Raw genomic sequence first — 44,462 nt, 5'->3', positions numbered from 1 at the left:
TTCTAACTGCGCTATTTGGGCTTCTAAAGCATTTCTTTGACGAAAAAGATCCGCTTCTTTTTGATTATTTAGTTTTTGATTGGCTGCTGACTGCTCTAACTCATATTTTATTTTTTGTAGGCGGGCAATTTCTGGGTCTTTAGAATAGTTAATCATACCGAGTGAATAAGCGTCTTCACTGATACTTAGCGAGCTACTTAACAAAGGTGTTTTAGGAAGTTGAAGTTTTTCGCCACCTAAAGCAACACTAAAGTTCTCAGCTTTAAAATTAACGTCGGTGAGCCTTGCAATGTAATCCAATGGGCCATTTTTAACTTCGATACCTTTAAGCACAAGGTTGTCGTTGGCAAAGTTGAAAGTTACTTTCACCTTGGCTTTGGCTAAGTTTTTATCAAAATCTTCTGCTTGGTTAATAGGTACATCAATAGCTACCAACTCATTAAAACCGCCTTTACTGGCTTTGACTTGGGCAAAAAAACGCTCAGTTTCAGAATCGTATTTAGGGTTGCTAGCAAGGTAAGGCGTACCATAAACTTTTATATAAGCCCTGTGCATGGCTTCACTGGTTATTTCATCTAACTTTTTATAACGCTTAGCTACTTCATTATTATAATTGTCGGTTAGGCGTTTAACTTCTTGGTTATAAGCGGTTACTTCTTTGGCGTATTGTTTAGGTAAAGAATCTAAGAGTTTTTCTCTTTTCTTTTTTTCATTAGCAACACGCTTATCAAAATCGGCTATTTTTTCATATTTGCCTTTAACCAACTCTTGCGCCTTGGGTATTTCAGGTTCATTGGGTTCTTGCGGAAAAACAGGCTTAGCAACGTCTAGTTCCTGTTGAACTAGGTAGCTAGTTAGCACCTGAAATCTTTCTTGGTGGCTTAAAATATTTTTATATTCATCATCTTTAGCAGTGTCTTGTTCATTTTGAGTATTAACTTGATTGCTGGCACACCCACCAATAAGTAATAGTGCGACTGTAATTAAAAGCATTTTGTTTAACATTTTAAATCCATTTTGCAATTAGTAATAACTTACCTACAAACAGAAGGTTGGGCTTTACATAAAAATTCAAGGTTATTCTTTGCGTCTGCATGGCCTTGATCAGCACTAAGCTTATAAAGCCGTGCCGCCTCTTGGTTATTCTGCTTTACACCTTGGCCATATCGGTACATCCAGCCTAAATTAAATTGTGCAGTTGCATCGCCTTGATCAGCACTAAGCTTATAAAGCCGTGCTGCTTCTTGATAATCTTGCTTTACACCTTCCCCATATCGGTACATCCAGCCTAAACTAACTTGTGCACTTGCATAGCCTTGATCAGCACTAAGCTTATAAAGCCGTGCCGCTTCTTGGTAGTTTTGCTTTACACCTTGGCCATGGTAATACATCAAGCCTAAATTAACTTGTGCCCTTGCATAGCCTTGATCCGCACTAAGCTTAAAAAGCCGTGTGGCCTCATAGTAATCTTGCTTTACACCTTGGCCATATCGGTACAGCACACCTAAGTTAACTTGTGCACTTGCATAGCCTTGATCAGCACTAAGCTTATAAAGCCGTGCCGCTTTTTCGTAATTACCTGATTTAGCAGCTTCAAACCCTGTATTATAGTTTTCTACGGTAAGGTTTTTATTGTTTTTTAATTCTTTTAAATATTGTTGATATGATTTTTCTAGTGCAATAATCAAGTTATTGCTTACTTTGCCATCTTGAATTTTTAAGTTATCACGCTGATAGCTTTTTATTGCATGAGCTGTAGGAGGGCCATAATTTCCGTCTAAATCATTCAAGTAATAACCTAGCTTGTTTAGTAGTTGCTGTGTTTTAAGAGTATTAGCTTTTAGGTAACTATCAAGAACAGACTGGTACTCACTATCGCTTATTTTTTTTACTTTTTTTGTTGAATCAGTATCCCAAACCATCTCTGCTGCATTGAGCGACAGAGAAATTAAAAATAAGATTAGAATCCTTAAGTACATACGCTGGCGTCCCTTAATTTTTTAGCTTAGAGCATTTTTTATCTGATTTACGGCAAGCATTATGACTATAACCTAAACTTTTTTCCAACAGTGGTTATTAGAGGGCTTGCAGCGGTCGTCAACCCTCTTGAGAAGCGTGGCTATACTTTTTTAATGCTTTTTAAGTGAACATCTACCAGCTAGACTAAGAGGATACAGAAAAATAACCTAGCTAAGCTAGCAGGTTTAAAAAAGAGTTGAATTTTTAATCGCTAAGGAGAGCAGTATGCAAAATAAAGCTAGGCAATGTTTACAGCAAATGACCAACAACCCATTAGCCAGTTTTCATGATGGGCAATATGAATCAATTAATAAGCTAGTCACCAATAGCAGCAAAATGCTGGTTGTACAGAAAACTGGTTGGGGTAAAAGTGCGGTGTACTTTATTTCAACTATATTGCTACGAGAGCAAGGCAAAGGCCCTACCATTATTATTTCGCCCTTGATAGCACTGATGCGTAACCAGGTTATTAGCGCTGCTAAGCTTGGGTTAAATGTCATCACTATTAACTCATCATTAGACAAAACCGAGCGCCAGTACAACGAACAGCAAATTATTCAGCAAAAAGCCGATGCCATTATTATTTCACCCGAGCAGTTGGGCAATGATTGGTTTGTGCAAAACGTTTTAAGCAAAGTTCTATCCAATATTGGTTTATTTGTTGTTGATGAAGCGCACTGTATATCTGATTGGGGGCATGATTTTCGACCTGATTATCAGCGCATTGTTGGCATCATCCAAGCCATGCCAAAAAACCTGCCAGTATTAGCGACCACAGCAACTGCCAATGATCGAGTAATAAACGACATTCAGGTACAAATTGGTAGTGAAATGAAAACCTTGCGTGGGGCGTTAATGCGTGAATCACTGCGCCTACAAACCCTTCCACAAATGCCTCTGGCTGGTTAATACCCTACCCAAGTTACCCCACACGGGCATTGTGTATACCAAAACAACCCGTGATTGTGAACTGGTTGCCGACTGGCTTAAGCAACACGGCATTGACGCCAAAGCCTACCACGGCCAAGCTGATAACAATGAACGCCAAGCTTTGGAAGATGACTTAATTCACAACCGCCTTAAAGTGCTGGTTGCCACTTCTGCACTGGGTATGGGGTTTGACAAGCCCGACATAGGTTTTGTTATTCATTATCAAGCACCGGGCAACATTATTGAGTATTACCAGCAAGTAGGGCGAGCTGGGCGTGGCATTGATAATGCTTATGGTATTTTAATGATGGGTTATGAAGATGAAGTCATCCAAAACCATTTTATTCAAGCCGCTTTTCCTAGTGCAGAACAAGTGACTGAGCTTTTAAATGCGCTAGAAGATGCTGAAAACGGCTTAAAAAAAGCTGAAATGGAGCAACACACTAACCTTTCTTCATCGAATATAGACAAGGTGCTTAAATTTTTAAGCGTTGCTGATCCAGCACCCATTTATAAAGACAAGGCAACCTATTATCGCACCAGTACGGACTACACCCTGCCCCATGAGCGCATTGCACGCTTATCAAGCATTAAAAAAGATGAATGGTTGCAGCTATTAAGTTATCACCGCAGCACCGCTTGTTTAATGAAGTTTTTAGCCAACGCCTTGGATGATAGCTTTGCTGAAGATTGCGGTCAGTGCGCTAATTGCCTACCAAGTGAAAGTTTAAGCACGGCCGTAGCAGAGCATTTATCTGAAGCAGCTAAAGAATTTGCTAAACACCGCTACCTACCCATTCAGCCCAGAAAACGCTTTGGTGCATCAAAAGACATGACTTTAACCGCTTTTGCAACCTACCGTTTTCCTTACCAAGACACCAACCTTATTTCGGAACCCGGTCTGACCTTATCGCGCTGGCGTGATGGTACTTGGGGGAGCTTGGTTGCTGAGGGTAAAAAAGCCAATGCTTTTAGTGATGAACTAATCGCACCTATGGTTGCCATGATTCGCACACTACCCTTTACACAACAACCTAGGTGGTTAACCTATATTCCTTCTTTGCGGCGTGCAAACTCAGGGGCTGTTTACCCTGTCACCCTTACCAGTACCAGCGTACAAGGTTAAAATTAATGCATTACACAGAAACAGCCCAAGCCATTTTATTGCTTACCTGCTACTTCAATAAAAGTGAAGTAAAAGACGTGAGGCCTCTAACGCCTTTGCAATATTCACGTTTAGCGGTTTGGCTGCACCAGAATAACTACTCGCCAGCTAGCCTACTTAAAGGTGCTGAAAAGGTTTTAGCACACTGGCAAGACCCTAAACCTGGCGCTAAGAAAAACGAAATAACCACCGAGCGGTTAAAAAAATTACTAGCACGGGGTGGCAGCATGGCTTTTGCCTTAGAGCAGTGGACTAAGCAAGGCGTTAATCTAATTACTCGTGCCTGCGCTAACTACCCACAAAAAATTCGTGAAAAACTGGGTGATAATCGCCCGCCGGTGTTTTTCACTATCGGTAATTTAGCACTACTGAATCAGCCTGCTATTGGCTTTGTTGGCTCCCGTGAGATTACCCAAGACGATGAAAGCTTTACTCAAAACAAAGCTAAACTCGCGGTTTCACAAGGGTTTGTGGTGGTATCAGGTGGCGCTAAGGGCATTGACCAAACAGCCATGTTAACGGCTTTAGACGAAGGGGGTTCAAGCATAGGCGTGCTAGCAGACAGTTTATTACGCACATCAACCAGCAAAGCTTACCGTGAAGGATTGCGTGACAACAGACTATTGTTACTTAGCGCCTTTTACCCAGAAGCAGGCTTTAGTGTTGGTAATGCTATGGCAAGAAATAAATCCATTTATGCCTTGTCTGAAACAGTTCTTGTCGTTAAATCAGGTATTAAAGGCGGCACTTGGGAAGGCGCTAATGAAAACCTTAAACACCAGTGGTGCCCTTTGTGGGTGCGTAATAACGAGCAGTTAGGCAACCAAGAATTAATAAAACTTGGCGGCCAGCCTATGACCGAAGACTTTGCTTGTTTTAAAACAGCGCCGCCAGTTTTTACACAACCTGAGTCAGCCATAAATGATTTATTTGCTATACCAAATTCAACGGTTAATACACCTGAAAAAACCGTGACGCACATTAACCCCATTGAAATTTTTAACCAGCAAACGAAAGGCGCTTATATTGAAACCCAAGCAGAAGTTGACGCTTACTTAAAAGCCCTGAAAGAAGAATTACAAGCCGCTTTAGAGCAACAACAGCGTATAACTATGGGCTAAATTCAGTGGGTGGTTTAAGGATACCTATCCTAACTTAATGAGTTGCACTTGTTGGTTTAGCCTTAAAATTCAATTAAAAGGAAATAGCAGCGGTACTAATAATACTGTGGTTATTAATATCAACACTGTAAAAGGTACGCCAATACGTAAAAAATCACTAAAACGGTATTGCCCTGGCCCTAAAACTAGGGTGTTCACAGGCGATGATACGGGTGTCATAAAAGCCGCAGAGGCAGCAATGGCAACGGTCATGGCAAAAGCTGCTGGCGCAACACCAAAGGCATCGGCTGCTGCTATGGCAATGGGCGCAAAAAGTACCGCGGTTGCTGTATTAGAAATAAACAAACCCGTGGTTGCTGTCGCTATAAATAAGACGACCAAAATCACTCTAGGTGCAGAATTTCCAAACACATTCATCATGCCTTGTACGGCTAAGTCTATCCCGCCAGTTTTTTGTAAAGCAGCTGCAAAAGGAATCATGCCCACAATTAAAATTAGACTGGGCCAATGAATGGATTTATAGGCGCTGTCCATATCAATGCAGCGAAAAGCACCCATCAAAACACAGCCAATAATCGCCGCCAATACATTGGGTACTAGGCCGCTAATCATTAAGCCGACCATTACGGCTAGGCTAAACAAAGCGTAAGGCGCTTTATCTAAAGCTGGCGCACTGTTGTCTTTTTCAGCGGGTAAGTTTAAAACAATAAAGTCACGGCTATAAGTTTGCAAACGCTGAATGTTTTGCCAGCTACCCACCACTAACAAGGTATCACCCGCTTTTAATTCTTCATCAATCAGCAGGCCTTCTAAGGCGCTTTGTTGTCGTCTTAAACCAATGACGTTTAATTGACGGCGGGTACGAAAACCCAGTTCTTGAATGGTTTTACCTAACAAGCGTGAATCGGGCGGTAGCAACACTTCGGCTAAACCAAGACTGCGTGAATGTTCTGCAAAACAACTTTGCCTTAATATCAAGGGTTCAACACCCAGTTCAGCATAAGCACTGCTTAGGTCACAGTCTGGGTCAACCAAGCTCACCAATAACCAATCGCCTGCGCGTAAATCGGTGCTACCCGTTGCGCCTAATAACAAACGCCTAAAGTGCCTTTGCCGTTCAACTGCAATCACGTTAATACCATATTGACGACGCAATTTTAATTCGTTTAGCGTTTGTCCAACTAGGCTTGAATTAAGGTTAACTTTTAAACGTAATTGGCGGCCGTCCAAATTGTATTCACGCACTAAATCGGCAAGGGTGTGGCGGGGTTCACCGGCAGCAGCTTGGCTTTTTTCATTCACCAGCCACCGGCGAGCGATTAGCATATAGCCCATTCCCAAAACCAACACCACTAAACCGATTGGCGTGAAAGATAAAAAGCTAAAACCTTCATAACCATGCCGCACCAACTCACTGTGAATCACCATATTAGGTGGCGTTGCAACCAAGGTCAGCATACCGCTAATCAATCCAGCAAAACTGAGCGGCATCATTAACTTACTAGGGTGAATGTTGTTACGCGCACAAATACTCAGCACCACAGGAATAAAAATAGCTACAACACCGGTAGAACTCATAATTGAACCTAATCCAGCGACTGCCAGCATTAAATACACAATTAATTTGGCTTCACTGTTTCCTGAATGGTGAAGGAGTTTTTCACCAATTTGATACGCCACGCCGGTACGCACCAGCCCTTCACCCACAATAAAAAGGGCAGCAATCACCACCACGCTAGGGTCACTAAACCCAGTTAAGGCTTCGTGTACTGTTAACACGCCACTTAAAGGCAGTGCTAGCAAAACTAAAATAGCCACAACATCCATGCGGGGGCGGTTACGCACAAATAAAACAATGGCTAAAAATAATAGGCTTAAAACAAAAAATAAAGGTAAGTTCATGGTAGGGTCTAAAGGTAAACGAATGATAGGGTTAGAAATTTAAGCAAGTGTACTGTTTTTTTAACTGAGTTAAGTAAAGTAAAGTAACTTAAAGTAAGAACCTAGAAATCTTAACGCACATTTAAAATTTAATTAAGTAGGTATCTATGAATCGTCGTAAAAAAGCTAATCAAATATTAAAATCGCGTGCAAAAAAAGCCAATGCTAAATTAGTTTCATCCAACAAACCCAAATACATTAGTAAGGCTAAGCAAGTTGATTTGGCTATAGAAGAGGTAGGTGCATAGGTTAACGAGCTTGATGCGTAAATCAGATATTGTTGGGCAGAAGGTGCTTTTAGAGTCGGACGAGTCAGTCAAAAAAGACTGCTGATCAAGCTATGTACCCAAGCTAGCCACAATTTAAAATTGTGGCTAGCTTTCTTAGTTTTATTACTTATTCATGCTAGCTTATAAAGTGATATACACCCCAGTTGGTTTACCCTGTGCATTCAGCCCTAAAATTTGTAAGCTACCTTTCTTTTCAGGCCCCATTCCTGGTGAATTATAAGGCATACCTGGTAAGGAAAGCCCCTTAATATCAGGCTGCTCTTTAAGCATTTTTTCAATTGCTGCAACAGGCACGTGCCCCTCAACAACATAACCTTGAATTTCTATTGTGTGGCAACTAGCTGCTTTTAGTGTACCAAGCCGTTGTTTGACAAGTGTCATATTGGCATGGTTTTTAGAGATAACATTAAAGCCATTTTTCTCTAAATAATGGGCATATTCCACACAGCAACCACAATTAGGATCTTTGTGAAGGGTGGCATTGATGGGTGCTGCAATAAGTTGGCTACTAAAAATACTGAGTAGGCCAAGGTAGATAAAGCTAATAATATTTCTTTGCATTTGATTACTCCTGAATTATTAAAAAATAAACAATTAACACCCAGTTATTTTGGGTGGTGGTGTTTTAGGAGTAATTTCTATAGAGCTAAAGAAATAGCCTAGTAAGTTAATAGGGGTTGAGATTTGTTCAAATATTGCTAACTGAGGGGTGTCACACATAACATTGCTGCAACAATGCGCTACGCTGCTTATGCAATCAATTAAATGGCAAGGCTTGGTATTGGCATTAGGATTATGGTAACTATAACTGTCGGCGCTTTTGCAATTAAATACTGGTGTAGAAACCTGCTGTAGCGTGCTAAAAAACACGAGTAACAGCAGTAAAACAACTCGCCCTAATCGCTTACTAATAACCACTAGCGGCAAACCTCTTAGTTCGGTTAAATAGCTTGCTACTTAAACACATTTTTAGCTTAGTGACCAGTAGGTTTTAGAAGGCTTAGCAAGTTGAGTTAAAAGGGAAATACTATGCAGCGGTTGCCAATATTCTTGGCAAGACTTACTCAGAAATGAAAGCACTAGCTAATAACCTAGGTATTTAAACGCATTGATGGCAAGTCATTGGTTATAGACTCAGCAGCTTCCTTGCCAGAAAACATTCGGCTGGACTTCGAAGTTATGCAGCCAAAATGGTTTATTGGGGTTGAATAGTCGATGTTCTTTGAGTGTTTGAGAGAGTATTCTTTATGGCATTATGGTGCTTTTCCACCAAGTGTAAGGTGAATTTAGGAGGTGCTATGAAAGTTGATAGAATGAAAATAGATGAGCTTAATGCTTATTGTGTTTCTTTAGGAATTAATATTAAAAAGAAGAAAAAAGCAGAGCTAATTCAGGCGGTTTATGAGTATGAACGCGCTCTCATTAATAAGGCAATTTCAGAAGGGTGCTGCTTGAGCTTATTAAAAAATAAAATTGGTAAACTCGCTGATGAATATGCTGACAACCTAAAAAATAAAACAGTGGCTCGTAAGGAAGAAATGAAGGCTGATGATAACTCGCATTATCTGATTTATCGAGTTTTATGAATCTCTCATGAGGAAGGTATTCTTATTGATGAGTATCAAAATATTGGTCGCTTTCTGTATAACTATGCAGGTTCATTTTTAGAGGAAGCAGCCACAATGTGTATGTTTTTTTCAAACAGTGAAGGTGGTAAAGTTCTAGTAAAAAATACTATTGGAGATAAGCCTAAAAATTTTGAGATTGATTTTCTTAATGGTACAGATGCTGTAGAGATAAAATGGCGCGATGCTACAACGGATGGTGATCACATTACGAAAGAGCATACTCGTGTACAAGCTATCAAGTCTCACGGTTACAAGCCTATTCGAGTTATGTTTTATTACCCACTACGAGAGCAAGCTATTAAAATTCAAGAAACACTAAAAACCATTTATGCTGGTGTAGGTGGTGATTATTACGCTGGTGATGAAGCTTGGGATTACTTGGAAAAATTAAGCGGATATAATCTTAAAGCAATCTTAAAGCAATCTTAACTGAAATTGCTGAAAATAGAGATAAAGAGCTAACTAATGCTTAATAATATTTTATACGGTGATTGTTTAGATAAAATGAAGTTAATTGAGAGTAATTCAATTGATTTGATTTATTTGGACCCACCATTTTTTACTGAAAAAGTGCATACTTTAAAAAATCGTGAGCGCACTAAAAAATTTAGCTTTTGTGACAATTGGGGAAGTAATCAAAGTTATGCTGAGTTTATTAAAGCTCGAATAGAAGTAATGCACTCTTTATTAAAAGATAGCGGCTCTATTTTTGTTCATTGCGACAAAAATGGAGAGCATATTATTCGTGCAATATTAGATCACGTTTTTGGTGAAAATAATTTTCAGTCAGAAATTATATGGTCTTATAAAAGGTGGTCCAATTCAAAAAAAGGACTTCTTCCAAACCATCAAAATATATATTTTTACTCAAAGAGTAAGGATTTTAAATTTAACACTATTTATAAACCTTACTCTGAAACAACAAATATAGATCAAATTCTTCAGCGTAGAGCTAGGGATAAAAACAATAAAACCATATATGAAAGGGACTGCTCTGGAGAAGTGAAAAATGGAGATAAAAAAAAAGGAGTCCCATTAAGTGATGTTTGGGATATTCCTTACTTAAATCCAAAGGCAAAAGAAAGGGTAGGTTATCCAACTCAAAAACCTCTCTTACTTTTAGAGCAGATAATAGAACTTGTAACTTCAGAAGAAGACATTGTTCTTGATCCTTTTTGTGGTAGCGGAACTACATGTGTTGCTGCAACGCTTCTTAATAGAAACTACATTGGAATTGATGAATCCCTAGATGCTGTTGAGCTTAGTAAAGAACGCTTAGCCAATCCTATTAAAACAGAATCTAACCTTCTTAAGAAAGGGCGTGAATCATACTTAAATGCTGATGTTGATGCTCTTAGCTACCTACAAGATATAAACTTTAATCCAGTGCAAAGAAATAAGGGGATAGATGCGATATTAGTTGAGCAGTTTGAAGGGTCTCCGATACTAGTTAGAGTACAGAAGAAAGGAGAATCCTTGGAGCAGGCAGCGTCTTTCTTGAGTAAAGCAATGAAGACAAGAAAATCTAAAAAATCATTTTTAATAAAAACATCAAATAATGAAAATTTATTTGATGCTGTAATTAATTTTGATGGTATGGAGGTTGTTCTATCACCTGCCTTGCTTATAGCCGAACAAATCAACAAGAGCTAACAAGGCACTGCTGCTAGGCAATTTTTCTAGTTCAAAAGAGCGTCCACTTATAAACGTACCCCCAAGCGTTAAAACTTTAACCTTGGGGTTTTCTATCTATAAACCACTTCTACAAAAAAACCTACCCAGCCATCATGGCTATGCCTACTTTAGAGCGGTTGGGGCGGTTGATGGTTTGGCTAATCCAGTCGCCGGTGGCAGCTAGTTTTTCTAGGTCGATGCCGCTTTTTATACCTAGGCCATTTAATAGGTAAATCACGTCTTCACTGGCGACATTACCGGCTGCGCCTTTGGCGTAGGGGCAGCCACCTAAGCCAGCTACCGAGCTATCAATGACTGCTATGCCTTCTTCTAATACAGCATAAAGGTTGGCTAGGGCTTGGCCGTAGGTGTCGTGAAAGTGGGCGGCTAGCTTATTCATGGGAATGTGCTGGTTAACTGCTTCTAACATACGCTTGGCTTTAAGCGGTGTGCCTACACCTACGGTATCGCCAAGAGAAATTTCGTAGCAGCCCATATCAAACAAGATTTTACTCACTTCAGCGACTTTGCTAGGTGCTATGTCGCCTTCGTAAGGGCAGCCCATCACGGTTGAAACATAACCACGCACTGGAATGTTGGATTTTTTCGCCAGTTCTATAACGGGTGCAAAGCGTTCCAGTGATTCAGCAATGCTGCAGTTAATGTTTTTTTGGGTGAAACTTTCTGATGCGGCACCAAATACCGCTACTTCTTGAACACCGCACTCTAAAGCACTTTCTAAGCCTTTTAAGTTGGGCGTTAGTGCTGCATAGGTAATGCCTTTTCGACGTTGAATGCCGGTCATCACTTCACGCGCATCGCCCATTTGTGGCACCCATTTAGGTGATACAAAACTGGCGGCTTCTATGTAGCTAAGGCCGGCATCACTTAGCCGGTCGATTAGTTCTAGCTTAATAGCGGTGCTAACGGGATTGGCTTCGTTTTGAAGACCATCTCTAGCACCGACTTCGACTAATCTTACAAACTCTGGAAAAGCCATAATTTAAGCCTCTGCTGCTTCGTCTGCTTCAAATTTAAGCAGCTCTGCCCCTTGCGACACTAAATCACCGGCGGCAAAGAAGAATTCTGCCACTTTACCATCGGCTGGTGCGCTTAGGGTGTGTTCCATTTTCATGGCTTCAATAACAATCAGCGAATCACCTTTTTTAACTTCTGCACCGGCTTCAACCAGTAGCGTTACTACAGAACCGTTCATGGGTGCTGTTAGGCTGGCGGTGGCTTCTTCAAACTCGTGGCTGTCTAAATCAGGACGCAACCACTGGCAAGTGAAGTGTTCTTCGTTAGTAAATAGCGTTAGGGCATTATTTAAGTCAGCAACGTGAATGGTGCGGTGATGACCATTGACCACGGCGTTAAGGCAATCATCGGTTAGACAGCCTTCAACCAGCAACTTGTGTTCACCTACAAAAACTGTCCAGAAATTTTTGGCGCTGTTGCTTTTGGCGATAACACGAATGTCAACTGGCTCTTCTTGTCCTTCAACTGCAAAGCGTAGGTTTAAGCTAGGGTCGGTGTTCATTCGCCAGCCACCAAAACCGTGCCAAGGTGAATAAGGATCAATCGAATGCTTGGCTTCTGCTTGGCGTTCTTGGTCTAGCTTTAGTAGTGCATAAAGCGCGGTTAAAGCTAATAGATTGGGATTGTAGCTGCCGCCTTTTTTGGTGAAGAGTAGGTCTTCGTTGCGTTCAATAAAACCTGTGTCGACATCAAAGCGTTGGAAGGGTGCTGATTCTGCTAAACGTTTTAAAAAACGGGTATTGGTTTTTACGCCAGCAATGCGGTATTCACTTAACGCTTGTGCCATGCGGCTTAATGCAGCTTCGCGGTTAATGTCCCAAACAATTAGCTTGGCAATCATTGGGTCGTAATAAATGCTAACCTCATCGCCTTCTAACACACCCGTATCGACACGCACATGACGGGTTTCTGCTGGGGTGCGCACATAGCTAAGTGTGCCCGTTGCTGGTAAAAAGTCTTGGTCTGGGTCTTCAGCATAAATACGGGCTTCAAACGCATGGCCATGAATTTGTAAATCTTTTTGTTGCTTAGGTAATGGTAAACCAGCGGCTATTTTTAACTGCCAAGCCACCAAGTCTTCACCCGTAATCATTTCGGTGATGGGGTGCTCAACCTGCAAACGAGTGTTCATTTCCATAAAGAAGAAGCTGCCATCAGCATCTAATAGAAATTCGACCGTTCCAGCGTTTACATAGCCAATGGCTTGCGCGGCTTTAAGGGCGGCATCACCCATTTTGGCACGCAGTTCTTCGCTCATGCCCGGTGCTGGCGCTTCTTCAATCACTTTTTGGTGGCGACGCTGTACTGAACAGTCGCGTTCAAACAGATAAACACCGTTGCCTTGTGAATCACAGAAGACTTGAAATTCAACGTGGCGCGGTTTAACGAGGTATTTTTCAACCAGCATGGTGTCATCGCCAAAACCATTCATGGCTTCACGCTTGGCTGCGGCTAGGGCTTCGTCAAAGTCGCTGGCTTTTTCAACTATACGCATTCCCTTACCACCACCACCTGCAGTGGCTTTTAGTAGCACTGGGTAGCCAATTTTTTCGGCTTCAGCTTTAATAAGCTCAGGCGATTGATCTTTGCCGTGGTAGCCGGGTACTAGCGGCACACCGGCTTTTTCCATAATGATTTTGGCTGCAGATTTAGAACCCATCGCTTCAATGGCTTTAATGGGGGGGCCAATAAAGACAATGCCAGCGGCATCGCAAGCTTCTACAAATTGGCTGTTTTCAGATAAAAAACCATAACCAGGATGAATGGCTTCAGCGCCTGTTTGTTTAGCTGCTGCAATTACTTTATCTAGCATTAGGTAGCTGTCACGCGCTGGTGCTGCGCCTAAGTAAACGGCTTCATCGGCCATTTTTACGTGTAAAGAATCACGGTCGGCATCGGAGTAAACAGCAACACAGCGAATGCCCATCTGGTGGGCGGTACGTATTACGCGGCAAGCAATTTCGCCACGGTTGGCAATTAGGATCTTACGGAACATGGTGCGTTCCTCTTTAAGTCAAAAGGGTTAATTACTGCCATTTGGGCGAGCGCTTGGCAAAAAATGCACTCAGTCCTTCTTGGCCTTCGGCTGATACACGGATTTTGGCGATTAAATCGGTAGTGTAGTCTTGTGTTGTTAAGTCGGCTGGGCGGTCGGCAACAAAGTGAACTAGCGCTTTGGTGTGGGCGACGGCTTGCGGGCTATTGGCGAGCAAAACTTTTACCAGTTGTTCTATTTCAGCATCGAGCGCTTCTTCGGCAACCACTTCATCAACCAAGCCTAGTTGTTGGGCTTTTTCTACGTTTATCACTTCGGCGGTTAAGGCGTAGCGGCGCATGGCTCGCACACCTAAAGCTCTAACCACATAAGGGCTAATAACGGCGGGCGATAAGCCAATTTTTACTTCAGATAAGCAAAAACGGGCTTTGGGTGTGGCGACAACCAAATCGCAACAAGCGGCTAAGCCAACAGCACCACCATAGGCAGCCCCTTGCACACGGCAAATAGTGGGGCAGGGCAGGGTGTCGAGTTCGTGCATTAGTCTGGCGAGTTCTTGGGCATCTTTTTTATTTTCAGCTTGGCTGTATTCTGCCATGCGTTTCATCCAACCTAGGTCGGCACCGGCAGAAAAGCTTTTGCCTTCTGATCCAAAAACTAACACTCGGGCTTTTGCTTCTCGCACTATTGCTAGCTGATTAAGAATTTCTGCTATTAGGTGGTCATCAAAAGCGTTATGGATAGCTGGGCGATTAAGTGTTAAATAAGCCACGCCACGCTGGTCAATAGTTAGTAGAACGGGTTGATTAGTGGTGGTCATTTCATTTTCCTTTAGCTGCGCTTACATACGGAACACGCCAAAACGTGTTGGTTTATTAGCGGCATTTAATGAAGCTGAAATGGCTAAACCTAGAGTGTCACGGGTTTGAATGGGGTCAAGAATACCGTCATCCCATAAACGTGCGCTGGCAAAGTAGGGGTGGCCTTGGTGCTCGTACATTTCACGGGTGGGCTTTTTGAAAGCTTCTTCTTCTGCTTCAGACCATTCAGTGCCGTTACGCTCGTGCTGCTCACGTTTAACTTGCGCTAGTACGTTGGCAGCTTGTTCGCCACCCATCACCGAAATACGGGCATTCGGCCACATCCACATAAAGTTAGGATCATAAGCACGACCACACATACCGTAGTTACCCGCACCAAAACTACCACCAATTAAAATGGTGAATTTGGGTACTTGAGCACAGGCAACCGCGGTGACCATTTTGGCACCGTGTTTAGCGATACCTTCATGTTCGTAACGTGAACCCACCATAAAGCCGGTGATGTTTTGTAGGAACACAAGAGGAATGCCACGCTGAGCGCAAAGCTCGATAAAGTGAGCGCCTTTTTGAGCGGACTCTGAAAAAAGTACGCCATTATTGGCCAGAATACCGACTGGGTAGCCGTGAATACGTGCAAAGCCAGTGACTAGCGTTTCACCGTACCAACGTTTGAATTCATCAAACTCTGAACCATCAACCACACGGGCAATGACTTCACGTACATCGTAAGGTTTGCGAAGATCTGTGCCGACTATGCCGTAGATTTCTTCTGGGTCGTAAAGCGGTGGGCGTGAAGGTTGAATGTCGAGTTCACCCAGTTTTTTCCAATTCAAGCGGCTAACGGCACGGCGTACTAATTGTAGGGCGTGTTCATCGCTTAGGGCGTAGTGATCGACCACACCAGAAATTCGTGCGTGAACATCAGCTCCACCTAGGTCTTCAGCCGTTACAACTTCACCTGTGGCAGCTTTTACCAGTGGTGGGCCGGCTAGAAAAATAGTGCCTTGTTCTTTAACGATAATGGATTCATCCGCCATGGCCGGCACATAAGCACCACCGGCAGTACAAGAGCCCATAACCGAAGCAATTTGTGGAATGCCTTCGCTAGACATAGTCGCTTGGTTGTAGAAAATACGCCCGAAGTGATCTCGGTCGGGGAAAACTTCATCTTGGTTGGGTAGGTTAGCACCGCCGGAATCGACTAGGTAAATACAGGGTAGGCGGTTTTTGCGAGCAATTTCTTGTGCTCTTAGGTGCTTTTTAACGGTTAGCGGATAATAAGTACCGCCTTTGGTGGTGGCATCGTTGGCTACAATAATGCACTCCACACCAGAAACACGGCCAATGCCGGTTATTATACCGGCGCTGGGTACAAAATCATCGTACACATCAAGGGCGGCAAGTTGTGAAAACTCTAAAAAAGGTGCGCCTTGGTCAAGTAGGCGTTCAATGCGTTCACGCGGTAAAAGTTTGCCACGGCTTAGGTGACGTTCTTGTGCTTTAGCGCCACCACCTTGTTTTACTTCGCCTAATTTTTTGTGCAAATCGGCAATTACTTCACGCATAGCGGCTTCGTTTTCAGCAAACTGCGGCGCTCGGGTATTTACCTGCGTTTTAATCACAGTCATTTCAGTGATCCTTTTATTGTAATAGTGCAGCTGGGTGGCTTCGATTAGAGTGTAGCTGCTGTTTGGTGGCGAGTAGGTCGACCCTTTAGGGCGACAAAGACAAAGCTTGTCAGCCTAAAGACTGACCTACAAAACCACCTATCTGTGTAATCCGTGGCTAAAAGCAGTTCGTTTGAGGCTAGCGAGACTCGTTAAAAATCTCACGCCCAATCAACATGCGACGTACTTCACTGGTACCTGCGCCAATTTCGTAGAGTTTGGCATCTCGCAGTAAACGACCCGTAGCATATTCATTGGTGTAACCATTACCGCCAAGCAGTTGAATAGAATCCAAGGCAACCTGAGTCGCTTTTTCAGCACAATAAAGAATAACGCCAGCAGCATCTTTGCGGCTGACTTCGCCACGGTCACAACCTGCCGCAACAGCATATAAATAAGCGCGGCAAGCCGTCATGGTGGTGTACATATCGGCAATTTTGCCTTGCACTAACTGGAATTCACCAATGGACTGATCAAACTGCTTACGTTCGTGAATATAAGGAACCACGATATCCATAGCCGCCTGCATGATGCCGATAGGACCAGCAGCTAAAACAGTACGTTCAAAATCTAGGCCGCTCATGAGTACACGAACACCTTTACCCACTTCACCGAGTACGTTTTCTGCAGGCACTTCGCAATCTTGGAAAACTAATTCACAAGTGTTAGAGCCACGCATACCCAGTTTGTCTAATTTTTGGTGACGTGAAAAACCGGGCGAATCGCCTTCAACGATAAACGCGGTAATGCCTTTAGAACCAGCAGAGGTGTCGGTTTTAGCGTAGATAACAAAGGTGTGAGCATCCGGACCATTGGTGATCCACATTTTGTTACCGTTTAGAATGTACTTGTCACCTTTCTTGTCGGCACGTAGTTTCATGCTGACTACGTCTGAACCGGCATTTGGCTCAGACATAGCCAAAGCACCAATATGTTCGCCAGAGCAAAGTTTAGGTAGGTATTTTTCTTTTTGCGCTTGCGTGCCGTTAATTTTAATTTGGTTAACACAAAGGTTTGAATGTGCGCCGTAAGACAAGCCAACCGAAGCTGATGCACGAGAAATTTCTTCAACTGCGATAGAATGTGCTAAATAACCCATGCCAGAACCACCGAACTCTTCAGGAACGGTGATGCCTAGTAAGCCCATATCACCGAATTTTTTCCAAAGATCCATAGGGAATTCATTGTTTTTGTCAATTTCAGCCGCGCGTGGTGCAATTTCCGCAGCAGCGAAAGCATTAATAGATTCGCGCAGCATATTTAAGTCATCGTCCAAACCGAAGTTCATATCTTTAAAAATGGATTGCATGGTGTGTCCCTCTGCTGGTTTTGGTATAAATAAATTGCTTTGTTTTTAGTTAATTAACTTTAGGGTAAGTTGACGTTAACGTAAAGTTAAATTTTCTGAATGAATCGTCATTTACTCATAAAAACCAGAAAACCCTAGCCTGAGTGTTGTTATTTTGTTGTTCTAGTCATAATCTATCCAACTCAAGCAATATTGCCATTGATGCTATTTTTAAATCATGAGAGATACTTTGACCTTTGAAATCCTAAGCCGCCAGCAGGCTATATTAGAAGCTTCCAATGAATTGATCGCCACTATTTCGTTAGATCAGCGTCTAATGTATTTAAATTTGGCGGGTCGCCGAATGTTAGGTATTCCTGTTGCGCTTAATTTAGATTTAGAAAGAATCTATGTGCGTAATCTGCATTCCCTTGACGTTTACCAAACCATTAATGAAGGCATTATTCCGCAATTGATTACGGATAAAAAAACTTGGGAAGGTGAATTAACGTTTTGTGATTTAAAAGGTGAAGAATTTCCTAGTTATTTAACTATTATTCCACACCTGAATATTGCGGGTGAAATCTTGTGGATTACAGCCATTGCCAGAGATTTGCGCCGTAGGAAGATTTTTGAGTCGCAGCAACGCTTAGCGGTACGCGTTTTTGAATCAACCATTGAAGGGATCATGGTGACTGATGGTAGAGCCAAGATTCAGCAGGTTAATGCTGCATTTACTGAAATAACTGGCTACCAGCCCGAAGAAGTTTTAGGTAGAACACCTAGCTTGTTGCGCTCTAATCACCACGATAAAGCTTTTTATGATGCCATGTGGGAAAGTATTGCAGAATTTGATCGTTGGCAGGGTGAAGTTTGGAATCGCCGTAAAGACGGCAGTGTGTATTTACAATGGCTTTCTATTAATTGTGTGCGTAATGAGCGCGGTGTAATAGAAAACTATATCTCCATTATTCATGATTTAAGCGAGTTGCGTGCTAAAGAAGCACAGATACAGCATTTGGTGCATCACGATGTATTAACGGGCTTGGGTAATCGTCACCAATTAAAAGAACGTTTAAACCATGCTGTACGCCAAGCTAAAAGCCAAGGCGAAGAGTTGGCTTTATTGCTACTTGATTTAGGTCATATTCAAATTATTAATGAAACCTTTGGGCATAATTGGTGCGATAAGCTAATAAGTGAACAAAGCAACAAGCTACTAGATCTAGTGGGTGATGCTGATACTTTGGTGCGAGTGGGTGCCGATGAGTTTGCTTTGTTAATTGAAGATTACGAGTCTATCCATGACATTACACAGCTAGCGGATGAAATAAAACAAAAGCTCCAACAGCCAGTTGCCATTGATGATAAGCAAGTTACTTTAAGTCCTTCGATTGGCGTCGCTTTTTATCCCGAAGATGGTGAGGATACCGATACATTATTAACCAATGCACAAACGGCTTTAAATGAAGCTAAACACGCAGGGCGCGATACTTTCCGCTTTTTTGACCATAAAATGAGTGATGAAGCCCGTAAGTTATTAAAACTTGAACAGGCATTGCGTATTGCTATTACGGGTGAAGGTTTAAGTTTACATTTTCAACCTAAAGTACAGTTGGTTGATCAACAAGTTTATGGTGTTGAAGCCTTAATTCGTTGGCAACACCCAGAATTAGGGGCTTTATCACCCGCGGTATTTATCCCTTTGGCAGAAGAGTCTGGGCTGATTGTTGAAATAGGTGCTTGGGTGGTTCAGGAAGCTTGCCGCGCTATGGTGCGCTGGCGTGATGCGGGGTTAGTGCTGCCTAGAGTGGCGATTAATGTTGCAGTACAGCAGCTAGAACAAAAAGAGTTTCCAGTTTGGTTGAATGCCACGATTAAAAATTATGGATTAAGCGTAGATTGTTTTGAGTTAGAAATCACTGAAACAGGTTTAATGCAAAATGAATTGTGTGCATTAAGTACGCTTAGTGAGTTACAGGAAAAAGGTTTTCGTATTGCTTTAGATGACTTTGGTACTGGCTACTCCAGTCTTTCTTATCTACGTAAACTACCGCTTTCAACGCTAAAAATAGACCGTTCTTTTGTAGTGGATATGGGGTCCGATGATATTAGCCTAAGCATTGTACAAACCATTGTGCAGTTGGCGCATAACCTTAAATTAGATTTGGTTGCTGAAGGCGTTGAAGAAGAAACCCAAGCCATGCAGTTATTAGCGATGGGTTGTCAGCAGGCGCAAGGCTTTTTGTATTACAAACCCTTACCAGAGTTAGAGTTGATAAAGTTACTTAAACCTTGTTAGTTTTGAGGTTTTTAAGTCCTAATAAAAGCTGAATCATTTGATGTGCGGCATTCGATAGGGTGCGCTCGCGGTGGTACAAAAAACCCAGTGGACGGGTAATGGGTTGATGATCCAGTTTTAGCACTGCTAAGCTTTCATCAATCAACGTTTCAGGCAGCAAACTCCAACCCAAACCTATCGAGACCATCATTTTTATGGTTTCCATATAATTGGTCGATAGCGTTACATTTAATTCCAATCCTTGTTCTTTGAATACTTTGCTTACTATGCCACGGGTAAAAGTCTGCTGCCCCGGTAATACCGCATCGTGCTGGGTTAAATCTTCTAACTTTAAATTAGCTTGCTGGCTTAAAGGGTGGTCTTTAGCCACCACAAACCTAAGTTGATCTAACCAAACAGGTACGACGACCAAGGCTGGGTCGGGTTGGGGTGCTAGCGTTACGATTGCCAATTCTAAATTGCCAGTTAATACACCTGCATAAGCCTGTTCAGAATCTTGAAAGCGCATATCGAGCTTTACTTGGGGGTGGGCTTGGGTAAAGGCTTTTAATAAAGGCGGTAAGCGGTGTAGGCCAATATGGTGGCTGGTTGCTAAAATAAGCGAGCCTTGAATTTCACCACTTAAATTAGCCAGCATCCGGCGCGTATCTTTTAAATCGGCTAACAAATGCCTTGCTCTAGGCAAAAGTGCGTTACCGGCTTGGGTCAGTTTAATGTTGCGACCAATGCGATCAAACAGCTTTTGGTTAAGTTGTTCTTCAAGGCTGGCAATACGTTTGCTAACTGCTGGCTGGGTTAGGTGCAATGCATCGCCAGCGCGTGAAAAAGATTCCTGCTCGGCAACCGCAACAAACGCTTGTAAGGATTGAATGTCCACTTTAATTAGTATTCCAAAAAGTTATGCTTAATATGAATGCTATGAATTGGTTTTATTAAAGCCCAACCATTAAGATGTTAGCAAGCCTAAATAAAGGCTACCCATTGAGGAGAAGAAAAAAATGGCTCAAACCCTATATGACAAATTGTGGGATGCCCACCTAGTTAAACAGCGTGATGATGGTACGGCGCTTATTTATATTGACCGTCATTTATTGCATGAAGTGACTTCACCCCAAGCCTTTGAAGGCTTACGTTTAGCGAACCGCCAACCTTGGCGCTTATCGGCAAACCTAGCCACGCCAGACCATAACGTGCCAACAACGCTTAAAGAGCGGGCGCAGGGTGTGAGTGGAATTGAAGATGAAACGTCACGTATTCAAGTGCAAACCTTGGATGATAACTGTGAAGCTTTTGGTATTACTGAATTTAAAATTAACGATTTGCGCCAAGGTATTGTTCACGTCGTTGGCCCAGAACAAGGTGCAACACTTCCCGGCATGACGCTGGTGTGTGGTGATTCGCACACGGCAACTCATGGTGCATTTGCTGCGTTAGCCCACGGGGTGGGTACGTCAGAAGTTGAACACGTTTTAGCAACCCAGTGCTTAATTCAGCGCAAAATGAAAAACCTACTGATTCAGGTAGATGGCGAGTTGCAAAAGGGCGTGACCGCTAAAGACATAGTACTGGCCATTATTGGTGAAATTGGTACAGCGGGTGGTACAGGTTATGCCATGGAATTTGCCGGTTCTGCCATTGCCGACCTGTCAATGGAAGGCCGTATGACCATTTGTAATATGGCGATTGAAGCCGGTGCGCGTGTAGGCTTGGTGGGTTGTGACCAAACCACGATTGATTACGTTGAAGGTCGTCCTTTTGCACCTAAGGGTAAAGATTGGGATTTAGCGGTTGAATGGTGGAAAACATTGCATTCTGATGCTGATGCCAAGTTCGATAAAGTGGTTAAGTTAGATGCTGCCAAAATTGAGCCGCAAGTAAGCTGGGGTACTTCGCCAGAAATGGTCGGCTCAGTGAATAGTCGTGTACCCGACCCTGCTAAGGCTGGCGATGAGAATCTACGTAAAAGCTGGGAATCGGCTTTAAAATACATGGGTTTAAAAGCCAATCAAGCAATTACTGATATTAAGCTCGATAGAGTCTTTATTGGTTCTTGCACCAACTCACGCATTGAAGACCTACGTGCTGCGGCTGAAGTGGCTAAAGGTCGTAAAGTTGCATCAACTTTAATGCAGGCTTTGGTAGTGCCGGGTTCTGGTTTGGTTAAAAAGCAAGCCGAAGAAGAAGGTTTAGATAAAATCTTTATTGAAGCGGGCTTTGAATGGCGTGAGCCGGGTTGCTCTATGTGTTTAGCGATGAATGCCGATAAGTTAGGTCAGGGTGAGCATTGTGCTTCGACTTCTAATCGTAACTTTGAAAGTCGCCAAGGCTATGGTGGTCGTACCCACTTAGTAAGCCCAGCGATGGCAGCAGCAGCGGCAATTGCCGGTCATTTTGTTGACGTTCGTGAGTGGAGTTAAGAATGGAAAAGTTTACCCAATTAAATGGTTTGGTTGCGCCTTTAGATAGAGCCAACGTGGATACTGACCTGATTATTCCTAAGCAGTTTTTAAAATCCATCAAGCGCACTGGCTTTGGCCCTAACTTGTTTGATGAGCTGCGTTATTTAGACGAAGGCTTTCCCGGGCAAGATGCAAGCAATCGCCCCTTGAATAAAGACTTTGTACTGAATCAGCCACGTTTTAAAAACAGTGAAGTGCTGTTATCTCGTGCTAACTTTGGTTGTGGTTCGTCACGCGAGCACGCACCTTGGGCATTGGTTGATTACGGCTTTCGCGCCATTATTGCACCCAGCTTTGCAGATATTTTCTTTAATAACGCACCCAAAAATGGCCTGCTGTTAATTCAGCTAGACGATGCCACGATTGATCGCCTGTTTAACGAAGTAGAAGCCACAGAAGGCTACCGTTTATTAGTCGATTTACCAGCGCAAACAGTGACTACGCCAAGCGGTGAAGTATTAAGTTTTGAAATGGATCAGTTCCGTAAGCATTGCTTAATTGAAGGCTTAGACGATATCGGCTTAACGCTAAAAGATGCAGTCGACATCAAAGCTTATGAAGAAGCACGCGCTAAAGTAACCCCGTGGATTTTTGCCTAAATTTATTGAAAGAGAATTGTAATGACTAAACATATTCTAGTGTTACCGGGTGATGGTATTGGCCCTGAAATTACTGCCCAAGCGGTAAAAGTAATGGAAATTTGCCGTGATGATTTTGGTGTTGATATTAGCTGGGAAGAAGGCTTGGTGGGCGGTTCTGCTTATGATGCAGCCGGTCATCCTTTGCCGCCTGAAACTTTGGCTAAAGCACAAGCCGCCGATGCTATTTTACTAGGCGCTGTGGGCGGCCCTAAGTGGGATAAATTGCCCGATATTAGTCTGCGCCCAGAGCGTGGCTTGCTCGGTATTCGTAAAGAATTAGCCTTGTTTGGAAACCTTCGCCCAGCCCTGCTTTACCCTCAGCTAGCCGATGCTTCTAGCCTTAAGCCTGAAGTGGTTTCAGGTTTAGATATTATGATAGTACGTGAGCTAACCGGTGGCATTTACTTTGGTCAGCCACGGGGTATTCGTACCTTAGAAAATGGCGAAAAAGAAGGTTTTAACACTTACGTTTATTCAGAAAGTGAAATTCGCCGCATTGCCAGAGTTGCTTTTGAAATGGCACGTAAACGTAACAAGCGTTTATGTTCGGTCGATAAAGCCAACGTGCTAGAAGTGACCATGCTATGGCGTGATGTGATGGAAGAAGTGGCTAAAGACTACCCAGATGTTGAACTGTCGCACATGTACGTTGATAACGCGGCCATGCAGCTAGTACGTGCGCCTAAACAATTTGATGTGATGGTTACTGGTAATATGTTTGGTGATATTTTATCGGATGCAGCGGCCATGCTAACCGGTTCTATCGGTATGTTGCCTTCCGCATCTTTAGATGAAAATGCTAAAGGTATGTACGAGCCTTGCCACGGCTCAGCGCCGGATATTGCTGGTAAAGATATGGCTAACCCCTTGGCGTGTATTTTATCGGTGGCCATGATGCTACGCTACTCATTTGATCATAGTGATGTTGCCGATAAAATCGAGCAAGCTGTTAGCGATGTGTTAGATCAAGGTTTGCGTACTGCTGATATACTATCGAATGGTATGACTAAAGTGGGCACAGCCGAAATGGGTGCTGCTGTTGTTAAAGCTTTAAAAGTACTTAAATAAAAAGCACTTAAATAAGAGGATACTATGCGTAAACTCACGGTAGGTTTAGTTGGCTGGCGCGGGATGGTCGGTTCGGTACTTATGCAGCGGATGCAGGAAGAAAATGATTTTGACTTGATTGAGGCGGTTTATTTTACAACCTCTCAGGCAGGTAAAGCGGGCCCAAATGGTCAGCCATTGCAAAGCGCTACTGATTTAGACGCGCTTAAAAAGTTAGACGTTATTTTGACTTGCCAAGGTGGTGATTACACCACTGAAGTGTATGGTCCTTTACGTGCGGCGGGCTGGAAAGGCTATTGGATAGACGCAGCTTCTAGCTTGCGTATGGCAGACGACAGCATTGTTGTGCTAGACCCAGTGAATCGTAAGGTCATTGATGCAGGTTTACAAAAAGGCATAAAAACCTTTGTTGGCGGTAACTGTACAGTTAGTTTAATGCTTATGAGTCTGGGTGGTTTGTTTGATAAAGGCTTGATTGAATGGATGACCTCCATGACTTATCAAGCAGCTTCTGGCGCTGGCGCACAAAATATGCGTGAATTGCTGAACCAAATGGGCGCTTTGCGTGATTCAGTGGCTAGTGAATTGGCAGACCCAGCTTCAGCTATTTTAGATATCGACCGTAAAGTTGCTGCGGCGATGCGTTCGCCAGACTTCCCAACCGATAAGTTTGGAATGCCTTTGGCGGGAAGCTTAATTCCTTACATAGACACTCAGCTAGATAACTTACAAAGCCGTGAAGAATGGAAAGGCCATGCCGAAACCAATAAAATTTTAGGTTTGGCCAACAATCCTATTCCTATTGATGGCCTTTGTGTGCGTATTGGTGCGATGCGTTGCCATAGCCAAGCCTTTACCATTAAGTTAAAGCAAGATGTGCCTATGGATGAAATTCATGGCCTGCTAGCAGCGCATAATGACTGGGTAAAAGTAGTGCCTAACGAACGTGAAGCGTCGATTCGTGACCTAGGCCCAACCGCAGTTACCGGAACTTTATCTGTTCCAGTCGGTCGTTTACGCAAAATGAACATGGGATCTCAGTACCTATCGGCATTTTCTGTGGGCGACCAGTTGTTATGGGGTGCTGCAGAACCGTTAAGAAGAATGTTACGCATTCTTTTAGAGCGTTAAAATAGTAATAAGTACACAAAGCGGCAGCTTTGGCTGCCGTTTTTTTAAATCAGCGATGACAAAGCGCGTAAAAGCTGTTAAAAACGCTTACTTAATAAAATTTGTAGAAGAAATGGTTTTTTCTACGCTTCGCTGGGTTATACAAGGTATGAGGCAGGGTTTATGCAAAGTAAGTTGAACGGTGTTCGATCTTGGTTGCTGGTCGGGTTAACAGCAGGTTTAGTGGCTGTGCCTTTATATGCGACTTCTGACTCGGTTGCACTAAGCAAGGAAGAATTGCGTACTGCTTTCGCCTCTACAACGGCTACGCCTAATCGTCAGCGCACAGTAAAAATTGGATCTAAAGATACTTTGTGGAGCATTGCACGTACCAATAGGCCCAATAATAATGTCACCATTAAACAAGCAATGCTTGCCATACGTGATGCCAATGCTAAAGCCTTTCCTTCGGGTAATATTAATGAAATGGAAATCGGCAATCCTATCATTATTCCTTCTACGCAAGCCATGACTCGCCGTAGCGCGATGGAAGCAGAGCAAGAAGTACGTCGCCAAAATCAAGCGTGGGTAGCAAGCCGAACAGCACCCGCTCCGGTTATTAAAACGCCACTTGTTAAACCTAAAGCGCCTAGTGTAGCTGACCAATCTAAACCCGCAGCACCAGAACCAGAATTGCGTGATTTAACCTTAGTGGCACCCAATACTAATGAAGCAGCTAAGGCTGATGAAGCTAATAAAATCAGCGCCGCGCAGCAACAACGCATTAATCAATTACAAAATGACTTAGCCAGCAGTGAAGAAAATTTACAAATTGCTGAACGTGAAAAAGATGAATTAGCTGAACGCATTTCTAATATGCAACAGCAAGTCAGCACCTTGCAGCAATTGATTCAATTGAAAGATCAGCAGCTAACTGACATGGAAAAACAACTGGTCTTAGGACAAACTGAACCCCGCATTAGCCCCGTTATTATGCCTAAAGTACCTGTACCTGATGATTTAGCTAGCCAAATTAAAAATCAATCGGTGCTTTATACGGCGCTAGGTGGTTCGGTTTTATTGTTGTTGGGTTTGTTATGGGCGCTTATTTCAACACGTAAAAAATTAAAAGCAGCTAATAAACCTAGCCCTGCTGTTGCCCCCGTTACGCCTACTGATTCAGCTAGCCCTGTGATAGATCAAGTTAATGCAACGGCTGCTGAGCCTGTTGAGCCTGTGAATGATTTAGAGGTTGTTGCGCTGGATACTAATTTTAACTTGGACTCCCTAGAAGACGAATTGAGTAATTTTGACGAAGAATCCGAAGCTCAACCACTTCAGCCACCACTTCAGCCACCACTTCAGCCACCTGCTGAGCGTGATGCACTACAAGAAGCTGAAACGTTCATTGCTTATGGGCGTTTAGAGCAAGCGGCAGGTTTTTTACAAACAGCTTTAGTTAACGAACCTGATCGTGAAGATTTACGCCTCAAACTGTTAGAAGTATTGGTTGAGTTAAACGATGAAGAAACCTTTCGTCAACAGCAGCAGCAGTTAGCAGAAAATCAAGCATCGACTACTGCTTTAGAACGGGCTAAAGAATTAGCGTCATTTTTTGTCGCCGCTAACGTTGTCAGCGAGCAGTCTAAGGCGGAGGCGAATGAAGAAGATTTTAATGACCTAGACCTAGCAACAATGAATTTTGGGTCTATGGACGAGGTAAATGAAATGGACGAGGTAAATGAAATGGATTTAGGTGATTTGAATTTAGATAAAGAACCCTTTGTTGATTTAGAAAGTTTTGATGCTTATGTAGATAATTCTTTAGATGACTTAACAGAGATAGAGCCTTTAGAAGCTGAGTTAGATCAGTTGATTGCTAGCAAGCCGCCTTTACAGCCTAGCGTAGATGAACCAATAGAAAACAATGGCTTTGATTTAGAAGAGCTTGATCCTTCTGATATTATGCGTTTAGATTTAGATTTAGATTTGGAATCGGATTTAGATTTAGAAAAACCACTGGATGCTAACGAGTTAACTGACCAAAACGATTCCTCTGCTAATTTTGAACCTGTTAATTATAATTCAGATGCGAATGATTTTATGCAGGCTTTAGATAACCTTGATCTTGATAGTGAGCCAGAACCAACAGCGGCTAATGAATCAAAAGATATTTATAATACGCAAAGCATTGATGAAGAATTAGCGGCTTTAAATGAAAATTTAGCTGAGTTAAAAGCTTTTAGTGAACATTCACCAGAGTCATCTGGTACGGATGATTTAAGCGACTTAACTGATTTAGATGACCTAGCCGATTTAGATGATTTGGGTGGTTTTAGTGGTTTAAATGATTTAAGCGATTTAGGTAATGTAGAGTTAAGTAGTTTTGAGAATGATTTAACGACGCAACTAGATTTAGCAACGGCTTACATTGAAATGGGCGATCAAGAAGGCGCTAGAGAAATTTTAGAAAAAGTCATTGAGCAAGGGGATGCTGATAGCAGAGCAACGGCTCAGCAAATGCTAGAGGTTTTATCTGATTAATATGCCTTTGTCTGATCCTTTTACTTTATTTGCTATTGATGATGCTGCATCAGGGCGCATTGCCTTGGGTGTGGAGTACTTGGGCAGTAATTATCGTGGTTGGCAAGCGCAGCACACGGGTGTACCTAGCATTCAACCTTTGGTTGAAAAAGCCTTACAAAAAATAGCTTTAGAGCCGATTACAGTTCACTGCGCTGGTCGAACCGATGCAGAGGTTCATGCTTGTTGTCAGGTGGTTCATTTTGATACGGCTGTTGCTCGCCCAAGTCGAGCTTGGGTGTTAGGTACTAATAATAACCTGCCGCCCGATATTCGTATTCGTTGGTCACAGCCTGTTGTTGATAATTTTCATGCGCGTCACTCTGCGTTAGCTAGGCGTTACCGTTATGTGATTTATAACAGCAGCGTGCCTTTTGCCCAAATGCACGATCAGCTAACTTGGCACACGAAACCTTTAGATGCTGATAAAATGCATCAGGCAGCACAATTGTTAGTGGGTGAAAAAGATTTTTCGGCATTTCGTTCGGTACGCTGTCAGTCATCCACACCTTGGCGACACCTGCACTTTATTCGCGTGTATCGCCGTGGTCAGTTAATTGTTATAGACATTCAAGCCAATGCTTTTTTACACCACATGGTGCGTAATATTGCCGGTGCTTTAATGGACGTGGGTGAGGGGCAGCGCCCTGTTGAATGGTTAACCGAACTGCTAGAAGCAAAGCAACGCGCTGTAGCGGGTATAACAGCACCCGCAGAAGGTTTGTATTTAGTAGCAGCACATTATCCAGAGCGCTTTAATTTACCACTAGAACCACTTGGGCCACATTTTATGCATCTGCTAGCGGATGAACACCTCGATGATCCTTATCCAGAATTTTTGCCTGAATGGTATCGCAGTGATTTAACCCGTTCTCAGCAGAAAATTACATCTTTGCAAAAGGATGCTGATTAGCGTGCGTATTAAAGTGTGTGGTTTAACGCAAGTCGATGATGCTTTAACTGCTGTTAAAGCGGGTGCAGATGCCCTAGGATTTGTTTTTTATCCACCCAGCCCAAGAGCCATTGCACCTGAACAAGCCGCCAAAATTATTCAACAGCTACCCCCTTTTGTGATGATGGTTGGCTTATTTGTTGACCCTGAACCCGCTTGGGTAGACGCTGTACTTGAACAAGTGCCGCTCGATTTATTACAGTTTCATGGCGATGAAACTGAAGCTTTTTGCCAAAGCTTTGGTCGGCCTTATATAAAAGCACTGCGAATGAAACCTGATTTTGATCCTGAACAGGCAGCAGCAGGTTGGCCCAGCGCCAGAGGTTTTTTGCTTGATGCTTACACACCGGGCACTCCTGGTGGTACGGGTGAAGTGTTTGATTGGCAACGCTTTCCAGCCAGTGAATCACCTAGCTGGATTCTTGCTGGTGGTTTAACACCAGATAATGTTGCTGAAGCCATTCGGATCACTCAGCCTTATGCAGTGGATGTTTCTGGTGGAGTTGAAAGCAGTCGAGGTATAAAATGCCCGATAAAAATTCATGCCTTTATTAAGGCGGTTAGAAGTTAAGGGGATAAAGTGTGTCCAAATATGCTGATTTGCTAAACTTGCCCGATGCGAAAGGCCATTTTGGTCCTTATGGTGGTCGTTTTGTATCAGAAACCCTGAGCTATGCTTTGGAACAGCTAGAAGAGCAGTATGCTCGTTTAAGTGCTGACCCAGCCTTTCAGGCCGAATTTGACAAAGATCTAGCACAGTATGTGGGTCGTCCTTCGCCGCTTTACCACGCTGAGCGTTGGTCTAAGCATTTAGGTGGCGCACAAATTTGGCTAAAGCGTGAAGACTTGAATCACACTGGCGCACACAAGGTTAATAATACCGTTGGTCAAGCTTTATTGGCTAAGTATTCTGGCAAAAAACGCATTATTGCCGAAACCGGCGCAGGTCAACACGGCGTTGCCACAGCCACTGTTGCAGCACGTTTAGGTTTAAAATGCCAAATTTATATGGGTGCAGAAGACGTACAGCGCCAAGCCCCTAATGTTTACCGTATGAAGTTATTAGGTGCTGAAGTTTTTGCGGTAGAATCTGGCTCTAAAACACTAAAAGATGCCATGAATGAAGCCATGCGCGACTGGGTAACTAACGTTGACGACACCTTTTATATTATTGGTACGGTTGCAGGCCCGCACCCTTACCCCATGTTAGTGCGTGATTTTAACGCAGTGGCTGGGCGTGAAGCGCGTGAACAATCACTAAAACAGATTGGTCGTTTACCCGATGCATTAATTGCTTGCATTGGTGGCGGTTCTAACGCTTTGGGTTTATTTCATCCATTTATTACCGATGATGAGGTTGAAATGTATGGCGTTGAAGCGGGCGGTGAAGGTATCGCTTCGGGTCGTCATGCTGCGCCTTTAAATGCCGGTCGTCCTGGAGTTTTACACGGTAATCGTACTTATTTAATGGAAGACGATGCTGGGCAGATTACCCCAACTCACTCTATTTCTGCGGGTTTAGATTACCCAGGTGTCGGCCCTGAACACGCTTATTTAAAAGATGTTGGCCGTGTTAAGTATGAAATAGCTACCGATGATGAAGTGATGGACGCTTTTGGTGATTTGTGTTCTTTTGAAGGCATTATTCCGGCCTTAGAATCTAGCCATGCTTTAGCCTTTGCTAAGCGTTTAGCGCCCACCTTAGGCACAGACAAACACCTAATCGTTAATTTGTCGGGCCGTGGCGATAAAGACATTATGACCGTTGCTAAAATGCAAGGGATCACCCTATAACTGCGTCTGATGGAGAAAAGCATGAGCCGTATTAAAACTACCTTTGCTAACTTAAAGCAGCAAGGACGCAAGGCGTTAATTCCTTTTATTACTGCGGGTGATCCTAAGCCAGATGCAACCTTGGGTTATATGCACGCCTTGGTTGAAGCTGGTGCCGATATTATTGAACTGGGTGTGCCTTTTTCAGACCCGATGGCCGATGGCCCTGTGATTCAAAAAGCCTGTGAAAGGGCTTTATTGCACGGTACACGTTTAGTGGATGTGCTAGGCATGGTTGCTGAGTTTCGTAAAACTAACGACACCACGCCCGTTGTTTTAATGGGTTATTTAAATCCCATTGAAGTGCTGGGCTATGCAACGTTTGTAGATGCTGCGGCTAAAGTTGGGTTAGACGGCGTGCTGGTGGTTGACTTACCACCCGAAGAAGCCGTTGAATTTTCTGCGTTATTAACGGCTCAGCAAATGGATTCTATCTTTTTGCTAGCACCGACGACCACCCTTGAGCGGGCTAAAAAAATCTGTGCGGCAACCACCGGTTACCTATATTATGTATCCATCAAAGGCGTTACAGGTTCTGCAACTTTAGATGTGGATGCAGTGGCTGAACGCTTAAATGAGTTTGCGGGTATTACCGAACTACCTATTGCGGTAGGTTTTGGTATTCGTGATGGTGCAACGGCTGCTGCTTTAGGTGCTGTGTCTGACGGTGTTATTGTGGGCAGTGCCTTGGTTAGCAAAGTAGCTGAATTAGCCGACACGCCTGAAAAAATTGCGCCCGCTATGGCGAAAATACTAAGTGAAATGCGCCAAGCATTAGATCAATTACCCAAATAAAATTTAGGTTATAGAGTTTATTATGAGCTGGTTAAATCGCATTGTTCCATCCATCATCCGTTCTGAAGCCAATGATCGCAAGGCTAGCGTGCCTGAAGGCTTATGGCGTAATTGCCCTAAGTGTGCTTCAGCCATTTACCGCCCTGAATTAGAAAAAAATCAGCACGTTTGCCCTAAGTGCGATCATCATATGCGTATCTCTGCGCGTAAGCGTTTAGAAGGCTTCTTAGATACCAATACCGCTAGTGAATTATTTGGTGATTTGGAACCTGTCGACCGTTTAAAATTTCGTGACTCTAAAAAGTATAAAGACCGCTTAACCGCGGCTCAGCGTGCAACGGGTGAAAAAGATGCGCTAATCGCTATGTTGGGTGAATTAGACGGCTTGTCTGTTGTTGCGGTTGCTTTTGAGTTTAATTTTATGGGTGGCTCGATGGGTTCTGTGGTTGGCGAAAAATTTGTTCGCGCTGCTGAACTGGCTTTAAAAGAGCGTATTCCTTTGATTTGCTTTTCTGCTTCAGGTGGTGCGCGAATGCAAGAAGCGCTTTTTTCGCTGATGCAAATGGCAAAAACGTCGGCGGCATTAGAGCGCCTTAAACAAGCAGGCGTACCTTACATTTCAGTATTAACCGACCCGGTTTATGGTGGTGTTTCTGCTTCTTTAGCCATGCTGGGTGATTTGAATGTCTCTGAACCTTTCGCACTTTGTGGTTTTGCAGGCCCGCGTGTTATTGAGCAAACCGTAAGAGAAAAACTCCCTGAAGGCTTTCAACGCGCCGAATTTTTGTTAGCACACGGTACGGTGGATATGATTATTCATCGCCGTGAATTGCCTTCAAAACTGGGTGGTTTGCTGCGTAAAATGACGCAACAACCTGCTTTTTGTTGATCGCCTCGTGACTGTTAATTTATCACCAAGCGCTTCTTTAGCGTTAGATTCATCAACTAGCTTAGCAGCTTGGCTTAAACATTTAGAAAATCTGCATCCTTGTGAAATAGATTTAGGTTTAGCAAGAGTAAGGGCAGTGGCGCAACGCTTAAAACTGCCTTTATTGTTTGAAGCGCGTCAGCAAGGCTTATCTAAAGTTATCACTTTTTCTGGCACAAATGGTAAAGGCTCGACGCTGGCACTCACCGAATCTATGGCGCTTGCTCAAGGTTTAACGGTCGGCAGTTACACTTCGCCACATTTTTTACATTTTAACGAGCGCATTAAGCTCAATGGTCAGCCGGTCAGTGATACCACGCTGACCACTGCTTTTTTGCGTATTGAAACTGCGCGTGTAACACCGGCTGCAGAACCGATTTCTTTAAGCTATTTTGAATTTGCTACCTTAGCCGGTTTGTTGATTTTTCAAGACGCTGCTGTTGATTTATGGCTTTTAGAAGTGGGTTTAGGTGGGCGCTTAGATGCCGTAAATATCGTGGATGCTGACGTGGCGGTGTTAGTCACTGTGGCACAAGACCATATGAATTATTTGGGTGCTGATTTAAACATTATTGGTCAAGAAAAAGCGGGTATTTTTCGTAAAAGTCGTCCAGTGGTATTGGGTAGTCTAAACTTGCCCAATAGCGTTTACTTGGCTGCAGAAGCTTTAGATTGCCAAGTTTTTCAATTATGGGAAGCCTTTCAACGCACTGTCAATACAGAAGGTAACTGGGCTTGGCAGGGCATTGGTGCGACGATTAATTTAGGCGTTGAAGAACAAACCTCTGTTTACTTCTCTGATTTACCCAGTAACCCTTTGCCCCCTGATAATGCTGCAACAGCGATTCAAGCTTTGCTGCTGGTGTGCCCTAACTTAACAGAACAGGCGATTAAAAATGGGTTGGCAACTGCCCGTTTAACCGGACGTATGCAGCGAGAAGGGCAGTGGTTATTAGATGTGGCACATAACCCCGAAGCAGCCAGTTACTTAGCCGCTAGATTAGCTGAACAAGGTAAGAAAAAACGTTTAGCATTAGTGGGAATGATGGCTGATAAAGATATACACGCCACCTTGTTACCCTTGCTGCCTTGGGTGGATGCTTGGATAGTGACTAGCTTACCTTTATCGCGTGCCGCTAAAGCCGACAAACTAGCGGCTTTATTAGAATCGCTGGGTGCTCAAGTGATGGTGACAGACTTAAATGACCAAGGTGATTTAGCTTTTTCTACGGCTCAACAAGCGTTGCAAGTCGATTATGATGAAGTGTTGGTTATGGGTTCTTTTTTTACACTGGCACAGGTATTGCTGCAATTAAAACACACGGCTGTTGAATAGTGACTGTTGCCTAGTGAGTGCTTGTACCGTGAGATCAGCTTTATGCGTTATGGCTTAAAAGAACGTTTATTAGGTGCGGTAATTTTGATTGCTGCAGCGGTCATTTTTGTGCCTTTTTTGTTAGAAGAAAAGCGCCCAGAAATACCCGTTGCTGATAAAATAATTACCCCAGAACCACCCAAGCCAATAACGTCCAATGTTGAAAAACCTAAAATACCAATATTACCCGACAGTTTAACTGAGCAGCAAAAACAACAGGTTGTCGCTGATAATAAAGCATTAATTGATTCAGGTTTAAGGCTTAATCCTGAAGGGGGTGTTGATGCTTGGACAATACAGGTGGCTACCTTTGGTGATGCCGATAACGCTAAACGCTTGGTCGGTGAATTGGGAAAACAGCAATACCATGCGTATTGGCGCAAAATAAATAGCCTAACAGTGGTGTTTGTTGGTCCTTATATTGACCAGCAGCAGGGTCGAGAAGATCAAGATCAACTACTGCAAGTGCAAGGGCTTAAAACCTTGTTAACCCGTTATGTGCCTGAATATGAAGCAAAAGTTCAGGGTAGTTTACCCACTGTTAATGATTGATTTTATGGTTAAGGAGACCTTGTATGAATGCCATTGATATTGGTATTTTGGTCATTGTTGGTGCATCGGTATTATTAGCTTTTTGGAAAGGTTTTATACAGCAGGCCATTTCTTTAGCCGGTTGGTTGGTTGCTCTATTTGCCGCCCGCATATTAGGACCTGAATTAGCACCTCACCTTGAGGTGGTGATTGCTGAGCCGGGTATACAGCTAGCCATGGCTTATGTTGCTATTGCCGTGGTGGTGCTATTAGCGACTAAAGTACTTTCCAGTGCTTTTGGTACGCTGATTCAAAAAATTGGTTTGGGAACAGTCGATAAATTTTTTGGTGTTTTTTTTGGTTTATTCCGCGGCATTGTCATTGTTGTGTTATTGGTAGCGATTGCTAGCTTAACTGAGTTGCGCCAACAGTCAATGTGGCAAGAATCAAAGCTTATGCCATATATGGAGCAAATACGCGACTGGACCGCCGGGCATTTAGAAAATTATTCAAAAAGATAGGTGAAAGTTTCATGTGTGGAATAGCAGGCATTATGGCTCATGAGTCGGTAAATCAGTTACTGTTCGATAGTCTGACTGTGTTGCAGCATAGAGGCCAAGATGCCGCCGGTATCATGACCTGTGATAAAGGGCGTTTTTTTCTACGCAAAAGCAACGGCTTGGCTAGGGATGTGTTTCGTACTCGCCACATGAAAAACCTATTTGGCAATATGGGGATAGGTCATGTGCGTTACCCGACAGCAGGTTCAGCAACGGAAGCAGAATCTCAGCCTTTTTATGTGAATTCGCCTTATGGTATTGCTTTAGCGCACAATGGTAATTTGACTAATTCAGAAGCATTAAGCGAAGAAGTTTTTCGTGCTGATTTACGTCACATTAATACCAACTCTGATTCAGAAGTTTTGCTTAACGTTTTTGCTCACGAGTTAAGTAGGCAAGGCATGAGTTTAACGCCTGATGACATCTTTTCAGCGATCAGTCGCCTTTACGAGCGTTGCGAAGGGGGTTATGCCGCTGTAGCCATGATTAGTGGTTATGGTTTGGTAGGCTTTCGTGATCCTAATGCGATTCGTCCTATTGTGATTGGCAAGCGTGAAAGCAGCCAAGGCACTGAATACATGATTGCTTCAGAAAGCGTGGCTTTAGATGCTGTTGGTTTTGAGCTGATTCGTGATGTACAGCCGGGTGAAGCGGTTTATTTAGATATGCAAGGTCAACTGCATACCCGTATTTGTGCGGCTAAAACGCAGCTTTCACCCTGTATTTTTGAACACGTTTATTTAGCACGCCCAGATTCCATTATGGATGGCATTAATATCTATCATGCACGGATGCAGATGGGTGAAAAGTTGGCTGAAAAAATTAAGCGCGTTATGCCCAATCATGATATTGATGTGGTGATTCCGATTCCTGATACCAGTCGAACCTCTGCTTTAGAGCTTGCTCAGCATTTGGGTATAACCTACCGCGAAGCTTTTATTAAAAACCGTTACATTGGCCGTACTTTTATTATGCCTGGGCAAATGCTGCGTAAAAAATCAGTGCGCCAAAAACTCAATGCCATTGATATGGAGTTTAAAGGTAAAAACGTACTGTTAGTGGATGACTCCATTGTGCGTGGTACGACTTGTAACGAAATTATTATGATGGCGCGTGATGCGGGTGCAAATAAGGTTTATTTTGCTTCTGCAGCACCACCGGTTCGCTATCCGAATGTGTATGGTATTGATATGCCAGCGGCCAAAGAGTTGATTGCTCATGGACGTACGGAAGAAGAAATTTGTAAGCTAATTGGTGCTGACTGGCTGGTTTATCAAGATTTAAACGACTTGATTGATGCTTGTAAAGAGCTTAATCCAGCCGTTAAACAGTTTGATTGTTCAGTATTCGATGGCAATTACATCACGGGTGGGATTGATCAAGCCTACCTTAATAACTTAGAAAAGCAGCGCAGTGACGTTAATAACAATGCCAATGATTCAGCGGACTGTGCAATTGATCTACACAATGACAGCTCGGCAGAAACAGAGGATTAAGGCATGACAGATAAAACAGCTTGGGGTTTAAGTACACTTGCATTGCGTACCGGCCAGCAGCGTACCGCTGAACGTGAACACGCTGAACCCATTTTTACGACCTCCAGTTATATTTTTGAATCAGCGGCTCATGCGGCTGATTGCTTTGCTAATGAAACAGGTGAGCAGAATATTTATTCGCGCTTTACTAACCCAACCGTGCGTTGTTTTGAAGATCGCCTAGCTGCTTTAGAAGGTGGTGAGCGTGCGATAGCGACCAGTTCGGGTATGGCTGCTATTTTATCGGTTTGCATGGCGTTTTTGCAGCAAGGCGATGAAATCGTTTGTTCACGTAGTGTGTTTGGTTCCACCATTGGTTTGTTTAGCCGCATGATGAACCGTTTTGGTATTACTACTCACTTTGTGGAGCTACAAAACTTAGCGGCTTGGGAAGCGGCTTGTAACGACAAAACGCGGCTGCTTTTTGTTGAAACGCCTTCTAACCCTTTAAGCGAAATTGCGGACTTAGGCGCTTTGTCTGCTTTGGCAAAAAGCAAAGGCTTGCGCCTAGTGGTCGATAATTGCTTCTGTACGCCTGCGCTACAACTGCCTTTACAGCTAGGTGCCGATATCGTCGTTCACTCGGCGACTAAATACCTAGACGGCCAAGGCCGGATGATAGGTGGTGCTGTGGTGGGCAGTGATAAAGACATGGCTGAAGTCTTTGGTGTGGTGCGTACCGCTGGCCCTTGCATGAGCCCTTTTAATGCTTGGGTGTTTTTGAAAGGCCTAGAAACCTTGCGCCTGCGTATGGATGCACACTCTGCTAGCGCTTTAGAATTGGCGAGTTGGTTAGAGCAGCAGCCTAATGTTGCCAAAGTTCACTATGCTGGTTTAACCAGTCACCCGCAGCATGAATTAGCTAAAAAACAAATGCGTGCTTTTGGTGGCGTATTATCTTTTGAAATGGTTGGCGGAAAAGAAGCGGCTTGGAAGGTTATTGATAACACGCAAATGTTGTCGATTACGGGTAATTTAGGCGATGCAAAGTCGACTATTACGCATCCTGCAACCACAACCCATGCCAGATTAACCCCTGAAGCGCGTGCTGAAGTTGGAATAGCGGATGGACTTATTCGAGTATCGGTTGGTTTAGAAGATATTAAAGACATTAAAGCTGATTTAGCACGTGGTATGGCTAGTTAGTTATTTTTAATCTTGCTTTTTTAATGGGTTGTTGCATTCAAAGCGCTTATTTTATTTGAACACAACAACCCATTAAGTAGACCTTTTGTCACTACTTAATTAAACGCATTAATAACCTTTGTTTGTCAGGTTAAGGCTGACTTTACGATGAGTCTTTTGCTTTACTAATTGCTAAAAACAGCAAGAGTCACTTGTGCATCCTGTGTATTAGGCTAGAATGCTTGCTATTGCTGTATAGTTCTTGTATAGCTTTATTACTGATCTAGGAGCATTTAGTTATGCGTAATAATCAATCTGTGACGCAAAAAGAATACGAAGTACGCTATAACTGTGCCATTATTTCTCATACAGATGCTAAAGGTCAGATTACTTATGTGAATGATGAGTTTGTTGAATATGCAGGATTTACGCGTGAAGAATTAATTGGTAAACCCCATAATATTATTCGCCACCCTGATATGCCTTCAGAAGCCTTCCGCGATATGTGGGCAACGCTAAAAAAAGGGCGTGCTTGGCAAGGTATGGTAAAAAATCGTCGTAAAAATGGTGATCATTACTGGGTGAAAGCAACAGCAACACCTTTAGCTGATGGCGGTTACATGAGTGTGCGTTTAAAAGCTACCAACCAAGAAGTACACGATGCTGAAGCACTTTATAAACGGATGCGTGAAGGAAGCCGCGATCAATTACAAGGCGGTTACCATCTACCAGGTTATGCTGCACGGCTCAACCATTACTATAAAAATATTAAGCTGACACCTACTTCTTTAATGCCAATGTTCTTTTTAATATTGATTATGGCAACAGTTACAATTTGGCAGTTTATTACTATTACTGACAAAGAAGTAGAGCAGGCACTACTACCTATATTAAAACTTTTATTTGGTGGTGGTTTTGTCGCTTTTATTTGGCAGTACATCATTATGCATCAGCAAACAACGCGTCTTAATTACCTAAAAAGAGTCACTTTAGAAATAGGTTCAGGCAACCTTGTCGGTGATGCGCCTATGGGTAAAGACGACGAAATTGGTAGTGTTTTTAATGCTGTACAAATTATGCGTAACCGCTTGTTTGAAATTGTTTTTCAAATGAACCAATCTACTAAATTTTTAAGTAATGCAGCTGAAGATATGTTGGCAGCAAGCCATGAAACAGAAAAAGGTGCCGTTGAGCAATCTACTGCTTCAGCCAGTATGGCGGCCGCCTTGGAAGAGTTAAGTGCTTCAGTTGAACAAATTGGCCATAGCGCCACGGTTGCTCATGCTGCCTCTAATAAAGCAGGTGATGTGTCGCGTTATGGTGCTGAAGCGGTTTATGCCAGTACCCGTGAAATAGCCACCATTGCTGATACCGTGAAAAACTCAGCTGAAAAACTACAACAACTTGAGATGCTTTCTAACAATATTGGTCAAATTGTTTCGACGATTCGTGAAATTGCCGATCAAACCAACCTTTTAGCATTGAACGCTGCTATTGAAGCAGCGCGTGCCGGTGAGCATGGGCGTGGTTTTGCGGTGGTTGCTGATGAAGTGCGTCAGCTTGCTAGCCGTACTCAGCAGGCTACGGGTGAAATTTCTGATATGGTTGAGCAGATTCAAAAGCGTACTGATGAGGCGGTTGCAGAAATGCAATCCAGTGTTAAGCAAGTAAGTGAAGGTGTTAGTAAGGCTGAACGTGCAGGTCACTCGGTTGCTGAAATTGAAAGTGAAACGCAAAAAGTAGTGCTTGCAACGCAAGACATTCAAGCTATTTTACAAGAGCAGGCTCTGGCTGCGCGGGAAGTGGCTGAAACTGTTGAAGGGATTGCGCGTTTGGCAGAAGCCAACTCAGCTCAAGCGGCTCAGTCTTTGGTAGCCAGTCAACAGGTGCAAGCAACAACCACAATACTTAATGACCTTCGTCGTCAGTTTAAGGTGTATCGCGGTTGAGTCATTAATCGTTATGTTAGTAATAAAAGAAAAAACGGGGCATAAGCCCCGTTTTTTTATTAATTAACGTATACCTAATTCTTCAATGCTTAAATCACGCATTTTAAATTTTTGAATTTTACCCGTGACTGTCATCGGGAATTCTTGCGTAAATTTAAAGTAGCGTGGCACTTTATAGTGGGCAATTTTTCCTGCACAAAAAGCTTTAAGTTCTTCTTCGTTAAGGGTTTTACCTTCGTGAACTTTAATCCATGCCATGACTTCTTCACCGTATTTCTGGTCTGGAATACCAATGACCTGAACATCAGAAATGGCTGGATGGGTATAGAAGAATTCTTCTAATTCACGTGGATAAATGTTTTCTCCACCACGAATAATTAAGTCTTTAATACGACCAGTAATGGCAACATAACCTTCATCATCCATTTGTGCTAAATCGCCGGTGTGCATCCAGCCATTAACAATGGATTCTTTGGTGGCTTGTTCGTTGTTCCAATAACTCAGCATAACGCTGTAGCCGCGCGTACATAGCTCACCTTTTTCACCGCGCTCAACAACTTCACCTGATTCAGGATTAACCAGTTTTACTTCTAAATGAGGGTGAATAGTACCCACTGTTGAAACACGTTTTTCAATTGGCGCATCCATACGTGTTTGGAAGCTAACTGGGCTGGTTTCAGTCATGCCATAGCAGATGGTGACATCTTTCATATTCATCTTTTCGATGACTTTTTTCATCACTTCAATGGGGCAATTTGAACCAGCCATGATACCTGTGCGTAGGTACCTAAGGTCATAGTTAGCAAAGTTGGGGTGTTCTAGCTCGGCGATAAACATGGTTGGAACGCCATAAAGCGCCGTCGCTTTTTCTTCTTCAACGGTTTGTAGGGTTATTTCAGGATCAAAGCCGTCTGAAGGGTAAATCATGGTTGCACCGTGAGTAATGCAACCCAAGTTTCCCATAACCATGCCAAAGCAGTGATAAAGTGGTACAGGAATAACAACGCGGTCTTGGTCGGTTAAATCCATGCCTTCTGCCACAAAATAACCATTGTTCAAAATATTGTGGTGAGAGAGCGTAGCGCCTTTAGGTGCGCCGGTTGTGCCAGAGGTGTACTGAATATTAATGGGGTCATCAAACTGTAGTGTAGCTTGAATGGCATTAAGTTCAGCTTCAGTCACTTGATCGTACATCGCCATTAAGTCTGACCAAGTGTACATACCTTCAGCGGCTAAATCATCGTTTAAACAAATGACTCGCTTCAGGTCGGGTAGTTTTTCGCTGTTAAGCTTATTGGGTATGCTGGTGTTGAGTTCTGGCACTAGCTCACAAATCATATTAGCGTAGTGAGAATGCTTAAATTTACCTTCAAGAATCAGTGTATTTGTACCTGAATGCTTGAGTGCATAGGCTAATTCATGGGTGCGATAGCTAGGGTTAATGTTAACCAGAATAGCACCAATTTTTGCTGTCGCTAACTGAGTAATGCACCACTGAGCATTGTTTGGCGACCAGATACCGACTCGCTCACCTTTGGTTACGCCCATTTTTAAAAGCCCACGCGCACAGCGGTTAACTTCTTGCTGTAGTTGGATGTAGGTGTAACGAAGGTTCTGATGACGCGAAATTAATGCATCATTATTGGGAAAGCTGGCAACGGTTTGATCGAAAAGATCGCCAATGGTCATTCCTAGTAAAGGACGATCACTGATACCGCTGACATAGCTTAGCGTCTTGCTCATAAACCCACCTCTAATGTTATCTTTGTTGTGTGTTGGTTTTGAACAGTAGGGTAAGAACTTGGGGTACTACTTGTTATTTATTACCCTACTCTTCGTTGTTCTTGTATTAATTGTTGTTTGTCTGAATTTTTTTTTTGATCCCTTAACCGCACTTTGCTTAATGCATCTTGGCAGCGTACTTCTGCAATGTTTAATTCTTCTTGCAAGCGTTGAATATCACTGAGTTGTTGGCGCATATCGGCTTGTTTTTTTGACAAAATATCCAGCATATACAATAGCTGCTTTTCATTACCTTGCGCCGTTGAGTCGTGCATATCAAATAATTCTTTACTTTCGGCCAAGCTAAAACCTAAACGCTTACCACGTAGGGTAAGCATTAGCCTGACACGGTCTTGAGCACTGTAAATGCGGGTTTGGCCCTGACGTGCAGGATTCAGCAAACCTTGTTGCTCATAAAAGCGAATAGTTCGCGTGGTTACATCAAACTCTTTGGCTAGCTCGCTAATACTGAAGGTACGAACTTTCACCTGCTTATTCATTTTATATACTTCCATAAGACTAATTCTGTTAACTCTAATCAAGGTTGACGTTTACGTAAAGGATAATGTTTGTTTTTTTAAACAATGCACTCTTTAATAGCGGTTAACACGGCGATAATTTCCGGGGCTAACGCCCATTACTTTTTTAAATAACCGTGAAAAATAATAACTATCTTCATAACCCAGTTGTTCGGCAATACTGCTAATGCTTGATTCGCCGGTATCGAGTAGGTAACAGGCGCGTTCAATTTTCATGTGTAGGTAATGCTGAATAGGTGTTTCGCCGGTTAATTGCTTGTAACGCATGATAAAATGATACCTTGATAATCTTGCTGTTGCAGCAAGGCTATCCAAATCAAGTCGAGTGTTAAGGTTGTCGCGCATTTGTTGTTGTAATTGGGGGAGATTCAACTCCATTTGCTGCTTAATTTTTGGGCGTTTATGCGATAAAGGTAAGGCTGTAAGTAGCTGGCGTAAACGGTTGCTGGCATGAATTAAAGGCTGCTCTTGAAAACCGCTGTCTTGTACTGAAAGTAAACCGTTAAAGTCGACCAATAAGCGTGGTTGTCGTCCTAAGTTAATGCGCCGATTTAAGCCATTAAAGCCTAGGTATTGACGAAAATAGCTGGCTAAAGGACCTGAGTAATGCACCCAATGGATCGTCCAAGGGTTGTGGTCGGGTGTTGCATAGCGATGTGGTTCACCAGCCGGTAAATAAAGTAAATCACCTGCGATTAGGTGAAAGCTCTGTTGTCCAGTCGTTATTTCAGCTTCACCTTCCGTGCAATAAATCAGCAGTTCGTCTTTATGCTGGCTTCTGTCCATTGTATGACCTTTAGCCCTTTGATAATGCCCAAAAGAAACAGGGTAAAGTTCACGCGTAAGTGGGTGTTTTTCTAATAGTTTTATTAAGCGCTGTGGAATGATGTAGCGCAAACTACCAACAGGAAGCGGCCAATCTGAGGTTTGTGACATAAGCAATTCCTTTATCTTGATCGCAATATAATCCATCTTGTACACAATTTAGTCAATTTACGTTAGCGTCAACTCTTGTTATTTTTAGTAATACCTAGCGAGTGCTTGGTTTTTTGTGGCCTAGCTAAAAATAATTAAAAAACCTCAGAGGAATGCTAATGAATTTTAACTTAACCGAAGACCAAGTTGCTTTTCGTGATGCTGCCAAAGCTTTTGCTCAGAATGAAATGGCACCCCACGCCGCCCAATGGGATGCCGAGCATATTTTCCCTGTTGACGTGATTAAAGAAGCGGGTGAGATGGGTTTTTGTGGTATGTATACGCCTGAAAGCCACGGTGGTATGGGTTTATCACGTTTAGACACCAGTGTTATTGTTGAAGAATTAGCCGCTGCTTGTCCTTCTACCGCTGCTTATATCACCATTCATAATATGGTGAGCTGGATGGTAGCAAGCTTTGGTCAGGCCAAGGTCGCGGATGACATTGCGCCTCGCCTAGCCAGTGGCGAGCTTTTAGGTTCCTACTGCTTAACTGAACCCGGCGCTGGCTCAGATGCCGCTAGCCTGCGTACTAAAGCCGTAAAAGAAGGCGATGAATATGTGCTGGAAGGCTCGAAGATGTTTATTTCCGGCGCGGGTAGTACCGATATATTAATTGTAATGGCACGTACGGGCAGCCAAGACGAAGGCGCTCGTGGTATTTCAGCATTTATTGTGGATGCAAAAACCGCCGGTATTGAATACGGCAAGTGCGAAGACAAACTAGGTTGGAATAGTCAACCTACACGCTTAATTACCTTGGATAAAGTAAGAGTTCCAGCTGCTAACTTGCTTGGTAAAGAAGGTGAAGGCTTTAAGTTTGCCATGAAAGGTTTGGACGGTGGACGTATTAATATTGCGACTTGCTCGTTGGGTGCCGCTCAAGCAGCGATTACCTTAACCCGTGACTATATGCATGAACGCAAGCAATTTGGTAAAGAATTGGCACATTTTCAAGCGCTACAATTTAAAATTGCTGATATGGCAACAGACCTTACTGCTGCTAGACAAATGGTGCGTTTGGCTGCGTTTAAACTTGACCAAGCCGACCCAGAAGCTACACTTTATTGTGCTATGGCCAAGCGTTTTGCTACCGATGCTTGTTTCCAAATAATAGATGATGCCCTGCAATTGCATGGCGGTTATGGTTATATTCGTGATTACCCACTAGAGCGTTACTTGCGTGATACGCGTGTACATCGCATTTTAGAGGGCACAAATGAGGTGATGCGTTTAATTGTGGCGCGTCGCATTCTTGAAGAAGGCGTTTTGGAGGCAATCTACTAATGACCCCTTTATTAAAATATGAAAAGCGTGGCCACATAGCTGTTGTTACTATTAACAACCCACCGGCTAATACTTGGAACGAAGAGTCTTTATCTGGCCTTAAAAGCCTAGTTGAAGGTTTAAACGAAGACCGTGATATTTATGCGCTTGTTATAACGGGTCAGGGCGATAAGTTTTTCTCTGCTGGCGCTGATTTAAACAAGTTTGCTGATGGCGATAAAGCCGTGGCACGTGATATGGCACGCCACTTTGGTTTAGCTTTTGAAGCGCTAACCAACTTCCGTGGTGTTTCTATTGCCGCGATTAATGGTTATGCCATGGGTGGTGGTTTGGAATGTGCACTGTCTTGCGACTTACGTGTCGCTGAAGAACAAGCACAAATGGCACTGCCTGAAGCAAAAGTAGGTTTATTGCCCTGCGCTGGCGGTACCCAAAACCTGCCTTGGATAGTGGGCGAAGGTTGGGCGAAGCGTTTGATTTTATGTGGCGAGCGCATTAAAGCCGATAAAGCCCTAGAAATTGGTTTAGTTGAAGAAGTGGTTCCTCAGGGTAAAGC

At 43.2% G+C, this 44,462-nt stretch carries 37 protein-coding genes and 1 pseudogene (1 of these 38 cut by a window edge); 25 read left to right on the top strand and 13 right to left on the bottom strand.

The genetic code is table 11. The features are described 5' to 3' along the window. Positions 1-1,005, bottom strand: a 1,005-nt coding sequence (locus VJY63_RS04405; protein WP_324048541.1) for a hypothetical protein, incomplete at its 3' end; no start/stop codon positions are given. A gap of 29 nt (positions 1,006-1,034) precedes the next feature. After that, positions 1,035-1,922, bottom strand: coding sequence for a peptidoglycan-binding protein (locus VJY63_RS04400; protein ID WP_324048540.1), 888 nt, complete (start codon positions 1,920-1,922; stop codon positions 1,035-1,037). Between the two features lie 322 nt (positions 1,923-2,244). On the opposite strand from VJY63_RS04400, the gene VJY63_RS04395 reads away from it, so the two are divergent. The 3 genes from VJY63_RS04395 to VJY63_RS04385 are packed head-to-tail and all read left to right on the top strand — an operon-like array spanning position 2,245 to position 5,235. Then, positions 2,245-2,928: a DEAD/DEAH box helicase gene (locus VJY63_RS04395; protein WP_324048539.1), complete on the top strand. Its 684-nt coding sequence runs from the start codon at positions 2,245-2,247 to the stop codon at positions 2,926-2,928. Beyond that, complete coding sequence (locus VJY63_RS04390) at positions 2,879-4,075, top strand: helicase-related protein (protein ID WP_324048538.1); 1,197 nt, start codon at positions 2,879-2,881, stop codon at positions 4,073-4,075. Before VJY63_RS04395 ends, VJY63_RS04390 begins: the two co-directional genes overlap by 50 nt. A 5-nt stretch (positions 4,076-4,080) precedes the next feature. Then, entirely contained in the window at positions 4,081-5,235 is a 1,155-nt protein-coding gene (locus VJY63_RS04385; RefSeq protein WP_324048537.1) for a DNA-processing protein DprA, read from the top strand. Between the two features lie 69 nt (positions 5,236-5,304). Here VJY63_RS04385 and VJY63_RS04380 read toward each other — a convergent pair whose 3' ends face one another. Further along, positions 5,305-7,137, bottom strand: a complete 1,833-nt coding sequence (locus VJY63_RS04380) for an SLC13 family permease (protein ID WP_324048536.1) — start codon at positions 7,135-7,137, stop codon at positions 5,305-5,307. 146 nt (positions 7,138-7,283) lie between these two features. On the opposite strand from VJY63_RS04380, the gene VJY63_RS04375 reads away from it, so the two are divergent. Further along, a complete protein-coding gene (locus VJY63_RS04375) occupies positions 7,284-7,424 on the top strand; it encodes a DUF2986 domain-containing protein (protein WP_324048535.1) in 141 nt (46 codons plus the stop codon). Between the two features lie 162 nt (positions 7,425-7,586). Here the strand turns inward: VJY63_RS04375 and VJY63_RS04370 are convergent, their stop codons facing one another. Further along, the gene (locus VJY63_RS04370; RefSeq protein WP_324048534.1) at positions 7,587-8,027 is read right to left on the bottom strand and encodes a DUF411 domain-containing protein; all 441 of its coding nucleotides are present in this window, start codon (positions 8,025-8,027) and stop codon (positions 7,587-7,589) included. A gap of 686 nt (positions 8,028-8,713) precedes the next feature. On the opposite strand from VJY63_RS04370, the pseudogene VJY63_RS04365 reads away from it, so the two are divergent. Next, positions 8,714-9,523 (top strand): annotated as a pseudogene (locus VJY63_RS04365) (ApaLI family restriction endonuclease). A gap of 36 nt (positions 9,524-9,559) precedes the next feature. After that, the gene (locus tag VJY63_RS04360) at positions 9,560-10,747 is read left to right on the top strand and encodes a DNA-methyltransferase (protein WP_324048533.1); all 1,188 of its coding nucleotides are present in this window, start codon (positions 9,560-9,562) and stop codon (positions 10,745-10,747) included. A gap of 121 nt (positions 10,748-10,868) precedes the next feature. Here VJY63_RS04360 and VJY63_RS04355 read toward each other — a convergent pair whose 3' ends face one another. From VJY63_RS04355 to VJY63_RS04335, 5 genes are all read right to left on the bottom strand, one after another. Continuing rightward, a complete protein-coding gene (locus VJY63_RS04355; protein ID WP_324048532.1) occupies positions 10,869-11,768 on the bottom strand; it encodes a hydroxymethylglutaryl-CoA lyase in 900 nt (299 codons plus the stop codon). 3 nt (positions 11,769-11,771) lie between these two features. Continuing rightward, positions 11,772-13,802 (bottom strand): acetyl/propionyl/methylcrotonyl-CoA carboxylase subunit alpha, encoded by a 2,031-nt coding sequence (locus VJY63_RS04350; protein WP_324048531.1) that lies wholly within the window; start codon positions 13,800-13,802, stop codon positions 11,772-11,774. A 31-nt stretch (positions 13,803-13,833) separates the two neighbouring features. Continuing rightward, positions 13,834-14,622 carry an enoyl-CoA hydratase-related protein gene (locus tag VJY63_RS04345; RefSeq protein ID WP_324048530.1) on the bottom strand — a complete coding sequence of 263 codons (789 nt, stop codon included), beginning with the start codon at positions 14,620-14,622 and terminating at the stop codon, positions 13,834-13,836. A 21-nt stretch (positions 14,623-14,643) separates the two neighbouring features. Continuing rightward, complete coding sequence (locus tag VJY63_RS04340; protein ID WP_324048529.1) at positions 14,644-16,251, bottom strand: carboxyl transferase domain-containing protein; 1,608 nt, start codon at positions 16,249-16,251, stop codon at positions 14,644-14,646. Positions 16,252-16,429: 178 nt separating this feature from the next. Beyond that, positions 16,430-17,599 carry an isovaleryl-CoA dehydrogenase gene (locus VJY63_RS04335; protein WP_324048528.1) on the bottom strand — a complete coding sequence of 390 codons (1,170 nt, stop codon included), beginning with the start codon at positions 17,597-17,599 and terminating at the stop codon, positions 16,430-16,432. Positions 17,600-17,828: 229 nt separating this feature from the next. Between VJY63_RS04335 and VJY63_RS04330 the strand changes: the two genes are divergently transcribed. Further along, the gene (locus tag VJY63_RS04330) at positions 17,829-19,880 is read left to right on the top strand and encodes a sensor domain-containing protein (RefSeq protein WP_324048527.1); all 2,052 of its coding nucleotides are present in this window, start codon (positions 17,829-17,831) and stop codon (positions 19,878-19,880) included. Here the strand turns inward: VJY63_RS04330 and VJY63_RS04325 are convergent. After that, a complete protein-coding gene (locus VJY63_RS04325) occupies positions 19,867-20,757 on the bottom strand; it encodes a LysR family transcriptional regulator (protein WP_324048526.1) in 891 nt (296 codons plus the stop codon). The genes VJY63_RS04330 and VJY63_RS04325 overlap by 14 nt on opposite strands. 121 nt (positions 20,758-20,878) lie before the next feature. On the opposite strand from VJY63_RS04325, the gene leuC reads away from it, so the two are divergent. The 16 genes from leuC (at position 20,879) to VJY63_RS04245 (ending at position 39,324) form a co-directional block, all read left to right on the top strand. After that, positions 20,879-22,297, top strand: a complete 1,419-nt coding sequence (gene leuC / locus VJY63_RS04320; protein ID WP_324048525.1) for a 3-isopropylmalate dehydratase large subunit — start codon at positions 20,879-20,881, stop codon at positions 22,295-22,297. Positions 22,298-22,299: 2 nt separating this feature from the next. Further along, positions 22,300-22,938, top strand: coding sequence for a 3-isopropylmalate dehydratase small subunit (gene leuD, locus VJY63_RS04315; RefSeq protein WP_324048524.1), 639 nt, complete (start codon positions 22,300-22,302; stop codon positions 22,936-22,938). A gap of 21 nt (positions 22,939-22,959) precedes the next feature. Then, a complete protein-coding gene (gene leuB, locus VJY63_RS04310; RefSeq protein ID WP_324048523.1) occupies positions 22,960-24,048 on the top strand; it encodes a 3-isopropylmalate dehydrogenase in 1,089 nt (362 codons plus the stop codon). Positions 24,049-24,072: 24 nt separating this feature from the next. Then, complete coding sequence (gene asd, locus VJY63_RS04305) at positions 24,073-25,179, top strand: aspartate-semialdehyde dehydrogenase (RefSeq protein ID WP_324048522.1); 1,107 nt, start codon at positions 24,073-24,075, stop codon at positions 25,177-25,179. 162 nt (positions 25,180-25,341) lie between these two features. Beyond that, positions 25,342-27,702, top strand: coding sequence for a FimV/HubP family polar landmark protein (locus VJY63_RS04300; protein ID WP_324048521.1), 2,361 nt, complete (start codon positions 25,342-25,344; stop codon positions 27,700-27,702). Position 27,703: 1 nt separating this feature from the next. Continuing rightward, complete coding sequence (gene truA / locus VJY63_RS04295; RefSeq protein WP_324048520.1) at positions 27,704-28,654, top strand: tRNA pseudouridine(38-40) synthase TruA; 951 nt, start codon at positions 27,704-27,706, stop codon at positions 28,652-28,654. 1 nt (position 28,655) lies between these two features. Next, on the top strand, positions 28,656-29,264 hold the full coding sequence (locus tag VJY63_RS04290) for a phosphoribosylanthranilate isomerase (RefSeq protein WP_324048519.1): 609 nt from the start codon (positions 28,656-28,658) through the stop codon (positions 29,262-29,264). A gap of 11 nt (positions 29,265-29,275) precedes the next feature. Continuing rightward, on the top strand, positions 29,276-30,487 hold the full coding sequence (trpB, locus tag VJY63_RS04285) for a tryptophan synthase subunit beta (protein ID WP_324048518.1): 1,212 nt from the start codon (positions 29,276-29,278) through the stop codon (positions 30,485-30,487). A gap of 21 nt (positions 30,488-30,508) precedes the next feature. Continuing rightward, on the top strand, positions 30,509-31,321 hold the full coding sequence (gene trpA, locus VJY63_RS04280) for a tryptophan synthase subunit alpha (protein ID WP_324048517.1): 813 nt from the start codon (positions 30,509-30,511) through the stop codon (positions 31,319-31,321). A gap of 22 nt (positions 31,322-31,343) precedes the next feature. Further along, on the top strand, positions 31,344-32,210 hold the full coding sequence (gene accD / locus VJY63_RS04275; protein ID WP_324048516.1) for an acetyl-CoA carboxylase, carboxyltransferase subunit beta: 867 nt from the start codon (positions 31,344-31,346) through the stop codon (positions 32,208-32,210). Between the two features lie 7 nt (positions 32,211-32,217). After that, on the top strand, positions 32,218-33,585 hold the full coding sequence (locus VJY63_RS04270) for a folylpolyglutamate synthase/dihydrofolate synthase family protein (RefSeq protein ID WP_324048515.1): 1,368 nt from the start codon (positions 32,218-32,220) through the stop codon (positions 33,583-33,585). Between the two features lie 42 nt (positions 33,586-33,627). Further along, on the top strand, positions 33,628-34,176 hold the full coding sequence (locus VJY63_RS04265) for an SPOR domain-containing protein (protein WP_324048514.1): 549 nt from the start codon (positions 33,628-33,630) through the stop codon (positions 34,174-34,176). Positions 34,177-34,199: 23 nt separating this feature from the next. Then, positions 34,200-34,676 carry a CvpA family protein gene (locus VJY63_RS04260; RefSeq protein ID WP_324048513.1) on the top strand — a complete coding sequence of 159 codons (477 nt, stop codon included), beginning with the start codon at positions 34,200-34,202 and terminating at the stop codon, positions 34,674-34,676. A gap of 11 nt (positions 34,677-34,687) precedes the next feature. After that, a complete protein-coding gene (gene purF / locus VJY63_RS04255; RefSeq protein WP_324048512.1) occupies positions 34,688-36,211 on the top strand; it encodes an amidophosphoribosyltransferase in 1,524 nt (507 codons plus the stop codon). A 3-nt stretch (positions 36,212-36,214) separates the two neighbouring features. After that, positions 36,215-37,396 (top strand): O-succinylhomoserine sulfhydrylase, encoded by a 1,182-nt coding sequence (locus VJY63_RS04250; protein ID WP_324048511.1) that lies wholly within the window; start codon positions 36,215-36,217, stop codon positions 37,394-37,396. A gap of 278 nt (positions 37,397-37,674) precedes the next feature. Next, complete coding sequence (locus VJY63_RS04245; protein ID WP_324048510.1) at positions 37,675-39,324, top strand: PAS domain-containing methyl-accepting chemotaxis protein; 1,650 nt, start codon at positions 37,675-37,677, stop codon at positions 39,322-39,324. A 63-nt stretch (positions 39,325-39,387) separates the two neighbouring features. Here VJY63_RS04245 and VJY63_RS04240 read toward each other — a convergent pair whose 3' ends face one another. The 3 genes from VJY63_RS04240 to VJY63_RS04230 form a co-directional block, all read right to left on the bottom strand. Continuing rightward, positions 39,388-41,067, bottom strand: coding sequence for an AMP-binding protein (locus VJY63_RS04240; protein WP_324048509.1), 1,680 nt, complete (start codon positions 41,065-41,067; stop codon positions 39,388-39,390). 80 nt (positions 41,068-41,147) lie between these two features. Further along, complete coding sequence (locus VJY63_RS04235; RefSeq protein WP_324048508.1) at positions 41,148-41,606, bottom strand: MerR family DNA-binding transcriptional regulator; 459 nt, start codon at positions 41,604-41,606, stop codon at positions 41,148-41,150. 93 nt (positions 41,607-41,699) lie between these two features. Beyond that, entirely contained in the window at positions 41,700-42,581 is an 882-nt protein-coding gene (locus tag VJY63_RS04230; protein WP_324048507.1) for an AraC family transcriptional regulator, read from the bottom strand. Between the two features lie 158 nt (positions 42,582-42,739). Here VJY63_RS04230 and VJY63_RS04225 point away from each other — a divergent pair, with 158 nt between their 5' ends. Together VJY63_RS04225 and VJY63_RS04220 are read left to right on the top strand one after the other, a co-directional pair. Then, entirely contained in the window at positions 42,740-43,906 is a 1,167-nt protein-coding gene (locus VJY63_RS04225) for an acyl-CoA dehydrogenase family protein (protein WP_324048506.1), read from the top strand. Further along, positions 43,906-44,462 carry the 5' portion of an enoyl-CoA hydratase gene (locus tag VJY63_RS04220; RefSeq protein ID WP_324048505.1) on the top strand. Its footprint extends 223 nt past the window's final position, so 557 of the gene's 780 nt are visible here — the first part of the coding sequence; it begins with the start codon at positions 43,906-43,908; its stop codon lies off the right edge, out of view. The genes VJY63_RS04225 and VJY63_RS04220 overlap by 1 nt, the downstream gene beginning before the upstream one ends.

This window comes from Marinospirillum sp., from assembly GCF_035271045.1.
Lineage (GTDB): Bacteria > Pseudomonadota > Gammaproteobacteria > Pseudomonadales > Halomonadaceae > Marinospirillum.
The sequence above is the reverse complement of the archived record's forward strand: the minus strand, read 5'-3'. Positions and strand labels throughout refer to the sequence as shown.

What these genes read in the sequence shown, in the direction of transcription:
- VJY63_RS04400 (WP_324048540.1), bottom strand. Translation starts at nt 1,922, where the DNA reads ATGGTTTGGGATACTGATTCAACAAAAAAAGTAAAAAAAATAAGCGAT.
- VJY63_RS04395 (WP_324048539.1), top strand. Translation starts at nt 2,245, where the DNA reads ATGCAAAATAAAGCTAGGCAATGTTTACAGCAAATGACCAACAACCCA.
- VJY63_RS04385 (WP_324048537.1), top strand. Translation starts at nt 4,081, where the DNA reads ATGCATTACACAGAAACAGCCCAAGCCATTTTATTGCTTACCTGCTAC.
- VJY63_RS04380 (WP_324048536.1), bottom strand. Translation starts at nt 7,137, where the DNA reads ATGAACTTACCTTTATTTTTTGTTTTAAGCCTATTATTTTTAGCCATT.
- VJY63_RS04375 (WP_324048535.1), top strand. Translation starts at nt 7,284, where the DNA reads ATGAATCGTCGTAAAAAAGCTAATCAAATATTAAAATCGCGTGCAAAA.
- VJY63_RS04370 (WP_324048534.1), bottom strand. Translation starts at nt 8,027, where the DNA reads ATGCAAAGAAATATTATTAGCTTTATCTACCTTGGCCTACTCAGTATT.
- VJY63_RS04360 (WP_324048533.1), top strand. Translation starts at nt 9,560, where the DNA reads ATGCTTAATAATATTTTATACGGTGATTGTTTAGATAAAATGAAGTTA.
- VJY63_RS04355 (WP_324048532.1), bottom strand. Translation starts at nt 11,768, where the DNA reads ATGGCTTTTCCAGAGTTTGTAAGATTAGTCGAAGTCGGTGCTAGAGAT.
- VJY63_RS04350 (WP_324048531.1), bottom strand. Translation starts at nt 13,802, where the DNA reads ATGTTCCGTAAGATCCTAATTGCCAACCGTGGCGAAATTGCTTGCCGC.
- VJY63_RS04345 (WP_324048530.1), bottom strand. Translation starts at nt 14,622, where the DNA reads ATGACCACCACTAATCAACCCGTTCTACTAACTATTGACCAGCGTGGC.
- VJY63_RS04340 (WP_324048529.1), bottom strand. Translation starts at nt 16,251, where the DNA reads ATGACTGTGATTAAAACGCAGGTAAATACCCGAGCGCCGCAGTTTGCT.
- VJY63_RS04335 (WP_324048528.1), bottom strand. Translation starts at nt 17,599, where the DNA reads ATGCAATCCATTTTTAAAGATATGAACTTCGGTTTGGACGATGACTTA.
- leuC (WP_324048525.1), top strand. Translation starts at nt 20,879, where the DNA reads ATGGCTCAAACCCTATATGACAAATTGTGGGATGCCCACCTAGTTAAA.
- leuD (WP_324048524.1), top strand. Translation starts at nt 22,300, where the DNA reads ATGGAAAAGTTTACCCAATTAAATGGTTTGGTTGCGCCTTTAGATAGA.
- leuB (WP_324048523.1), top strand. Translation starts at nt 22,960, where the DNA reads ATGACTAAACATATTCTAGTGTTACCGGGTGATGGTATTGGCCCTGAA.
- asd (WP_324048522.1), top strand. Translation starts at nt 24,073, where the DNA reads ATGCGTAAACTCACGGTAGGTTTAGTTGGCTGGCGCGGGATGGTCGGT.
- VJY63_RS04300 (WP_324048521.1), top strand. Translation starts at nt 25,342, where the DNA reads ATGCAAAGTAAGTTGAACGGTGTTCGATCTTGGTTGCTGGTCGGGTTA.
- truA (WP_324048520.1), top strand. Translation starts at nt 27,704, where the DNA reads ATGCCTTTGTCTGATCCTTTTACTTTATTTGCTATTGATGATGCTGCA.
- trpA (WP_324048517.1), top strand. Translation starts at nt 30,509, where the DNA reads ATGAGCCGTATTAAAACTACCTTTGCTAACTTAAAGCAGCAAGGACGC.
- accD (WP_324048516.1), top strand. Translation starts at nt 31,344, where the DNA reads ATGAGCTGGTTAAATCGCATTGTTCCATCCATCATCCGTTCTGAAGCC.
- VJY63_RS04265 (WP_324048514.1), top strand. Translation starts at nt 33,628, where the DNA reads ATGCGTTATGGCTTAAAAGAACGTTTATTAGGTGCGGTAATTTTGATT.
- VJY63_RS04260 (WP_324048513.1), top strand. Translation starts at nt 34,200, where the DNA reads ATGAATGCCATTGATATTGGTATTTTGGTCATTGTTGGTGCATCGGTA.
- purF (WP_324048512.1), top strand. Translation starts at nt 34,688, where the DNA reads ATGTGTGGAATAGCAGGCATTATGGCTCATGAGTCGGTAAATCAGTTA.
- VJY63_RS04250 (WP_324048511.1), top strand. Translation starts at nt 36,215, where the DNA reads ATGACAGATAAAACAGCTTGGGGTTTAAGTACACTTGCATTGCGTACC.
- VJY63_RS04245 (WP_324048510.1), top strand. Translation starts at nt 37,675, where the DNA reads ATGCGTAATAATCAATCTGTGACGCAAAAAGAATACGAAGTACGCTAT.
- VJY63_RS04240 (WP_324048509.1), bottom strand. Translation starts at nt 41,067, where the DNA reads ATGAGCAAGACGCTAAGCTATGTCAGCGGTATCAGTGATCGTCCTTTA.
- VJY63_RS04235 (WP_324048508.1), bottom strand. Translation starts at nt 41,606, where the DNA reads ATGAATAAGCAGGTGAAAGTTCGTACCTTCAGTATTAGCGAGCTAGCC.
- VJY63_RS04230 (WP_324048507.1), bottom strand. Translation starts at nt 42,581, where the DNA reads ATGTCACAAACCTCAGATTGGCCGCTTCCTGTTGGTAGTTTGCGCTAC.
- VJY63_RS04225 (WP_324048506.1), top strand. Translation starts at nt 42,740, where the DNA reads ATGAATTTTAACTTAACCGAAGACCAAGTTGCTTTTCGTGATGCTGCC.